General features: G+C 65.0%; 53 protein-coding genes (2 of these 53 cut by a window edge). 13 read left to right on the top strand and 40 right to left on the bottom strand.

The features are described from left to right. The 7 genes from AWC19_RS20825 to AWC19_RS20795 all read right to left on the bottom strand — a co-directional run. A protein-coding gene (locus AWC19_RS20825) for an LLM class flavin-dependent oxidoreductase (RefSeq protein ID WP_085079880.1) crosses the window boundary here: on the bottom strand, nt 1-308 show its 5' end (the start). Its footprint begins 730 nt before the window's first position; the window shows 308 of its 1,038 coding nt (coding positions 1-308); its start codon is at nt 306-308; its stop codon lies beyond the left edge, outside the window. Nucleotides 309-338: 30 nt separating this feature from the next. After that, complete coding sequence (locus AWC19_RS20820) at nt 339-1,535, bottom strand: alpha/beta hydrolase (RefSeq protein WP_085079879.1); 1,197 nt, start codon at nt 1,533-1,535, stop codon at nt 339-341. 102 nt (nt 1,536-1,637) lie between these two features. Further along, on the bottom strand, nt 1,638-3,998 hold the full coding sequence (locus AWC19_RS20815) for an acyl-CoA dehydrogenase family protein (protein WP_085079877.1): 2,361 nt from the start codon (nt 3,996-3,998) through the stop codon (nt 1,638-1,640). Nucleotides 3,999-4,013: 15 nt separating this feature from the next. After that, complete coding sequence (locus tag AWC19_RS20810; RefSeq protein WP_085079876.1) at nt 4,014-5,207, bottom strand: cytochrome P450; 1,194 nt, start codon at nt 5,205-5,207, stop codon at nt 4,014-4,016. A gap of 117 nt (nt 5,208-5,324) precedes the next feature. Continuing rightward, complete coding sequence (locus AWC19_RS20805) at nt 5,325-6,434, bottom strand: NDMA-dependent alcohol dehydrogenase (RefSeq protein WP_085079874.1); 1,110 nt, start codon at nt 6,432-6,434, stop codon at nt 5,325-5,327. Between the two features lie 50 nt (nt 6,435-6,484). Then, nucleotides 6,485-7,699, bottom strand: coding sequence for a cytochrome P450 (locus tag AWC19_RS20800; protein ID WP_085079873.1), 1,215 nt, complete (start codon nt 7,697-7,699; stop codon nt 6,485-6,487). Nucleotides 7,700-7,924: 225 nt separating this feature from the next. After that, a complete protein-coding gene (locus AWC19_RS20795) occupies nt 7,925-9,025 on the bottom strand; it encodes a TIGR03857 family LLM class F420-dependent oxidoreductase (RefSeq protein ID WP_085079872.1) in 1,101 nt (366 codons plus the stop codon). Between the two features lie 121 nt (nt 9,026-9,146). Between AWC19_RS20795 and AWC19_RS20790 the strand changes: the two genes are divergently transcribed. After that, nucleotides 9,147-9,806: a TetR/AcrR family transcriptional regulator gene (locus AWC19_RS20790; protein ID WP_085079870.1), complete on the top strand. Its 660-nt coding sequence runs from the start codon at nt 9,147-9,149 to the stop codon at nt 9,804-9,806. A 34-nt stretch (nt 9,807-9,840) separates the two neighbouring features. Here the strand turns inward: AWC19_RS20790 and AWC19_RS20785 are convergent, their stop codons facing one another. Together AWC19_RS20785 and AWC19_RS20780 are read right to left on the bottom strand one after the other, a co-directional pair. After that, nucleotides 9,841-11,538 (bottom strand): class I adenylate-forming enzyme family protein, encoded by a 1,698-nt coding sequence (locus AWC19_RS20785; RefSeq protein WP_085079869.1) that lies wholly within the window; start codon nt 11,536-11,538, stop codon nt 9,841-9,843. A gap of 18 nt (nt 11,539-11,556) precedes the next feature. Further along, on the bottom strand, nt 11,557-12,420 hold the full coding sequence (locus AWC19_RS20780) for an SDR family oxidoreductase (RefSeq protein ID WP_085079867.1): 864 nt from the start codon (nt 12,418-12,420) through the stop codon (nt 11,557-11,559). A gap of 163 nt (nt 12,421-12,583) precedes the next feature. Between AWC19_RS20780 and AWC19_RS20775 the strand changes: the two genes are divergently transcribed. Continuing rightward, on the top strand, nt 12,584-13,150 hold the full coding sequence (locus AWC19_RS20775) for a TetR/AcrR family transcriptional regulator (RefSeq protein WP_085079866.1): 567 nt from the start codon (nt 12,584-12,586) through the stop codon (nt 13,148-13,150). 9 nt (nt 13,151-13,159) lie between these two features. Here AWC19_RS20775 and AWC19_RS20770 read toward each other — a convergent pair whose 3' ends face one another. The 8 genes from AWC19_RS20770 to AWC19_RS20735 form a co-directional block, all read right to left on the bottom strand. Continuing rightward, a complete protein-coding gene (locus tag AWC19_RS20770) occupies nt 13,160-15,085 on the bottom strand; it encodes an oxidoreductase (protein ID WP_085079864.1) in 1,926 nt (641 codons plus the stop codon). Beyond that, nucleotides 15,082-16,230, bottom strand: a complete 1,149-nt coding sequence (locus AWC19_RS20765) for a cytochrome P450 (RefSeq protein WP_085079863.1) — start codon at nt 16,228-16,230, stop codon at nt 15,082-15,084. Before AWC19_RS20765 ends, AWC19_RS20770 begins: the two co-directional genes overlap by 4 nt. A gap of 77 nt (nt 16,231-16,307) precedes the next feature. Beyond that, the gene (locus tag AWC19_RS20760) at nt 16,308-16,751 is read right to left on the bottom strand and encodes a limonene-1,2-epoxide hydrolase family protein (RefSeq protein ID WP_245849193.1); all 444 of its coding nucleotides are present in this window, start codon (nt 16,749-16,751) and stop codon (nt 16,308-16,310) included. An 11-nt stretch (nt 16,752-16,762) separates the two neighbouring features. Continuing rightward, complete coding sequence (locus tag AWC19_RS20755; protein WP_085079860.1) at nt 16,763-17,158, bottom strand: limonene-1,2-epoxide hydrolase family protein; 396 nt, start codon at nt 17,156-17,158, stop codon at nt 16,763-16,765. A 52-nt stretch (nt 17,159-17,210) separates the two neighbouring features. Then, nucleotides 17,211-17,618, bottom strand: coding sequence for a nuclear transport factor 2 family protein (locus AWC19_RS20750; protein ID WP_014711257.1), 408 nt, complete (start codon nt 17,616-17,618; stop codon nt 17,211-17,213). Between the two features lie 7 nt (nt 17,619-17,625). Then, complete coding sequence (locus AWC19_RS20745) at nt 17,626-19,227, bottom strand: class I adenylate-forming enzyme family protein (RefSeq protein WP_085079859.1); 1,602 nt, start codon at nt 19,225-19,227, stop codon at nt 17,626-17,628. Between the two features lie 68 nt (nt 19,228-19,295). Continuing rightward, nucleotides 19,296-19,820: a pyridoxamine 5'-phosphate oxidase family protein gene (locus AWC19_RS20740; protein ID WP_085079857.1), complete on the bottom strand. Its 525-nt coding sequence runs from the start codon at nt 19,818-19,820 to the stop codon at nt 19,296-19,298. Nucleotides 19,821-19,877: 57 nt separating this feature from the next. Next, nucleotides 19,878-21,278 carry an aldehyde dehydrogenase family protein gene (locus AWC19_RS20735; RefSeq protein ID WP_085079856.1) on the bottom strand — a complete coding sequence of 467 codons (1,401 nt, stop codon included), beginning with the start codon at nt 21,276-21,278 and terminating at the stop codon, nt 19,878-19,880. Between the two features lie 234 nt (nt 21,279-21,512). On the opposite strand from AWC19_RS20735, the gene AWC19_RS20730 reads away from it, so the two are divergent. Beyond that, nucleotides 21,513-23,150 carry a phytoene desaturase family protein gene (locus AWC19_RS20730; protein ID WP_085079855.1) on the top strand — a complete coding sequence of 546 codons (1,638 nt, stop codon included), beginning with the start codon at nt 21,513-21,515 and terminating at the stop codon, nt 23,148-23,150. Nucleotides 23,151-23,191: 41 nt separating this feature from the next. Here AWC19_RS20730 and AWC19_RS20725 read toward each other — a convergent pair whose 3' ends face one another. Further along, entirely contained in the window at nt 23,192-24,727 is a 1,536-nt protein-coding gene (locus tag AWC19_RS20725; protein ID WP_085079853.1) for an AMP-binding protein, read from the bottom strand. A gap of 176 nt (nt 24,728-24,903) precedes the next feature. On the opposite strand from AWC19_RS20725, the gene AWC19_RS20720 reads away from it, so the two are divergent. Beyond that, entirely contained in the window at nt 24,904-26,166 is a 1,263-nt protein-coding gene (locus tag AWC19_RS20720; RefSeq protein WP_085079852.1) for a cytochrome P450, read from the top strand. 133 nt (nt 26,167-26,299) lie between these two features. Here the strand turns inward: AWC19_RS20720 and AWC19_RS20715 are convergent, their stop codons facing one another. Continuing rightward, nucleotides 26,300-26,959, bottom strand: a complete 660-nt coding sequence (locus AWC19_RS20715; RefSeq protein ID WP_281255296.1) for a TetR/AcrR family transcriptional regulator — start codon at nt 26,957-26,959, stop codon at nt 26,300-26,302. 87 nt (nt 26,960-27,046) lie between these two features. Here AWC19_RS20715 and AWC19_RS20710 point away from each other — a divergent pair, with 87 nt between their 5' ends. From AWC19_RS20710 to AWC19_RS20690, 5 genes are read left to right on the top strand one after another with little or no spacing between them, the layout of a single operon-like run. Beyond that, nucleotides 27,047-28,219, top strand: a complete 1,173-nt coding sequence (locus tag AWC19_RS20710; RefSeq protein WP_014711249.1) for a TIGR03857 family LLM class F420-dependent oxidoreductase — start codon at nt 27,047-27,049, stop codon at nt 28,217-28,219. Continuing rightward, on the top strand, nt 28,216-29,646 hold the full coding sequence (locus AWC19_RS20705) for a hypothetical protein (protein ID WP_014711248.1): 1,431 nt from the start codon (nt 28,216-28,218) through the stop codon (nt 29,644-29,646). Before AWC19_RS20710 ends, AWC19_RS20705 begins: the two co-directional genes overlap by 4 nt. Next, nucleotides 29,643-31,136, top strand: coding sequence for an acyl-CoA reductase (locus AWC19_RS20700; protein ID WP_245849191.1), 1,494 nt, complete (start codon nt 29,643-29,645; stop codon nt 31,134-31,136). The genes AWC19_RS20705 and AWC19_RS20700 overlap by 4 nt, the downstream gene beginning before the upstream one ends. Beyond that, on the top strand, nt 31,133-32,212 hold the full coding sequence (locus tag AWC19_RS20695; protein WP_014711246.1) for a phosphotransferase: 1,080 nt from the start codon (nt 31,133-31,135) through the stop codon (nt 32,210-32,212). Before AWC19_RS20700 ends, AWC19_RS20695 begins: the two co-directional genes overlap by 4 nt. A gap of 8 nt (nt 32,213-32,220) precedes the next feature. Then, on the top strand, nt 32,221-33,027 hold the full coding sequence (locus tag AWC19_RS20690; RefSeq protein ID WP_014711245.1) for an SDR family NAD(P)-dependent oxidoreductase: 807 nt from the start codon (nt 32,221-32,223) through the stop codon (nt 33,025-33,027). An 18-nt stretch (nt 33,028-33,045) separates the two neighbouring features. Here the strand turns inward: AWC19_RS20690 and AWC19_RS20685 are convergent, their stop codons facing one another. From AWC19_RS20685 to AWC19_RS20675, 3 genes are read right to left on the bottom strand one after another with little or no spacing between them, the layout of a single operon-like run. Next, entirely contained in the window at nt 33,046-33,843 is a 798-nt protein-coding gene (locus AWC19_RS20685) for an enoyl-CoA hydratase-related protein (protein ID WP_014711244.1), read from the bottom strand. Beyond that, nucleotides 33,834-34,868, bottom strand: a complete 1,035-nt coding sequence (locus AWC19_RS20680; RefSeq protein WP_085079910.1) for an NAD(P)H-dependent flavin oxidoreductase — start codon at nt 34,866-34,868, stop codon at nt 33,834-33,836. Before AWC19_RS20680 ends, AWC19_RS20685 begins: the two co-directional genes overlap by 10 nt. A gap of 19 nt (nt 34,869-34,887) precedes the next feature. After that, nucleotides 34,888-36,000: a Rossmann-fold NAD(P)-binding domain-containing protein gene (locus AWC19_RS20675; protein WP_014711242.1), complete on the bottom strand. Its 1,113-nt coding sequence runs from the start codon at nt 35,998-36,000 to the stop codon at nt 34,888-34,890. Nucleotides 36,001-36,213: 213 nt separating this feature from the next. On the opposite strand from AWC19_RS20675, the gene AWC19_RS20670 reads away from it, so the two are divergent. Then, a complete protein-coding gene (locus tag AWC19_RS20670; RefSeq protein WP_085079849.1) occupies nt 36,214-36,678 on the top strand; it encodes an SRPBCC family protein in 465 nt (154 codons plus the stop codon). Beyond that, nucleotides 36,675-37,460 (top strand): SDR family NAD(P)-dependent oxidoreductase, encoded by a 786-nt coding sequence (locus AWC19_RS20665; protein ID WP_014711240.1) that lies wholly within the window; start codon nt 36,675-36,677, stop codon nt 37,458-37,460. Before AWC19_RS20670 ends, AWC19_RS20665 begins: the two co-directional genes overlap by 4 nt. A gap of 25 nt (nt 37,461-37,485) precedes the next feature. Here AWC19_RS20665 and AWC19_RS20660 read toward each other — a convergent pair whose 3' ends face one another. Then, entirely contained in the window at nt 37,486-38,814 is a 1,329-nt protein-coding gene (locus AWC19_RS20660; protein ID WP_014711239.1) for an NAD(P)-binding protein, read from the bottom strand. 32 nt (nt 38,815-38,846) lie between these two features. Here AWC19_RS20660 and AWC19_RS20655 point away from each other — a divergent pair, with 32 nt between their 5' ends. Continuing rightward, entirely contained in the window at nt 38,847-39,473 is a 627-nt protein-coding gene (locus AWC19_RS20655) for a TetR/AcrR family transcriptional regulator (RefSeq protein WP_193375017.1), read from the top strand. Here the strand turns inward: AWC19_RS20655 and AWC19_RS20650 are convergent. From AWC19_RS20650 to AWC19_RS20635, 4 genes are all read right to left on the bottom strand, one after another. Beyond that, on the bottom strand, nt 39,466-40,299 hold the full coding sequence (locus AWC19_RS20650) for a mycofactocin-coupled SDR family oxidoreductase (RefSeq protein ID WP_014711237.1): 834 nt from the start codon (nt 40,297-40,299) through the stop codon (nt 39,466-39,468). The genes AWC19_RS20655 and AWC19_RS20650 overlap by 8 nt on opposite strands. 53 nt (nt 40,300-40,352) lie before the next feature. After that, complete coding sequence (locus tag AWC19_RS20645) at nt 40,353-41,546, bottom strand: cytochrome P450 (RefSeq protein ID WP_014711236.1); 1,194 nt, start codon at nt 41,544-41,546, stop codon at nt 40,353-40,355. 143 nt (nt 41,547-41,689) lie between these two features. Beyond that, the gene (locus tag AWC19_RS20640) at nt 41,690-42,802 is read right to left on the bottom strand and encodes a homogentisate 1,2-dioxygenase (protein WP_014711235.1); all 1,113 of its coding nucleotides are present in this window, start codon (nt 42,800-42,802) and stop codon (nt 41,690-41,692) included. A gap of 35 nt (nt 42,803-42,837) precedes the next feature. Continuing rightward, nucleotides 42,838-43,395 (bottom strand): MarR family winged helix-turn-helix transcriptional regulator, encoded by a 558-nt coding sequence (locus AWC19_RS20635; protein ID WP_041297807.1) that lies wholly within the window; start codon nt 43,393-43,395, stop codon nt 42,838-42,840. A gap of 111 nt (nt 43,396-43,506) precedes the next feature. Between AWC19_RS20635 and AWC19_RS20630 the strand changes: the two genes are divergently transcribed. Beyond that, the gene (locus tag AWC19_RS20630; protein ID WP_085079848.1) at nt 43,507-44,622 is read left to right on the top strand and encodes a CaiB/BaiF CoA transferase family protein; all 1,116 of its coding nucleotides are present in this window, start codon (nt 43,507-43,509) and stop codon (nt 44,620-44,622) included. A 10-nt stretch (nt 44,623-44,632) separates the two neighbouring features. Here the strand turns inward: AWC19_RS20630 and AWC19_RS20625 are convergent, their stop codons facing one another. The 13 genes from AWC19_RS20625 to AWC19_RS20565 form a co-directional block, all read right to left on the bottom strand. Beyond that, nucleotides 44,633-44,821 (bottom strand): ferredoxin, encoded by a 189-nt coding sequence (locus AWC19_RS20625; RefSeq protein WP_255348942.1) that lies wholly within the window; start codon nt 44,819-44,821, stop codon nt 44,633-44,635. Nucleotides 44,822-44,843: 22 nt separating this feature from the next. Beyond that, nucleotides 44,844-46,403 carry an aldehyde dehydrogenase family protein gene (locus AWC19_RS20620; protein WP_085079846.1) on the bottom strand — a complete coding sequence of 520 codons (1,560 nt, stop codon included), beginning with the start codon at nt 46,401-46,403 and terminating at the stop codon, nt 44,844-44,846. 148 nt (nt 46,404-46,551) lie between these two features. Then, a complete protein-coding gene (locus AWC19_RS20615; protein WP_245849185.1) occupies nt 46,552-47,439 on the bottom strand; it encodes an HTD2 family dehydratase in 888 nt (295 codons plus the stop codon). A gap of 43 nt (nt 47,440-47,482) precedes the next feature. Beyond that, nucleotides 47,483-49,099, bottom strand: a complete 1,617-nt coding sequence (locus AWC19_RS20610; RefSeq protein ID WP_085079844.1) for an FAD-dependent oxidoreductase — start codon at nt 49,097-49,099, stop codon at nt 47,483-47,485. Between the two features lie 12 nt (nt 49,100-49,111). Continuing rightward, entirely contained in the window at nt 49,112-49,303 is a 192-nt protein-coding gene (locus AWC19_RS20605; protein ID WP_085079843.1) for a ferredoxin, read from the bottom strand. After that, nucleotides 49,303-50,688, bottom strand: coding sequence for an aldehyde dehydrogenase family protein (locus tag AWC19_RS20600; RefSeq protein ID WP_085079842.1), 1,386 nt, complete (start codon nt 50,686-50,688; stop codon nt 49,303-49,305). Before AWC19_RS20600 ends, AWC19_RS20605 begins: the two co-directional genes overlap by 1 nt. A 38-nt stretch (nt 50,689-50,726) precedes the next feature. Then, a complete protein-coding gene (locus AWC19_RS20595; RefSeq protein WP_085079841.1) occupies nt 50,727-51,518 on the bottom strand; it encodes a coniferyl-alcohol dehydrogenase in 792 nt (263 codons plus the stop codon). 7 nt (nt 51,519-51,525) lie between these two features. After that, complete coding sequence (locus tag AWC19_RS20590) at nt 51,526-52,791, bottom strand: cytochrome P450 (RefSeq protein WP_085079840.1); 1,266 nt, start codon at nt 52,789-52,791, stop codon at nt 51,526-51,528. After that, nucleotides 52,788-54,326: an acyl-CoA synthetase gene (locus tag AWC19_RS20585; protein ID WP_081490081.1), complete on the bottom strand. Its 1,539-nt coding sequence runs from the start codon at nt 54,324-54,326 to the stop codon at nt 52,788-52,790. The genes AWC19_RS20590 and AWC19_RS20585 overlap by 4 nt, the downstream gene beginning before the upstream one ends. Nucleotides 54,327-54,330: 4 nt before the next feature. After that, complete coding sequence (locus tag AWC19_RS20580; RefSeq protein WP_014711224.1) at nt 54,331-54,735, bottom strand: SCP2 sterol-binding domain-containing protein; 405 nt, start codon at nt 54,733-54,735, stop codon at nt 54,331-54,333. A gap of 186 nt (nt 54,736-54,921) precedes the next feature. Continuing rightward, complete coding sequence (locus tag AWC19_RS20575; protein WP_014711223.1) at nt 54,922-55,992, bottom strand: ABC transporter ATP-binding protein; 1,071 nt, start codon at nt 55,990-55,992, stop codon at nt 54,922-54,924. A gap of 175 nt (nt 55,993-56,167) precedes the next feature. Further along, complete coding sequence (locus AWC19_RS20570; RefSeq protein WP_085079838.1) at nt 56,168-57,286, bottom strand: phosphotransferase family protein; 1,119 nt, start codon at nt 57,284-57,286, stop codon at nt 56,168-56,170. Nucleotides 57,287-57,295: 9 nt separating this feature from the next. Further along, nucleotides 57,296-57,494: the end of a phytoene desaturase family protein gene (locus AWC19_RS20565; RefSeq protein ID WP_085079837.1), read on the bottom strand. 1,448 nt of this gene lie beyond the right edge of the window; 199 of the gene's 1,647 nt are visible here — the last part of the coding sequence; its start codon lies beyond the right edge, outside the window; it ends in the stop codon at nt 57,296-57,298.

Below are 57,494 nucleotides of genomic sequence, written 5' to 3'. Positions count from 1 at the left end.
CCTGACAACGCGTCCACGGTCGCATAGTCCTCGGCCACCCGTATCGGGTCGAGGTTCGCGGCCAACGTGACCGCGGTCGATAGTCGCAGGTCCTTGGTGCGCTCTCCGATCGCCGACAGGATCACCGGCGGTGCCGACGTCGTGTACTCCAGTCCGTGGTGCTCACCGATATGAACGCCGTGGAAACCGACGCCGTCAGCTGCCACGGCAGCTTCGACGATGCCGCGATGCCGTTCGGCCGCGGTCTCGGTTGCACCGGTGACAGGATCGGTGACCACATCCCCCAGCGACATCAAGCTCAAATTCATGTTGGCCTCCTATAGGAGTAGAAAGGGCGGTCAGGAAGTGGCGAAGCCGTGCCGCTGCATCCAGTCGTGGACGTGATCGGCGGCTTTTGACAAGTGGGAGCGCTGGTCGTTGCCGGTGAAGTAGTGGTTTGCGTCGACCAGATCGATGCGTTCCTTGTCCTGGTGGCCGATGGCGTCGAACACCTGCTCTTGATGGCTGGTGGGCACGGCGTCGTCGGTGCCGTTGCACATCATGAGGATCGGGACCGACACCCTTGGTGCGGCGTCGCCTGCGTCGACCTGTGCGGTGTCCAGGCCCCACTGGGACAGCCAACTGCGCGCGGTGGTGAAGCGCATCAGCGCGCCCGGGCTGGTATTGGCGATCTCCGGGTCGCCGAGGTAGCTCCAGCGGGGCCGGCGTCCGTTGGGTTCGATGGCCGGGTCCAGCCAGCGAGGATCGGCCATGGTGCCGTGTACGACGAACGCGTGCTCGGCGTGTGGGCGGCCGTTCCGACGAAATTCGTCCAACTTCTCCTGAGCGAACGCGGTGATCCGACGGTTGCGCTCACGTTGCCGGTCCCGGTATGCGGCCAGAAAATCCGCTGAGTATGGCGGTTGATTCGGGTTGGCCGGATCGTAGAGATCGAACTCGGCGTCGCGATTTCGCTCGGGCACCAATTCGTCGGTAACCGAGGCATCGAGGAATTCGGTGAGCAGTCGGTGGCGACTGCGGGGGGCGGCCAGCAACATCACGCCGTCGGCGGCCATCAGCGTGGTTTCGGCCAGCGGCGTCGGCTCCCCCGCCGCGGTCTGGGTGATACTAGGTTTTTCCGCTTCGGCCTGGTAGCCCATCATCGGTGAGCCGCCGCCGCTCCACCCGGCCAGCACAACCTTGCGGTATCCCAGCCGTTCTTTGGCGTCGCGCACGCAGGCGCCGACATCGAGGAGATGGTTTTCCATCTGCAGCGCCGAGTCACCCAACGTGTAGCGATTCGCGCAGCCGATGACATGCAGGCCGGTCCGCGCCAACTCGGGAAAGAGCGGCAGGTAGGCCGGCGAGCCGATCGGGTGCGACGCCACGATCACGGTGTCGGAGTCACGGTCCCCACGCAGTAGCTGGGCCTGACGCACGACGTTATCGCCGATAGTCCCATACACGTCCTTGCGCGCCGCCCGTTCGGTCGACACCACCAGATAGGGCGTCCGCCGGTACTTGGACCGCTCAACCGAGACCGGTTCGGCGGTCATAAGTAGCGCACTTTCCGCATGTTGCGCATCGCGTCCCTCATTTCCTGGTCATGGCGACCACAGCATCGTAACCATACATCGTTTGGTTTGTGAAGTCGCGGGTCAGGAACGTCGCGTCGCACGCCACGGGATGCCAGTGTCGACCCGGGGCTCACCAGGCAGGCCGAGAACGCGCTCTCCGAGGATGTTGCGCAGGATCTCCGAGGTTCCACCCTCGATGGAGTTGGCCAACGAGCGCAGATAAGCCTTGCGGACATCGTCGCCGCCGTACGCCGACGATGCGGTCGGCGCGGTCTCTGCGTAACCGTCGATCAGCAGTCCGGCCGTGCCCGAAATGTCAACGCCGAACTCAAAAATCGCCTTATTAAGCTCGGCCATCTGCAGTTTCGCGATCGAGCCCTCGGGCCCGGCTTCCCGGCCGGCCTGCGCGGCCCTGACATTCGTCAGGCGAGCGGCTTCTGCCTGCGTCCACAGCAGCATGAGCCGCTCGGTGGCGACTGCCGTCACCCGTCCGGCCGTGGCCGCCGCACGGTAAGTCGCGACGGCTCGGGCGATCGTCCCGTGTCCGCGGGGCGTGGTGCGCGCGCCGATGGCGATCCGCTCACTGGCCAAAGTGGTAATTGCGACTCGCCAGCCCCCGCCGACCTCACCGAGCACATTGGCTGCCGGGATGCGGACGTCCGTCAGGAACACCTCGTTGAATTCGGCCTCACCGGTGAGCTGACGCAGTGCCCTCACCTCAACCCCCGGCGTGTGCATGTCGAGGATGAAGTACGTGAGCCCTTTGTGTTTGGGAACGTCAGGGTCGGTACGCGCGAGCAACAGCCCGAACCGAGCGACGTGGCCCAGCGACGTCCAGATCTTCTGGCCGTTGACGACGAACTCGTCGCCGGCGGACACCGCACGGGTTGCCAACCCGGCCAGATCCGAGCCGGCGCCCGGCTCGGAGAACAGCTGGCACCAGATCTCCTCGCCGGAGAAACAGGGGCGTAAATAGCGGCGCTTCTGCTCTTCGGTGCCGTGTGCGTGAATGGTCGGCAAAGCCATCCCCAGCCCGATTACATTGCGCGCCTGGTGATCCGGACAGCCCGCAGCAGCGAACCTGCGATCGACGACCGACTGCAGCGAGCTGTCGAGGCCGCGCCCACCATACCCGGGGGCAAAGCTCACGACCGCGAGTCCGTCATCGAAGCGAGCTTCACGGAGCGCGCGATCCGATTCGCCGTCAGCCGGATCGCTGACCGGGTGTCGCCGCAGAAAATCAGCAACAGCTTCTTCGACCGCGTCGACTTCAGGCGACGGGTCACCGGGCTCCGTCTCGTTGAAGATGCCTTCAGCGGCCGGCAGTTCGGACTCGCCAGCCATGTCGAGCAATTCGGCAAGCCGGGCGCGGTGGCTGGACGGGGATCCGAATAACAGCTGAGAGCTCTTGGCGCGCTTGAGATATAGATGCGCCGGGTGCTCCCAGGTGAACCCGATACCGCCGTGGATCTGGATATTGTGCGCCGCCACTCGCGTATACGCGTCCGAACACACGCTGCGGGCCAGGCTGGCTGCGACGGACAGGTTGGCCACATCGTGCACGGCCGTCCACAAGCCGTGGTGAACCACCGACCTCGCCGATTCGACATCGACAAGCATGTCAGCGCAGCGGTGCTTGATGGCCTGGAACGAGCCGATCGCCCGGCCGAACTGCACCCGGGTGGCGGCGTGCCGCACCGCGAGGTCGAGGGCCCGTGTCGCACCCCCGAGTTGTTCGGCGGCCAGATAGAGGGCCGCCAGGTCCGCGCTGCGCTGCAGAGCGTCTGCGGCGCCACCATCGACGCCCAGCAAGTCAGCCCGCGCGTGGTCGAAGGTGACTTCAGCCAGCTTGCGGGTGGTGTCCATGGTGCTCAGCGTCTTGCGCCGGACCCCGTCGGCATCACCACCGACGGCCAGCAGGCACGGGCCCGCTGCACTGCGGGCGGCGACGAACAACACATCGGCCGCGAGCCCGTCGACCACTATCGCGGCGGTACCGGATACCTCCCACTGACCGGCGTGCTTTGCCGCGGCCAACGCACTGTCCGCAGGGCCTGGGCCCGACCACGCCAGGGTCGCGATGGTCGTGCCGCCGGCGATTCCCGGCAACCATCGAGCCGCGGCAGCGTCGTCATCCAGCGCGAGCAGGGCGCTCGCGGCCATGCCCACGCTGGACAGGAACGGCCCACCGAACAACGCGGCGCCCATTTCTTCGAACACCACGCCGAGCTCGACCGCTGTCGCACCGCTGCCATCGAATCGCTCGGGAATTGCCAGGCCCTGTAGCCCCAGCTGGTCGGCCGCGCGACGCCAGACCGCCGGGTCGAAGCCGATCTCGGTCTCCATGCACCGGCGCACCGACGTTTCATCCGAATGCTTGTCGAGGAAGTCGCGCACCACCGCGCGCAGCTCCTCGGCATCCTCCCCCGGAAGGAAGTTCACACGTCTACCTCCGCGTCACTGGACCACGTCGAAAACCAAGGGCAAACTCTCCGGGCCGTTCGCGATTCCCGCCGCCCAATGGACCTCGGCCTCGGGGCTGGCGAGGCGCAAGTTCGTGATCCGTTTGAAGAGCTCGTCGAAGGCGATCGCGATCTGGATTCTGGCGAAATGGGCTCCCAGGCAACGGTGCAACCCGAGCCCGAACCCCACATGGCCGCCGCGACGCAGATCGAACCTCAGGTGCGAGGCATCCTCGAAGTGCGTCTCGTCGCGGTTCGCCGAGTCGAACCGCACCAGGATCTGCTCGCCCGCTTTGATCTGCAATCCGCCGACTTCGACGTCCTTGGTGGCCGTTCGCCCGAGACAGCCGACGGGCGAGGTCAGCCGGATGAGCTCATCCATGTCCTGGCGGATCCAGGCAGGGTCGCGGAGCCGCGTTTCCAACTCGGGATGAATTGCCAACTGATGGGCGATACCGCCAAGCGCACCCCGCGTGGTATCCAGGCCTCCGAGGAACAGCACGGCCACGACGCCGAGTCGCTCCATCTCGGTGAGGTGTCTACCGCCTTCGACGGTGCCGGTGGAGATGGCGTTCATCACTTCGTTGGCTGGATTGGGGTTTTCTGTCTGTTCGGCGAGGTACTGCACGGACAGCGCGACGAGTTCGCCATAGGCCTCGTCGGTTCCTTCGACCGCGACGCGGACCACCACGTCTTGGGCGTGCGCCATTCGCACGGGGTCGTCTTCGTTGAAAACAGCGCGCGACAAGGCATTTCCGACGAACGGCCCGGCGAATTCCCGGACGAAATCGAACCGGCCGTTACCAATGAATCCATCGATCAACTCGGCTGCGTTCTTGCGCAGTTCAGGCTCGAACTTCGTCAGGAAGGTGCGGGTGAAAAGGGGGTTGAGAATCTTGCGCAGATCAGGCTGATACGGCGGATCGGCGTCCAGTGGGTTCAGTCCCACCGGAGACGGCCGAGGCGCCACACCCTTCGACGAGAAGGTGTATGGATCTTCCAGAATTCGTCGCACATCCTCGTACCGGAAGACCATGTACTGGCCACCGCCGTCGGCATCAGTGTGCGCGACAGGACATTTTTCGCGGGCATACGCGAGTACATCCCACTTGATCTTCTCGTGCGCGGGATCCCACATGTCAAAGTGCGGAAGCAATTCTTTGTAATCGATCCCCGGTTTGGACACCATCCACCACCACGCCCTTCATCGCCAACGTAGTCATCCGCGCAGTTCGCGCGGGAGCGTAAATCAGATTAAACCATCACCGTTTGGTTAGGGCCACCATGGCGAAATAGCTTCCGTCGGTCAGAACGTGATCATGCCGCGCATGATGGTTCCGCTGAGCAAATCGTCGTAGCCGTCGTTGACCTGCTCGAGGCGGTAGGTCTTGGTGATGAGCTCCTTGAGCTTGAGTTCGCCCCGTTTGTACAACGAGAGCAGACGGGGCAGGTCGGCGTGCGGGTTGCACCCTCCGAACACGTTGCCGACGATCTCTTTTTGGCTGAGGATCACGTCGACCAGCACGACGTCGACGTTGGTCACGCTAGGAGGCGCGACGGATGTCAGGCAGGCGCGACCGCCCTTGCGGGTCAGCAGCATGAGGGGCATCAGCATGTCGCCGCTCATCAGGCTTGCCGTCATGATGGTTTTGTCGGCCATGACACCTCGGGTCAGCTCGGTGACTAGAGGCATCGCCTCCTCCATCGACGCGACCGAGTGGGTGGCACCGAGCAACTCGGCCTGCTGCCGGCGGAACGGCACCGGATCGACCGCAACGATGACCTCGGCGCCGGCGATCCGCGACCCCTGAATGGCACTCGACCCGACGCCGCCGCACCCAACCACGACGACGGTGTCCCCCGGACCGACCTGTGCACGATTGACCGCCGCCCCGAATCCCGTTGCCACGCCGCATCCCACGAGCGAAGCCAGCTCCAGCGGGATGTCGTCGTCGATCTTCACGCACGAGTCTTGGTGAACGACGGCGTACGGGCTGAAAGTGCCCAACAACGACATCCGGGCCAAACCTTGTCCGCGAGCATGGGTGCGCGGTTTGCCGTCCACGATCGGCATTCCGGCCATGATGACGGCACCGTAGTCGCACAACACCGAATCACCGCTCGCGCACCACCGGCAGTGCCCGCATGCCGGCATGAAGGCCATCACAACGTGGTCACCCGGCTTGAGCCGCGTCACCCCGGCGCCGACCTCTTCCACGACACCGGCGCCTTCGTGTCCACCCACGATCGGAAGACCAATTGGCATGTCTCCCTTGACACCATGGTCGTCGGAGTGACAGAGGCCGCTGGCGGCGAGCCTGACCCGCACTTCGCCGGGCAGCGGGTCGTCGAGTTCGACGTCCTCAACACTCCACTTCTGCCCGACTTCCCACAAGACCGCCGCCGTTGTCTTCACTGGTTCTCCTTCGTGACTGAAAAGTAAGGGAGCGCGCAGAAGTCGCGGAGCTACCGGATGTCGAATTCGATCGGCAAGGCGTACAGGACGCGGCTCATCCCCGGCCGTCGCGCGATCTCGGCCCCCGGAGCAAGCCGCAGGTTGGTGATCCGTTCCAGGAGCGTGTCGATGGCGATGCGAATCTGCTGGCGCGCCAGGTGCATGCCGATGCAGCGGTGCACACCCATTCCGAATGCGACATGCGGGTTACGTTCTCGGTTGAAATTGAGTTCGTCAGCGCCATCGAAGATTTCGTCGTCGCGGTTGGCACTGGCGAAGTGCACCAGTACCCGATCACCCGCGTGGAGCTGGGCGCCATTGAGATCCACATCGCGTGTCACGATGCGCCCCATGGCGCCCACCGGCGAACTGTGGCGGAGAAACTCGTCTAAAATCGTGCGTTCCCAGCCCGGCTTGCGCAGCAACTCCTCGAAGGAGCGGTCGGTAGCCAGCTGTAGCATCATGTCGCCGATGGCGACCTTCGTGGTGTCGAGGCCGCCGATGAACAGAACTTGAACCACGCCCACGCGTTCCGCATCGGTCAAGGGACGGCCAGCGACCGTGCCAGTAGTGACTGCCTCGACGATGGCTCCCGGGTCGGAACTGGCAGTGCGTTTCTCGACGAACTGCACCATGAGCTGGTAAAAGTCCACAACCCCTTGGGGGTCACCGGTGATGAAGCGCTCGTTGCATTCGGCAGCCTCACGGAAGAGTTCCCCGTCGTCGTCCTCGAAGATTACCGATGCCAGCACGTTAGTGACGAACGGGCCGGCGAAGTCCCGCATGACTTCGCAGCGGCCTGACCCGATCCAGGTTTCCATTGCTGAGCGAGCGATCTCGCGGACCCGCTCATCGCTGGCGGCAAGCCGCTTCGGATGGAAGAACGGGTTCAGGAGTTGCCGGAAGCCGTGCTGCAGCGGCGGATCGGTGTCCAACGGAGGCAACGGCACCCCGGCGTTGCCGGCGATGTTGGTGTACTCCGTGGAAGAGAAAGTCTCTGGGTCGGTCAGCACGCGCCGGACGTCGTCGTACCGGGTCACGATGTGATAGCCACGTGTGGCCGAAGTGTGCGGCACGGGACAGTGCCGACGTGCGTAGCCCAGTACCTCCTCCGCTCGCTCTGCGTGTTCCTTCAGGAAAAAGTCGAAGTTCGGTAGTAGGGCCGCGATCTCAGTTTCGGTCAGCATTGAGGCGAGTTCGGCATCGCTATTCGCCGTGTCGGTCATGGAAACGGGCCCCTCTCGCCGGGCTGCTAGTGCAGCGTTGCGCGGCCAACCGATGAGCATGCCGACCGCCTGGAGCGATCCGGCTCTCCAAGTTTCGGAGTTGTCCAGATCACAGCCGCCATTAATCTAACGATGATTGGCTACTGCGAGCAAGTCTCGGCCGTCGGCGCGCCTTGCTTCAACCGTCACGACACGGGAACCGCCGTCCGCGCTCGGCAGCAGTCGTCAGACCCCGACCGAGGCCGGTCGGGCCGCGCGTTCACGCCAACACCGGATGAGCTCGGCATTCTCGTCCGGCGTGCTGCCGTAGATCGCGATCTCGTCGACCCCCGCCGCCCGGTACTCGGCGAGCCGGTCGGCACAGTGCTCGACGGAACCGATCGCACACGACTCGGCCATCCACTCGTCGGGCACGAGCCGTGCCGGCTCCATCAACTCGGCACGGTGGAAATCCTGATCGGCGTTCTTACCCATCAGCTGTTTGTGCGTCCGCAACTTGCCCAGCACCGACTGGTCCCAGCCGTTGGAGTTGGTCAGCGCCTCGCCGTGCCCGGGCCACTCGAGGTAGGTGACCGCACGTGCGTGCGCGTAGGCACGCGTGCTGAACTCGTCCAGCTCGGCGGCCACCACGATCGGGTGGCAGATACGCAGCGAGGCCGGGTCGCGATTGCGGTCGGCGCAGGCGTTGCGCAGCCGCTCCACCACCGTGTGCACCGCATCGACGGTGAGGAAGGGATAGAGCATCACGGCGTCGAACGCGTCGTGGGCGACGGCCTTGGCGAACTTCGGTCGGCCGTACCCGCACGCCCAGACCTCGGGCTTGGGAACATCGCCCAGCGCATCGATGGTCCGCAGTTGGGTGCCGTTGTAGTCGACCACGCCGCCTTGCCAGAGTGCTTTGACGGTCTCGGCGTAATGAACGAAGTGGTCGTAGGACAGTTCCGGCATGTCCGGTAGCGGCACGCCGCGCCCAAGCCCGAGCACGAACCGCGGCCCATAAAGGGCGTTCATGGTCGCGCCGAAGCTCGCGGCCACCATGGGGTGGCGCGAGGACGCCGACCACACCCCAGTGCCGACGCCGAAACGTGTTGTGCGCGCGGCGATGCCGCCGAGAATGGCGCCGGAGTCCTTGAGGTCGAAGCGTTCACTGAGCCAGCCACGGCGAAAGCCGAGGCGCTCGGCGGCCTGCGCATCAGTCAGCGCGGTGCTGATGTGGGTGAAGCCGCGCTCCTGCTTGGTGGTCACCCGCCCGCAGATGAGGTAAATGCTGAGGTCGTCGACGACCGGCGCGAGTTGGCCGCTCGGGTCGTGATCCACGGTTTCCATTGCTGTGCTCCTCGGTGACGTCGCCGCGTGCAGCCGTGATCAATCCCATTGACCACCGGCATCTTTCAATCAATAACAGTAAGAGTACTTGTACGCAACGCGGCGGTGCGACAATTTGCAGATGCCGGCATCGCTGAAAGGTGGAGGCCAACTCACCCGTCGAACCGTGATCGCGACCGCCATCGCGCTCATCGAATCCGACGGCGTGGACACGTTGACCATGCGCAAGCTTGCCCGTGCCTGCGGAGCGGCGCCGATGTCGCTGTACCGGCACGTCGCCACGAAAGAGGAGCTGTTGCACGCAGTCGTGGATGCCTATCTCGCCGACGTCGAACTGCCGTCTACGGACGACCTGCCCTGGGATGAAGCGATCGAACGGGTCGTGCTGACCGTCGCGGCAGCATTCGACGCGCACCCACAGCTAGCGGAAATTCTCGCAGTTCAACCGATCGACGCCGCCGCGGTGTTGGACGCGATGGAACGCATCGCCCGAGCCTTGAGGTCTGCGGGATTCGACGACGGCGCGGTCAGAAGTGGACTGGCGACGCTGAGTGCCTTCGCCACCGGCTACGCGCACCGGCGTGCCGCGCATCGCCGGGCCCCGGATGTCCGCGCACGCCGTTTCGGTCGCCTCGCCGAGGAGCCGGAACGCTTTTCGGCTCTATTGTCGGTCTCCGCGGGGGAGGGTCTCGACACTCCAGAAAACTTTCGCGTCGGACTCGGATGCATCATCGACGCCCTGCGGCGTCAGGCGCCGGGCCCACGGCGTCGGGTCGGGTAGCCGACACGACCGGGCAATCCAAATCGTCACTGCCTCAACGATTGATCGCGGAACTGAGCTGTTCGATCAGCTTGTGTTTGCGGACTTTTCCGGTCGGTGTGAGCGGCAGGTCCTCGGCGCGGTAGAACACCACCCGCTTGGGCACCTTGAACCGCGCCAGATTGTCCCGGCAGAGGTCGAGGACGTCGTTTTCGGTAATTGTCGCGTCCGGCGCCGGAACGACGACCACCCAACCGGCCTCACCCCAGCGGTCGTCGACCATGCCAACAGCGAAAGCCTGGCTGATCTCGTCGTGGGATGCCAGCAGATCCTCGATCTCCTTGGGCATCACCAGTTCGCCGCCGCTCTTGTACAACTCGCGGCTCCGACCGGTCACCTGCAGGTAGCCGTCGGCCCGCACCCGTCCAAGGTCTCCGGAGAACAACCGCCCCTGCCGCAGCGTCGCGGCGGTCTCCTGTGGACGGTTCCAATACCCGAGCATCACCGTCGGCCCGGACGACACCAACTCGCCTTCCTCGCCGGGCGGCAGATCCTTATGCGTCTCGGGATGCACTGTCGCGTAATGCACCAGAGCGTCGGTGCCTGGAATAGACGCGGCACCGGCCATTTTCGCCTTCCCGGCGGTTTCGGCGGTGAATTCCAACGGGTCTTCGGGTCGTGTCAACGTCATCGCCCCGCCGCACTCGGTCATCCCGTAGCCGGTGACGATCTCGCTGACACCGAGACGGTCTTCGACGTTGCGCCACAACCAGATCGGCGCAGGGGCCGACCCGCAGAGCATCGCCCGCAGGGAGGTGAGGTCGTAATCGCGGCGTGCGGCACTCTCGACCAACGCGACCGCCATGGTCGGCACGCACAGGATGTCACTGGCGCGGTGCCGGTCGACACCGGCGAAGTACCCTTCGGGACTGAACGTGGGCTGCAGAACGACCGCACCGCCGGCGAACATCGCCGAGAGCAAGCCTTCGATGTAACCGAACATGTGATAGCAAGGCAACGAGAACAGGATGCGCCGCCCGTCCTCATAGGCTCGTGTCAATGCCGACGCATAGGCGGTACGCAACACCGCGTCGTGGGTGACCAGTACGCCTTTGGGTGAGCCCGTCGTACCCGAGGTGTACAGCATGTCGCCGGGGTCGGCGGGGTGGGCCGCCAAATCGTCGGCAGCGCCGCGGTTATCGTCGCCGAGCTTACCGAGTCCGGGCAGCGTCAGGCAGCCGCGGCGTGCCCGGCCGTCGTTGTCGAGCAGCACTACATCGAGCGCGAAACCGGACCGCGGTGAATCCCAGCCGGGCATGATGTCGTCCAGCATCGACTGATAGTCGAGGCCACGGAAGCCGGTCATGGTGACTAACACGCGGCACCCGGCGTCATTGAGGACAAAGCGCAATTCGTCCTGCCGGTAGAAGAAGTTGACCGGAACGGCGATGGCTCCGACCCGGGCGATAGCGAACTTGACCGTCACAAACTCTGGGTAATTGGCCATCACCATGCCGACCCGATCGCCCGCGCGGACACCGAGTGCCGCGAGGCCGTCGGCCAGCCGGCGTGACTCTGCCGCGACCGCAACGTAACTGAGTTCTGCATCGTCGGTGAGCACCAAGGGCCGCTCGCCGTACTGCGCAGCGCACCAATCAAGCCACTCGGATAGGGTGTGAGATCGCCACACGGGGAATCGCGCGCGAAGCAGCTCCCGTCGCGCAGCGATGCTCGCGGTCAACGACTTAGCCACGCCATGTCGGCCGCTTCCCTACCCCACCGGGTTGGTGCCGAGTTTTGCATGAGACATGTCGCTGATTTCGGCCCAGCGCTTGGTTATTTCGTCCAGAGTCGGCGGTGTGCCGAATGTGACGCCGTCGTTTTGGAACTGCGCGACGCGCTGCACCAGGCCGCCGCCGACAACGAAAACCGAACCGGATTCCTGGTTCTCTTCTGAAACCAGGTAACCAACGGCCGGCGCGACGTGGTCGGGGTTCAGCTTGTCGAGCACCTCCTGGGGTGCGATATCGGCGGTCATCCGAGTGGCAGCCATCGGCGCGACCCCGTTCGCGGTGATTCCGTACTTGGCGCCTTCGATCGCCAGGGTGTTGAGCAAGCCGACCAGTCCGAGCTTGGCGGCGCCATAGTTGGCCTGACCGAAATTGCCGTAGAGCCCGCTTGTCGACGTCGCCATGACGACGCGACCGAACTTCTGCTCGCGCATGTGCGGCCACGCCGCACGGGTGACGTAATAGCCGCCGTAGAGGTGCACTTGAATGACCGCGTCCCAGTTCTCATCGGTCATCTTGTGAAACGCGCCGTCGCGCAGGATTCCCGCGTTGCTCACCACTCCGTGCACAGCCCCGAAGTTATCGATCGCGGTCGCAACGATCGCCTCGGCCCCTTCCCGGGTGGCCACACTGGAATAGTCGGCGACCGCACGGCCACCGGCACCGACAATCTCGTCTACGACCTTGTCCGCCATGCTGGTTCCCCATCCGGAGCCGTCCCTTGCCCCGCCGAGGTCATTGACGACGACGAGCGCTCCGTTGCCGGCCAGGAAGTGCGCATAGGACCGACCGAGGCCCCCGCCGGCGCCGGTGACGATGACAACCTTGTCCTGCAATCCGGGCACTTATGATCCTCCAGTCGGTTTCAGACGCGGACAGCTTGGTTTAATTTAGATTCAAATTTTCACTCGAGTCAACCGGCGTTGGGCAGAGTCGCGAAGATCTGGCGGTTTCGAATGCCTTGCGCACGCCCACGCACCCGCGACGCTGCGGCCGACTAAAGTGCCAATGATGGCGAACGGCGTCTCCCGAGGGGCCTACTTCGACACGGGTCTCGACGTCCTCTCCGACCTCGGTTACGGCGGGCTGAAGTTGGCCGAGGTGTGTCAGCGGCTCGGGATCAGCACCGGTTCCTTCTATCACTACTTCGAAAACTGGCCCGCCTACACCCGCGAACTGGTTGAGCACTGGCACCAGGTAAACACTGTTCGGTTGGTGGAGTGGATTCGGACCGAACCCGATCCGCGCCGACGCATCGACCGCATCATCGACATCGGCCTGAATTTGCCCCACGGCGCTGAGGCGGCTATCCGCGCGTGGAGCAGCGTGGATGCCCACGTGTATGCGGTACAAGCCGCCGTCGACAAAGAGCGCCACCAGATTCTTCGAGAGTGCGCATTCGAGATTCTGCGTAACGATCGGCAGGCGCAATTGTTCGCCGATTGGGCGGTCTACCTGCTGGTGGGCTACGAGCAGGCCACCTTGCCTCCCGACCCCGCCGCGCTCGAGTGGATTGTCAGCCAGTTGCTCGACGCCTTGGACGCCGACCGATTTTCTTCGGTGCCGCGCAGCTGAGCGACGCGCTCATATCGCCAGCGCGGCCTGATGGGCTTCCTTGAAGCTGTCGAAGGCGGTTCGCGGTGCTACGGCGTCTCCGACCACCGAGTGGGGAATGCTGAGCGCCTGTACGACTGGAAGCAGACTGAGCGCCGGCCGCATCGGCACTGCGGCGACCACCGATCCGACGGCCAGCTCATCGATCGTCTCGCCGTCCGGCCGGACGATGGTGGCCACGCCGTCCTCCAGGTCGCCGAATATGCCCTGGGTGATGATGCGTTTCAGCCGCCGGTGCCAGGTACGGGGGGCTTCGAAGCGGTGCAGAATTCCGCCGAAGGGCATCACCGTCTCATAGCAGGTGACAAAGGTGACGGACCTGCCGTCGGCGGCCAGCGCCTCGGCGACCAGCGCCGCTTCGTTGGTACCGAGCGCGTCGTAGACGAGGACGTCGTCGTGCACGCTGCCGGAGAGCGCCGCGGCGGTGCTGATCATGTGTTCGGCGCCGACCAGGTCCGGCGCGAACGTCGCCCCCGTCGCCAGAACGACGTGATCCGGCGCGAGGTCGGCGAGCATGGCTGCGGTGACCTCGACGTCGAGCTCGACTTTCACCTGTGCTTCGGCGAGTTCGTTTACCAGATGGTCCAGTGAGCTGGCCAGGTCGGCTGCCGCGGTGAGTTCGACGGCGCGCAGCCGACCGCCGGTGCGCGTTCCGGCGTCGAGGATGCGAACTTGATGCCCGCGCTGCGCGGCGATCTCGGCGGATTTGAGACCCGCCGGCCCGGCGCCGATGACCAAGACCTGCTTGCGGTGGGTAGCGGGCCGGATGCGGAGCTCCTCCTCGCGCAGCACCGCCGGATTGTGAAAGCAGCTTGCGGTCGGCGAACCGGCGAGCTTGCGGTCGACGCAGACGTTCGCCGCGACACAGGGACGGATCCGATGCGCCTGCCCGGACTCGAGCTTGCGTATCAGCGCGGGCTCGGCGATGTGTGCGCGGGTCATGGCTACCAACTCGCACTGGCCCTGAGTCAGCAGCGCCTCGGCGGTACCGGCAGAAGCGATCCGCCCGGTCCCGATCATCGGGACGGTTGTGTTCAGAGATTCGCGCAGCCGCCGCAGATAGCGGATGTTGGCGCCCTCGGGCTGCCGGTAGTTCGGGATCGCACGGTCGTAGCTCGGCCCGCCATAGCCGACAGTGGTGTTGAGCACATCGATCTCGCCGGTGTCGAGTAGGCGTTGCAGACCTTCTGCGATAGCTCGAGGGCCTTGTCCCCCGTCGTCGGCTGCCCGTAGGTCGTCGGTCGGGGTCCGATAGCCGAGTATGCGGTTTGCACCGATTTCGGCGCGGACCTGATCGATGAGGCAGCGGGCGAAACGTGTCCGATCGCCGCTGCCGGACGGCCCCCATTCGTCCTCGCGCGAGTTGTTCCACGGTGTCAGGGACTGCTGAATCAAATACCCGTGCCCGCCGTGGAGTTCCACCCCGTCGCACCCCGCCTGTGCGACAAGCCGCGCAGCGCGTCGATAGGCGTCGAGGACCTGCTCGATCTCTGCGCCGGTCATCTTGTGCACCGGCTCGCCCTCGGGCGTCTGGGTGTGGTCGAACCCCCACAACGCCGGCCGGGCGACATCGTTGTCGGTGCGGAACGTGGCGCCGAAGTGCACCAGCTGCACGATCAGCGGCGTGCCCTCCCGGTGCACCGCCTCGGCCAGGCGCGCGTGCCGGTCCAGGATCTCGGCCGGGTATTCGCCGAATGGGTTGACGTAAAACGGGTGCGCAATCAGCAGCCCTAGGCCGCCCGCAGCTCGTTGCCGGGCGAACTCGATGTACGAGTCGGCAGGCAGCAACGGGTTCCGCCAGGGTTCGCTGATGCTCGTGGCAGTCATGACGACGCGGTTGCGCAACTCCACCGTCCCGACCTGAAGCGGGGACAGCAGCGTAGGAAAACCAGTCACGGACCGGTCTTCTCCGGTGTGAACACGATCGGCAGTGACTCGACGCCCCGGGTGTTGCCGCCTCCCGTCCAGCGAATCTCGGCGCCCGGAGCGATCCGGGCATCGGGCAACCTGCTCAACATCTCGTTGACCACCGCGGAAAGTTCGGCCACCGCGAGGTGTTCGCCCAGACAGCGATGCCGGCCGGTGCCGAACGTCACGTCCGACGGCGAGCGCGGCCGATCCAAGCTGAACGTGTCGGGCTCCGGAAACACCTCGTCGTCACGGTTGGCTGCGCCGAAACAGAGCATCACCTTGTCGCCGCTGTGCAGGTGTTGCCCGCGCTTCTCATGGTCGGCCACCACCGTCCTGGCCATGTGCATCACGGGCGCATCGAGTCGCAGGGCCTCGGCGATAGCCACGTGACGGAGAGACGGGTCAGCCAGCAGCCGGTCCCGCAAACCCGGCTCGGCCAGGATCCGGTAACAGAGGCTGCTGATACCGTGCACCGTCGTCTCGTGGCCGGCAGAGATGATCAGGCGAACCATTCCCAGGATCGCGGCGGGCTCGAGCGGGTCGCCGTTCTCGCCGGACAACGCCACACCGATGATCTTGCTCAGAGTGTCGTCGCCGGGCTCGTCGATTCTCTCGTCGATCTCGCGCTGGACGAAGGCCTCGAACCGTTTGGCGCTGGCCATCTTTTCGTCGAGACTCACCTTGGCCGACGAGAGGTACTCCATCATCAGCCGGCGCATCTCGTCGGCTCGATCGCGGTCCAAGCCGAGATAGTGCGCCAGTACCGCGGGCGGTACCGGGTCGGAGACAGCTGACACCAGGTCCGCGTGGCCGTCCGCGACGAACTTGTCGAAGCACTCCCGCACCAGCTCCCGGATAGCATCGTGGTTCAGCGCGACGGCCTTGTTCGTGAAGAACGGCATGACCATCTTGCGGTACGCGGAATGCTCGGGCGGATCGAACTCGGCCGGCACCAGGCGCATCGATGCCCCGGTCGGCGGAATCATGATCCCCTGCGTTGTCGTGAATACCGAGTGATCGCGTGCGGCATCGACAACGTCGTCGTAACGGGTCAGCGTCCAGAACCCGCCATAGTTGTCGCTCCAGCCGACCGGGCAGCGACTCCGGAGATCCGCGAGAGTCTGGTGCATCCGCGGTGGCAATTCCGGATCGCCGTGGTCGAATCCGGTGGACGCCGGCCTAGTGCCCGGTGATGTCCCCGACTCCCTCATTCGGAAACCCCGTGCCTCATTTCGGCCGCAGTGGGTGCTGACACGACGGGTTGGCCGAGCTCGAGCTTTGAAATCCAGTCATCGCAGTAATCGCGCCAAGTGGTGACCTTGTTTGCGTCGAATTCGAGAACTCCCGTAACCGGGATTTCCGCGATCACGGTGCCGTCGGCGCGGTACAGGTTGTCCGACCTTTCCACGACCACTCGGCGCGAGGTTGCGAGCAAGGTCCGGATCGGGCACTCGACCGTCGCGATCTGCAAGGCGTCGAACATCTCGTCGAGACCCTTCAGGCACTCTTCGAGACCTGTCAGGGCACCACGGCCGCTGTTCCACCAGACCAAGTCGTCCGTGCCGTACCGGCGGAACGATTCCTTGACTCCTTCGACACCCGGTCCCCACATCTCGAGGATGTGTTGCACGATCCGTTCCTCGTTGGTCATCATCGGCCGCCTCAATCGAGCTGGCCGACGGCCAGCAGCGGGCCCGGATCGAAGTAGTCGCGCCACTGGGTGATCTTGCCATCGGCCCATTCGAGGACACCGACCACGGGAGCGGCGAAGATCTCCTCTCCGTCGGCGTCGAACACCCGGTCTATCCGCTCGACCATCACCAGGCCCGGCGTGGCCAATAGGGAGCGAACGTCCACCCTGGTGCTGCTGAACTTCCATGCCTGGGCTTGCGCAGTCAGCAGTTCGATGCACGCTTCAAGGCCTTCGACGCTGGGAATGCCGGTATTGATCCACTTCACGTCGGGGGCGCAATAGCGTTTGAACGCGTCGATGATGCCGTCCACCCCTGATTCCCACAGCGCGATCATGTCCCGCGTGTGGCGTTCTTCGTCAAGCATGTGTCCGCCTCCTTCGTTCTCGTAAGCCGATCGGTGGAATAACGCGGCCGCACTAGACGAGCGCGGGAACCTCCGAGACGCCGATCTGGCGCAGCACATCGGCCAGATTCCAGTAGTCGCGGTTCTGCGCGATCAACTCACCGCGGATGACACCGGTCGAAATCCCACGGATGGTGAACTGCTGGCCCTGTCCGGTGAAAATGCCGAAGCTGCCGTCGATCACACCGGACACGGTCCACTCGAAGCTGTAGCTGTCCTCGTCGACCACGAGGCTCTCCTGCACCGCATTGAAGGAGTCGCCCGCCGCCTCGAAGTAGAGGTCCCAGAAAGCCTGCACCGAATCTTTTCCCCGGTGGATCTGCTGGACAGCGAGGTCCTCGTAGCTGATGTCGTCGGTGAAGCAGGCCAGCGCCGCTGGAACATCCTTGGCGGCGAACGCATTCCAATAGCGGGTCAGCATGTCTCGATTAGCGGCGACTGACATCGTGACTCTCCTTCTGGTGAGTGACCAGGGATTCGTGGTCGGTTGGCGCGGGCGTTGCCGTAGCCGAGTGGTAGTGCTCACGCAGCGCCGCCTTGGCCACCTTTCCGGTGGCATTGCGGGGCAGCGCCGCGACGACGTCAAGGTGTTTGGGGTACTTGTAGCGGGCGATGCGGCCCGCGCACGCAGATTGCAGAGCGTCGAGGGTCACGTCGGCGCCCGGGCTCGCCACCACGACCGCCAGGCCTACCTCGCCCCACTTCGCGTCGGGGACGCCGATGATCGCCACCTCGGCGACTTCGGGCAGGTCGATGAGAACGTTTTCGACTTCGGCCGCATAGACGTTCTCGCCACCGGACTTGTACATGTCCTTGTAGCGACCGGCGAAATAAAAATAGCCGTCGGCATCGCGGCGGGCCGCATCGCCGGTGCGGAACCAGCCGTCCACGAAATACTGTTCGTTGGGCAGGTTCCAGTAGCCAGGGGTGACCGCCGGCCCCTTCAGCCACACCTCGCCGACCACGTCGTCGGCGACATCGGTCAACGTGTCGGGATCGACCAACCGCACCGCGGTATGCAGCACCGGCTTGCCGCACGTCCCCGACAGCGCCCGCTCCAGTCCCTCCTCGAGCACCAGCGCGGCCGGGCCAGTCTCGGTGCCGCCGTACTGCGGGTGCAGCGCGACACCCTTGGCAGCGAAGGCCCGCAGCAGCTGCGGAGTGGTGGTACCGCCGCCCAGGACGATCTTGCGCATCGTGCCGAAGTCGGTGGTGCCGAACGTCGGATCGTCGATGAGGGTCTGAAGCAGCGACGGCGCGGTGGTCAGATGGGTCACCCCGTTGGTCTGCTCGCCGATGTAAGCCAGGATTGCCGCCGGGTTCCAGCGCGCCATCGTGGTGACCTGCCCGCCATGCATCAGTATCGGGTTGGCCAGCACGTTCAACCCGCCGGCATGGAACAACGGCATTGGGTTGAGCATGTTCACAGCCGGGGCCGCGACCTGAGCCGCGGTGAGGATGTTGAAGGCGTTCCACATCATCGATGCGTGCGAGACCAACGCTCCCTTCGGCGTACCGGTGGTGCCGGACGTGTAGAGGATGTGCGTGATGGCGTCAGGGTCGTGGGGTTGCGGCGGCAGCGGAACGAGTCCATTGCCGGGCTCGGCGCTGGTCAATGTCTCCAGCTCGAGAATGGTCTGCACGCCCGCGCCGTCGGCCACGTCGCGCGCGGGTTCGACCCAGGTTGCGTCGTGGGTCAGTGCGGACACGGCGGCGTCGATGCACTGGTGCCGCATCTCCGCGGTGACCAGCCGCCAGTTCAGCGGCACCATGACCACACCCGCCCGCATCGCGGCGAACTGCAGCACGAACGCCCGTGGCGCGTTGTCGGCGACGACGGCGATCCGGTCTCCCGGCCGCAGTCCATGTGCCAGCAGCGCGGCAGCGGCCAAGCCCACTCGCTGCTCCAGCTGGGCCCAACTCACCTGCTCGCCAGTGTCGGCGCTGGCCAGCGCGATGGCGTGCGGCCGAACCGAAGCGTGGTGCGCGACCCAATCCGATACCGGAAATTGGAAAGTCCTCGACGGCATTGTCACCAGGGGGCACGACCGTCTGAAGCCGGCGTCGTGGCAACGATGTACGAACAATGCATGTTTCGTCAGCCCGCCCTTCTCCTACGTGCCCGATGGCCATCGAAGGCATTCGTCCGCACGGTGGGCACGAACTTGATCACGACGCGCCCCGGGTGATCGGCTGCGCGAGCATGGGCCTGCTGCGCCTGCTCGTCGTGCGGGTCGTAGCGGCGGGCGATCTCGGCCAGGAACCACAGAATGCGTTGGCGTTCCCGGACGACCTCGCTAATTCCCTTGAAGGAAACCGACTTTGAATGACCCATCGAGGTGCCCATCGAAGAGATGACCACGCACGAGCGGGGATCGCGCATGATCGCTTTGACGCGAACCCGGGATTCCTCGGCGCACAACCAGATTGCGCCTTCAGCGTGAATGAAAGCCTCAGTCAGCGCGACCGGGTCGCCAGCGCGGTTCGTCCAGCAGAAGGTGCACTCGAATTGCTCTGCCAGCAGTTGCGCGACCTCCTCGTCGCTGAGTGTGAACGCGCGGGCATCAGCGAGCGAGTCAACCTGAACGTCGCCACGTGAGGGCGGCGAGGAACTTCGGGTCATCGAGCATGTCCTTCCATGCGGTTGCTCAACAGGTTTCGTGACACGTCCGACGTGACGTCAGGCTCGTGCGGTATGCACCACTTGAGGCTCGGTGAACGCCAGCAGCCCGTCGACCCCGTTCTCCACACCGATGCCGCTCCATTTGGCGCCACCGAACGGCACCGTCGGCAGCAGCGCCGCGTGGGTGTTGACGAAGGCTGTACCGCACTCGAGGCGTTCGGCCACCTCACGGGCAGCCACTTCATCGGAGCCCCACACCGAACCGCACAGGCCGTACATCGTCGCGTTGGCCCGCTCGACCGCTTCGTCCACCCGCGAATAGCGCAGGATCGGCAGCACCGGACCGAACTGCTCCTCATCGACGACCGCGACACCCTCGGCGACATCGGCGAGGATGGTGGGCTTGAAGTAGTAGCCCGGCCCGTCGATCGCGTCACCACCGGCGACGACCCGGGCACCGTTGGCCACGGCGTCCTGCACCAGGCCTTTGACGCGTTCGAACTGCGGTCGGGTGGACAGCGGACCCATTTGCGTGGCCGGATCGGTCGGGTCACCGACCGCGATCGCCGATGCTGCGGCTCCGAAGGCCTCGATCGCCTCGGCGTACACCCCGTCCGGCACGTAGATCCGCTTGGGCAGGGCGCACGCCTGGCCGGTATTGAAGAAAGCCACGCCGAGCAGCGCCGGGATCACCGAAGCCAGATCGGCGCCAGGCAACAGGATTGCAGCGTCGTTGCCGCCGAGTTCCAATGTCAGCCGCTTGAGGTCGGCGCCGGCCGCCACGGCGACATTCTTGCCGCCGGCGATCGAACCGGTGAAGGTGATTTTGCGGGGAATCGGATGCGCTACCAGCGCCCGTCCCAAATCGTCTCCACCCGAGATCACGTTCAGCACGCCGGGCGGCAATACCTCGCCCATGATCTCGCCCAGCAGCAGGGTTGCCATCGGGGTGAAGGGCGAGGGCTTGACGACGACGGTGTTGCCGGCCAACAGCGCCGGCGCGATCTTCCACATCGCTAGCCCCAGCGGGAAATTCCACGGCGTGATCGCGCCGACAACACCGATGGGCCGCTGCGCGACTTCGATGAGCGCGCTGCTGTCGTCCTGCAGGATCCGCCGCGGGATTTCCATCTGGGCGAAAACCTGCAACCACGCGACGCAGATCTGCACCTCACTGGCGGACAGCGGGGCGGGCTTGCCCGTCTCCGCTGTCAGCGTGGTCGCGAGTTCGCTGTGGGCAGCGGCGATCGCGTCCGCCAGCCGCAGTAGCGCTTTGCGTCGCTCGGCTTCTTCCAGCCGCCACGACCGCCCGGCGGCTTGCGCACTTTCCAGCGTGTCATTGAGTTGCTCGACGGAGCACTCCGGCGCTTGACCCACCACGTCGCCCGTCGCGGGATTGATCACGTCAAAGGTTGCCTGCGCGTGGACTTTGTTCCCGTTGATCGTCATCGCGACCATAGTTCTCGCCTTCTCTTTCTCGAGTGAGGTAGCAGGCAGTCGATGCGGCCCGGCTGGTAGCGCCAGGTGACCGCACTCACAGCGTGTAAAGCTAACACTGATTGGTTTACTCCGAAAGTATCGGCCGGCGTCCGTAACACTTCCTCCACCAAACGGCATTGAGCAGCCTAACGTTGTTTGATAACCTCAGCTCCCAACACGCTGCTCGAACACATCGTGGTGAGGAGACAGTCAGTGAGCGGACCCTTGTCCACAGAGCGCGTCGCGGATGTCCTCGTTGTCGGCGGCGGCCACAATGGGCTGGTAGCCGCGTGCTATCTCGCTCGAGCCGGGCTGGACGTCCTGGTGCTGGAAAGCCGCGATGTGCTCGGGGGCTGTACGACCACGGAGATCCTGATCCCCGAAGCGCCCGAGCACTGGTTCAGCCCCTGCGCAGACGACGTCATATCGCTTCGAGCCTCGACGGTTCCCAGGGATCTCGAGCTCGCCCGGTACGGCTACCACGAGATCGACGTCGATCCCCCGTACGTAGCGCTCGCCCCCGACGGCGGGTCGCTCGCGTTCTGGCGCGACGTCGACCGCACCGTGGCAGAGGTAGCACATTTCTCCCGGCGCGACGCCCGGACTTTCGAACAGCTCATCGAGCAGCTGATGCCGATATCGGATGCCGCGATCGAACTGATGGCGACCAATCCGACGCGACCCGATCTGGGCAGCGTGCTGCGCGCCGCGAGCAAGCTGCGCCGCCCACGCGGTATCCCCACCCTCGCCTCGTTGGCCACCGTTTCGGCCGCCCAGGCGATTCAGGAGCGGTTCGAACATCCGCTAGTGCAAAGCGGCCTGGCTCAGCTCGCTAACTTCGGTTCGCCGATCACCATGGAGCACACCGGGATCAACTTGCTGATCGTCCCGCTGATCATGCGTGTCGGCATGGCACGTCCGCGGGGCGGGATGGGCATGCTGCCACGAGCGCTGGAACGCTCACTGGTCGCGGCCGGCGGCCGGGTCCAGACGTCTGCCCGCGTCCAAGAACTGCTGCTCGACGGCGGTCACATCGCCGGCGTGCGGCTGACCACGGGTGCGGAGCTGCGCGCCCGCACCGTGCTGACGGCGACCGAGCCGACGCAGGTGTTGAACAAATGGCTACCGGACGGTGCATTGTCAGAACGCATGGCCGCGCGCGCTTCACACATACCGACGCGTAGCGGCAACTGCGCACACTTCAAGATTCAGGTCGCTTTTCGCGGCAAGCTGCAGTTGAAGCGGCACAACGCCGCGCGCACCGACGGACTCGATCTACGGACGCCCACCCACGTCGTGGGAAGCATCGACGATATCTGCCGGGCGATCACCGACGCGGGTAGCGGCCGACTGCCCGACCCACTGCCTTACGCGAGCATGATCAACACCGCGATGGACTCAACCCTGGCGCCCGCCGGCCAAGACTGTCTGAGCCTGTGGTCGGGATGGGTGCCGTTGGAACCCGCCGAAGGGTGGGACGACATGAAGGCCGCCACGGAGAAGGCTCTGGTCGAACACGCAATGAGTTACCTGGACGGCTTCGAGTCTTTGGAGGTCGCTCGCTGGGTCGAGTCACCACCGGAGATGATGGCGCGAACCAGCGTGCCCACCGGCAACGTCTACCACGTCGACATGACGATGATGCACCTCGGCCCATTCCGGCCGGCGTGGGGTTTCGGGGGCTACCGGACACCGGTGCCGGGCCTATATCTCAGCGGCGGCGGCACCCACCCGGGGCCCTCGGTATCCGGCCTGCCCGGTCAGCAAGCTGCCCGCACCCTGCTGCGCGACCTGCGCAAAGGGAGAACACGCACGTCGGACAACGCACGACTGGCACAGCACGCGACCTGATGTCGGCCGTCGGCACGACCGCCGGAGCGGCCGGGCGACTCTTAATTGCTGCCGTAGTCCAACTTGAGCTGCGCCCTGGACACCTTGCCGGTCACGTTGCGTGGCAACTGATCCACCACCGACAGTCGCTTGGGCAGCTTGTAGCGCGCCAACCGCTGCGCGGCAAAGGCGTTGAGCTCGTCGAGGGTCACTGCCGTGCCCGGGGCCGGTACCACGACCGCCAGCCCGACTTCGCCCCACGTCGCGTCGGTGACGCCGACAACGGCGACGTCACCGACGTGCGGATGCAGAGCGAGCACCTGCTCGACCTCGGCCGGGTAGACGTTCTCGCCGCCTGATTTGAACATCTCCTTGGTGCGTCCCGACGGGTAGTAGAAGCCGTCGACGTCGCGGTAGGCGGCGTCGCCCGTCTTGAACCAGCCGTCCTCGGTGAAGTATGCGGCCTTGTCCTGCCCCCAGTAGCCGACGGTGATGCTCGGACCGCGCAACCAGATTTCACCCGTCACCCCGGTTTCGACGTCACGGCCGGCGGAATCGACCAACCTGATCTGGGTGTGTGGTGCCGCGCGGCCCGTCGACCCCTTCTTGGCGACGCCGATGTTCGCCCTTTCGTTGTCCAAAACCGTTGCCATCGGCCCCATCTCGGTGCCGCCGTACTGAGGCTGAAGCGGAAAACCGTGGTCGGCCCACCGCTGTAGCAACTCCGGTCCGGCGACCGCCCCGGCGATCACCCCGTGCCGAAGGTGCGACAGGTTCGCACTCGAGAAGCCGGGCAGGTCGGCGATGCGCTGGTACATCAGTGGAATCGCGGCGAAATGCGTGATCGGCGGCTGCCGGCTCAGCATCTGCTGCAGCACCTGCTCGGGGTCGAAGCGCGCCATCGTCGTCACTGCCCCGCCGAAGTAAAGAATCGAATTGGCCATCACGTTCAGTCCCCCGGCGTGGAACAACGGCATCGGGTTGAGATGGTGGCAGCCGGGTTGTGAGAAGCCGGTGGTGTGCGCGGCGCTGAGGGCCTGCCACACCAAAGTCGAGTTGGTCGAGATGGCACCCTTCGGCTTTCCCGTGGTGCCCGACGTATAGAGGATGTGGGTCGGGTCATCCATCGTGATCTCACCCGTCGCCCGCAACGGCCTGGCTGTCCAGATCGCATCTTCATAGTCGATCGGGCCTTGCGGGCAATCCCAGGAGAGCTGACGCGGGATCCCTGCCTTGGTGGCGACCTCGAGAGCGACCTCTGCCCAGACACCGTCGTAAACAATGATGCGTGGCTGAGCGTCCAGACATATCTCTTGGATCTCAGCGGTATGCAGGCGCCAGTTGAGTGGGACGAACAGCGCCCCGAGGCGCATGCACGCGAATTGCACCTCGAACACCCGGGGATGATTCTCGGCGATCAGCGCAACCCGGTCACCGTGACCGGCGCCGAGTCCGCGCAGCGTGGCGGCAAGACCTGCCACCCGTTGCTCGAGTTCAGCCCACGTCGTTCGGATTCCGTCTTCGGCGCAGCCGAGCGCGAGCGCATCCGGGCGGTGCTGCGCATGGTAATCCACCCAGTCGGTGGCGAAGAAGGCCAATTTCGCTCCAATCGCGACGGAGTTACCAAACGACGTATGAATGGTAGTAAAAGGCGCCCATGCTCACTCCGAAGCCGCTCGGCAGGCAGGGCAATGTTGTTTTACCAAACGCTGATCGGTATCGTCCATCCCAATGGCGCCGGACGAAGAGGCCCTGTCGATAACCGGAGATCACCATGACGCAGTTCGACCACCATTCCGAGGATTTTGCGCAGAACTGGCGAGAGATTTACGCCAGCATGCGCAACGAATGCCCGGTGGCGCACAGCGACCAGCACGGGGGCTTTTATGTCCTCACCCGCTACGACGATGCCAAGCGGGTGTTGCGGGAGTCCGACACTTTCGTCTGCGGGCGCGACCTGACATTTGGTGACACCGTCGTCAAGGGCGGGGTGACCGTGCCGACCAACCCGGTGCGGATGGGCATGATGGAGATGGATCCTCCGCAGTCACAGGCCTATCGGCAAGTGCTGGCACCGTGGCTGTCACGCAAGGCCGTGGAGCACTACCGGCCCCGCATGCAGGAGATCGTGTCCTGGATCGTCGACCGCGTGGTCGAGGCCGGTGAGCTCGATTTCGTCGACGACATCGCCAACCCGCTGCCCGCGATGGTCTCGCTCGACTACTTCGGCTTGTCGCTGGAGAAATGGAGTGACTACGCGACGATCCTGCACAAGGCCGTCTACCGTGAGCCGGGCTCTGCGCGCGACCTCGCCGGGCTGCTGGACGACCTGCGCGCCACCGTCAAGGCGCGACGCGCGACGGCGCACACCCCGCCGACCAATCTCACCGAGGCGCTGCTCAATGCCGAGGTCGAGGGCGTGCCCATCGACGACGAAACGGTCACCGAGATGGTGTTCATGTTGCTCAACGGGGGCGTTGACACCTCCACTGCGCTGATCGCCAGCATGTTCCTCTACTTGGACGAGCACCCCGACCAGCGGGCTAGGTTACAAGCGGACCCCGGGCTGATTCCCGCCGCGATCGACGAGATGCTGCGCTATTTCACGCCCGGCCCCGGAGTCGCCCGCACGGTCGCCCGCCCGGTCGACATCAACGACCAGCACCTCGAACCGGGCGACCGGGTATGGCTCGCACTTGGTTCGGCGAATGCCGATCCCGCCACCTTCACCGATCCCGAGCGGATCAATTTCGACCGCGACCGTGGCAGCACACACCTGGCATTCGGGTTCGGCATGCACCGCTGCCTCGGTGCGTTTTTGGCTCCTGTGGAGATCGCCATCCTCCTCGAGGAGGTGTTGCGCCGGTTGCCGGACTACCGCATCGATCGGGACCGGGTCCGGCACTATCCGACGATTCCGCTGGTCAACGGCTACCTCGCGATGCCGGCAACATTCACGCCGGGACCACGGGTGCTGAGCGGCTACGCCGAGGCGCTGCCGATTCGGCTGGAACCCGAGGTCGTGGGCCGAGGCTGATCGTCGATGCCCCGACGGCGCGCGCGATTCCGGATCTAGCGTCGGGTCGGCGATGGCACTCCGGTCGAACTCGCTCCGCGCGCCGCGCGGACGGCAGTGGCCGCGCCTCAGCGCCGTCGACCGCCGCTCAGCGTCATCCGTCCTTGGCGAGTTCCGCCTGCAAACCGGCCATCAGCAGTTCAAGACCGAAGGTGAAGGCCTCGTCGTCCAGGTGGATGGCGTAGTCCGTTGCCAGGCCGGACAGGCTGGGAAACTCGGTCTCGGGCAGCTCTCGGATGCGTTCCGGCAAGTCGATCGGCGCCGCCGCCGCCTGCGCTCCCGCGAAGCCGAGCGCGTAGTTACACAGCACGCCAAGGGCGTGCAGCGCGGTCACCTCGGTAAAGCCGGCGTCCAGCAGGGCGGTCAGCATCCGCTCACGCAGACGAAACAAGCCGGGGGTCGCCGAGTGCTGACCCAGCACGAGGATCACCAGGTTCGGGTGGCGGCGGCCGACACCGTGCAGATGGCGCGCCTCGGCCCGCAGGCACTCATCCCAGATCGGCGCCGTCCCCGCGGTGGGAAGGGGGTCTGACATGAGCTGCGCGACAAGGCCTTCCAGAATTTCTTCTTTGCTGCGTACGTATCCGTACAAGGTCATGACCCCGACGCCGAGATCATCGGCGACCCGACGCATCGTGAAGGCGCTAGGCGGGACCGAGTCGATGACCCGCAGCGCCGCCGACAGGACCTCGTCGCGGGTGAGCCGGGGACGTGGCCCTCGCTTCGCGGGCAGGGTCGTCGACTCTCTTGACACTCCCACACCGTACACAGTACGGTCCGAGACAGAAACTCCGTACGAGGTACGGAAATACGTTCAATACTCAGCGAGGAGTCCGGACCGATGACCGTTACCGCAGATAAGGGACAGCTCGGCAGCGTCGAACTCCCGCCTGTGACAGACGATTTCAGCGCCTTCATCATCGCCGGCGCGGTGAGTTCGGATGGAAGCAAGTTCGAGCGCGAGACCGAAGGCCGGACCCCGGCTCAGGGCATCCAGGATGGGGTCGACGCCGAGCAGATCGGCTTTCGACGCGTCTTCATCTCCGAACGATGGGATCTGAAGGAAGCCGACGTCATCCTCGCGGGCATCGGTGCGCTGACGACCCGCCTCGAGCTGGTCACCGGGATCATCGTGCCGACCACGCGACATCCCTGGATGCCGGCCGCACTCGGCGCCACGATGCACTCGTGTTTCGGTCCGCGTTTCGTGCTCGGGCTCGGCCGCGGTGAGGCCGGTGCGTTCCGCGGCATGGGTATCCCGGTGACCACGACCAAGGCAATGGTGGAAAGCGCGAAGATCACCCGCCGGCTGTGGGCCGGCGAGTCGGTGTCCTACACCGGTCAACTCGGTTCGTTCACCGCGTTGGCTTTCGCCGAGACCTATCAGGGACCGCAACCGCCGATCTGGATCGCGGGCTTCTGCCACGAACGCGGTGCGGCGGCGGCGGCCGAGGCGTTCGACGGGGTGATCCTGCCGCCCATGCTGACCCCCGACGCCGTCGCCGACGCGGTCCAGCGCATCCGGACGGCTTGCGAGCGGATTGGTCGCGACCCCGCAGAAATCCGCATCGTGGCCCCGGTCGTGACCGCCCCAGACATGGACGAGATCGAGACCAAGTCCATATCGGCCGGGCGACTGGTGACCTATCTCCAATACCCGCTGTACGGCGACGTCCTGGCCACCGCGAACCACTGGGATCTGGAGACCGTCAACCGCATGCGCAACCACGAGCAGTTCCACAACCTCAACCGCGCCGCGGACCTGACGTTCCACCGGCACGAGATGCTGGGGCCGGCATCGGTGCTGCCGTGGAGCTGGATCACCGACTGCAGCGCGGTCGGCACCGTCTCCGAGTGCGTAACGTCGCTGCAGCGTTTCATCGACGCCGGCGCCGACGAGGTCACCACATACGGGTCCACTCCCCGGCAGAACGCGGCGCTGCTCGCGGCATGGCGGGAGCGACCACAAGCGACGACATCGGTCGCGGCAAGCTCTCGGGCTGACGCGTCGTGACCGTCGCGGCGGACGCCCGGCAGTTCGCCAACGCCCCGGCCGAGTTCTTCGGCCATTCATGGCACGCGATGCAGCATGTGCCGGTCGACGAGCTCGCTGCTCTGCAGCTGGAGGCACTGCAGCTGCGCTTCGGCCAGCTCCGTCACACCGTTGCGACGCTCACCCGGCTCGCCGACGAAGCCGAGGTCGACGCGGTCGGTCAGCTCAATGACGTTGTCCCGCTGCTGTTCCAGCATACGGTGTACAAGTCCTACCCGGCCGCGCTGCTGGTGCGGAGTCGGTTCACCGAACTCACCCGCTGGCTTGATCGGCTGACCACGATCGACCTCGCCAGCGTCGACGTCTCCGAGTGCGAGACGATTGATGCCTGGCTCGACACACTGGAGGCGGCCACGCCCCTGCGGGCCGTGCACTCCTCGGGCACCACGGGGACGATGTCGTTTCTGCCGCGCTCGACACACGAGTGGGATCAGATGGGCCGGGCGTCGCGGTGCGGACTGTTCCAATACAGTGACCCGCTCGGCGTGGGGGGCCGCCACGACGGCGAATGGTTCGAGCTGATCTGGCCGCTGTGGCGCTCGGGCCGCAGCGCGATCACCCGCTTTCCCGGCATGGCCCTTCCCCACCTGCTCGGTTCGGAGGACCGACTGCATGCGCTGCGCCCGGGGCGGATGAGCTCGGACGCGGCCTATCTCGCCGGACGGGTACGCGCCGCCGCGGCCCGCGGCGAGCTCGCCAAGCTCGAGATCAGCCCCGCGTTGCGGGCGCGGCGGGAGGAGTTCGAACGCGAGCAGCGCGAGATGGCGGAATCGCTGCCGAAATTCATCAACGAGATCAGCCGGGATATGCGCGGACGCCGGATCTGGATGCTGGCCACCTGGAACGTGCTGTACAACATCTCCAAGGCCGGACTCGACGCCGGCCTGGAGAACGTGTTCGCCTCCGATTCGCTCATCACCACGGGCGGTGGCGCCAAGGGCCAGGTCGTCCCAGATGACTGGGAGGAGACGGTCCGGCGGTTCTCCGGCGTGGAACACATCCAGCACAGCTACGTGATGTCGGAGATCACCGCGCTCAACAAGATGTGCGAACGCGGCCGCTACCACTTCGAACCGTGGATCATCCCGTTTGTCCTCGATCCTGTCGACGGAGCGCCGTTCCCGCGGACCGGCGAGCACACCGGGCGGATGGCGGTATTCGATCTGCTCGCCGCCACCTACTGGGGCGGTTTCGTCAGTGGCGACGAGTTCACCCTCAGCTTCGAGCCATGCGGATGTGGGCGGACCACCGCCCACGCCGCGCCGACCATCGAGCGCTACAGCGACAAACACAACGGAGACGACAAAATCACCTGCGTGGCCGCTGAGGACGCGCACCGCGCGGCGCTGGAATTTCTCACCGGCGAACTCGTGACCGTCCACCCATGAACAACACCATGAACAACACCATGACCGGATTCGCCGCACCCGCGATCATCCGCGGGCAGTTGATCGACGACGACCTCGTAACGTTCGGCGGCCGCAGCGGCACCGCCACCTTTCGCGCACCGGACCCGCATCGCCTGCTGGGTTCTTTGGAGCTGTCGGACCCCAGCCGACTGCGCGAGGTTCAGGACCTGCCGTTCAGCGAGATCGTCGCCTACCTGGCGGCCCTCGGTGACGCGCTGACGCTGCCCCGTAATGCCCACATGCAAGAGGCGCTGGAGCTCTCCGCGCAGTTCTCCGACATGACCCCTCCGCTGGTCCGCTCATCGTTCGAACAGCTGCCGGCTCTGTTCAGCGCCGCCGCGGTGAGCGAACTTGCCGAGACCACAGTCGGGATCCCCTACCTCGAGGGCTGGGTCCCTCGGGTGATGGCCGACGGCCGGACGGCGTCGGTGCGGGCGTTCGGCGCCCGCACCGTACACATCATCGCCGGCAACAGCCCACTGATCGCGGCGCTGAGCATCATCCGCAACGCGGTCGGGCGCTCGGACGCGATCATCAAAACCCCGTCCAACGATCCGCTGACCGCGCTTGCGATCGCCCGCACGATGCGCGAGCTCGACCCGGCGCACCCGATCACCCGTCATTTGTCCGTCGCGTACTGGAAGGGTGGGGATACCGGGTTCGAGGAGCGGCTCTTCCAGCCCGCCGGCGTTGAGAAGATCATCGCCTGGGGCGGGCTCGCCTCGATCACCCATGTGCTCCGCTATGTCCAGCCGGGGCTCGAGCTGATCTCGCTCGATCCGAAACGCAGCGCGACGATCATCGGGCCGCAGGCTTTCGCGTCCGAGGAGGCGTTCGTCGATGTCGCGTTGCGTACGGCCACCGACATCGGTGCCCTCAACCAGCTCGGGTGCGTCAACGCGCGCGTTGTCTACGTGGCCAGTGGCACCGATCCCGACGGGCTCGAGCTTGCCAACCGGCTCGGTGAGGCGATCTATGCACAACTGCAGCGGTTGCCGGAGCACCTCAGCACGCCTGCGAAATGGTCGGATCCAGAACTCGTCGCCGAGATCGACGCGCTGCGGTCCAGCCCCGACTGGTACCGGGTCATCGGCGGCCGGGGCGGCAAGGGGGCCGTCATCGTGTCGCAGCTCGACGAGCCGGTCGATTTTTCGGGACGGCTGTCGGGCCGGGTCGCCAACATCGTGCCCATCGACGATCCGGCAGACGCGATCCGCGGGATCAACGCGTACACCCAGACCGTTGGCATCTATCCCGAGTCGCTCAAAGCTCAGCTGCGGGAGCAACTTCCGTTGCACGGAGCTCAGCGCCTGGTGTCGCTGGGGTACGCGGCCGACCCGAGCGTGTCGCTGCCACAAGACGGAATCGAGCCGATGCGTCGAATGGTGAAGTGGATCGTCGACGAGCGGTGCGAACCCGACGTCGTTCGACCCCTGTGGGCCGGCGCCGACAGTAAGGAAGTCCGATGACACATATCGTCGACACGACCGACGAGCTGACGCCGCAATGGTTCACACAGGTGTTGCGCACCAGCGGCGCCCTCGGAGCGCAGGACGCGGTGGGCTCGGTCGATGCCCGGGTGATCGGTACGGGGCAGGCTGGGTTCGTTGCTCGCGCACAGTTGGGGTACGCCGGTGGCGCCGCCGGTCCGGCCTCGCTGATCGTGAAACTGCCCTCGGCAGATGCCAGTTCGCGGCAGATGGGTGCGGCGATGGGCATCTACGAATCCGAGGTTCGCTTCTATCAGCAGGTTGCGCCCAGACTCAGTGCCGCGATACCTGCCATCTACTGGGGCGACGTCGAGCCGGACAGCGGGCGGTTCACGCTGGTGCTCGAAGATCTGCAGGCGACCTCGGACGTCGGCGACATGGTCGGCGGCGGAACCCTGACACAGGCCGAACTGGCAATCGGAGCGCTGCCCGGGCTGCAGGCACCGATCTGGAATGACCCGGGCCTGGCCGAGCTGCCGTGGGCCGGCCTCGCGCGCACCGAATTGTTGTTCGCCGCCGTCGAACCCTTGATCGAGGCGTTCGTCGCTCGATTCCACAACCGGGTCGACCCCACTCATCTGGAGTTGGCCAAGCGGCTGGCTCCCGCCGCGGCCGGCAGTGCACGGCGGCTGTGGGGTCCGCCGTTCGTGATAGCCCACGGCGACTACCGGCTGGACAACATGATGTTCGCCCGACTCGGCGGAGCGCCACCGGTCTTAGTGATCGATTGGCAGGGCGCCCGGCTCGGGCCACCTCTGCTTGACGTGGCGATCTACCTGGGGTCGTGCCTGGGCGTCGACGAGCGCCGCGCGCACCAGGACCGCCTGCTGCACCTGTATCACGACGGACTGCGGGCGGCCGGTGTCGACGACTTTTCCTTCGCCCAGTGCCAAGACAGCTACCGGGTGAGCTCGCTGTATCCGTTCCTACTGACGATCGCGGTGTCGATGACGCTGCAGCAGACCGAGCGGGGTGATCAGATGTGGGCGCAGATGTTCACCAATTCGGCATCGATCGTCGCGGACACCGGCGCGGACGCGCTGCTACTGAGCTGAGCGAGACGATGGCGATCCCATCTCCCCGAAGCGGCGCGGCGGCGCTGATCACCGGCGCGTCCTCAGGCATCGGCGCGGAACTGGCGCGCGGCCTGATTGCGCGCGGCCATGACGCCATCTTGGTGGCGCGGCGGCGTGATCGGCTGACGGCGTATGCCCGCGAGCTGTCCGCCGGCGGCCGGCGGCGCATCGAGGTGATCGCCGCCGATGTCAGCGATCCCGACGGCCGCGCCGGACTGCTCGCGGACCTGGCGCAGTCCGGTTTGGAGATCGACGTGCTGCTGGCATGCGCCGGGTTCGGGATGGGCGGACCGTTCATCGACGCCGACCCCGGGCGGATCCAGGAGCTGATCCGCACCAACGTCGAGGGAACCTTCCTGCTCACCCGGGCGCTCGCTCCCGCGATGGTGGCGCGGGGTGAAGGGGCGATTCTGCTGGTCTCATCGATGGCGGGCAACCAGCCGATGCCGAACTTCGGGGCGTACGCCGCGACAAAGGCGGCGGTGACCTCGCTGGCCGAAGCGCTGCACTGGGAGCTCGGGCGCCACGGGGTGACGGTCACCGGGTTGTGTCCCGGCGGCGTGCGAACCGAGTTCTCCGAGGTGGCGGGGATGCTCGGCACCGAGAGCCGCACCCCGAGCGCGTTGATGGCCGAGCCTGCCGAGATCGCCGAGGCCGGGTTACGGGCGCTCGCACAGAGCAAACGCGTCGTCATCCCGCGCCGAAGCGTTCGCGCCTTCGCCTGGGTGGGTAGCCACGCCCCGCGGCGAATGTGGTTGCCGTTGGTCGGCCGCATGATGGGCGACGGGAACTGACTCCGACCGCCAGCGCGATCACGAGGACGACGCGGAGGTGTCGCTCATATAGCTGTCGCGGGTGCCGTCCAGAAAGGTCTGGCGGGCTTTGCTGCTGTCACCGAGCATATTCAGCTCGAAGGTGTAGCTCAGTTCTTGCCGATACAGCCGGCGCAAGTCACGGCCCGCGGTGTTGTTGAGCGTCAACTTGAGGGCCCTGATCACCCGGGGCGCTTTGGCCGCGATCGTCGCCGCGACCTCGTAGGTTCTGGCCAGCGCGGCCTCGACCGTCGCTTCCACGTGGTACACGCTGCCATAACTGTGCAACTCGGCGATGTCGAACGGCTCGCAGGTGAACATCGCCGAACGCAGCCGGCGTTCCGGCAGCAGGCCCAGCGCCTGCACCGCGCCGGTCGTAGCGCCGTTGTCCGCCTCGGCGAGCACGAATCGTGTTCCCCGGGAACCGATCAGCACATCGCAGGTGCCGGCCAGCAGCACCCCCAGGCCGACGCAGTAGCCGTGTATGCAGCCGATGACCGGAACCGCGCACTCGGCAATGGCCACGCTGGTGTCCTGGGACCCTCGAGCCTGACCGAGGATGCCGTCGAATCCCGGTAGGCTCTGCACCTCTTTGACGTCACCGCCGCCGCAAAACCCCTTGCCCTGCGCTCGCAACACCACGGCCCGGACTTCTTCGCGACGCTCGTAGCTGCGCAACAGTTCGGTCAGCTGGGCCAGGTCGCCGATCGAATAGGCGTTGACGGGCGGGCTTTCAACGACCAGTTCCGCGACACCCGCCAGTCGACCGCTGTCGTGGACGGTCTCGGTTACCGGCATGCAGGTTCTCCCAGCGCCACCCCTGCCTCGCCCAACAGTCCGCGCGCCTGGGTCACGATCCGCCCGACCAGGTCGGCGACCGTCGGGATGTCGTGTATGGCCGCGGACACCTGACCGGCCACCATCAGGCCGTCGACCACGTCGCCCTCGCGCTGGGCCTTGCGGATCTGCTCTTCCTCCCACACCTGAAAGTCCTCGGGAGACATGGTCTTTCGCACGTCCTCCATGAGCTCCAAACCCTTGTTGCGCAGGCCACGGATCGGGGCGTAGATGCCGCCGTAAACGACATCCTCCCACTCCTTCGCGTCGACGATGCGCTGTTTGTACGCCGCGTGCCACTGGTGCTCCTGGGTGGCGATGAACCGGGTGCCCATTGCGGCGGCGGCGCCACCCATCGCCAGCACGGCGGCCAGCCCGCGGCCGTCGCAGATCCCGCCGGATACCACGACGGGGATGTCAAGCGCGTCGATCACCTGCGGGGCCAGCACCATGGTGTGCACCCCTTTGGCGTGCGTGTGCCCGCCCATTTCGTAGCCCGAAGCGATGATGACGTTGGCACCACTCTCGGCGGCCTTGAGCGCGTGCCGGACCGACCCGACCTTGGCCATGTGCACCAGGCCGGATTCCCGGATGGCTGCGCCGAACTCACCGGCGAAGCCGGCCGAGGTGACGATGGCCCTCAGCTGGTCGCCGGTCCGTCCGCCGTCGCGTTTGACCGCGATGGCCTCGTCGATGCAGATGCGGCTGACCAGCAGGAGCTCGCCGCTGGCCGTCCGGCCGACCGGGACGTTGACGGCAAACGGACGGTCCGTGCTGGACGCCACGTGCTCGATCGCCGCGCGGAATCCCTCGCGGAGGAACTGCTCTGAGCTGTTCACGATGGAAGGACAGCTGACGGTGCCCAGCCCGCCGGCCGCTGACACCGCGGCGGCCAGCAAAGTGGTCGGCGACGGGCCCATGCCGTCCTGCATGATCGGGTACTCGATCCCGACCATGTCCTGAAAACGACGCCACATGGTCGTCATGGGTTCCTCCTGCAAGAAATCAGCGGCCGTCCTGGTCACGGCCAACGGCAACGGTCTTCGGATGGGGCATCGGGTGACGCACGTCCGGCGCCTCGTCCGGGGCCTGGTCTCGCACCCAACTGACGGCCTGCATGTAGGCCTCGATCAGTCGGTCCTCGGCCGGGTAATCGAACCTCGCCGGATACAGCGGGTAGTCCTCGCTGGTGACCGGGTGCGCCTCGAGCCACTCTACGGCCTCCACCATCGCGTCGCGAGCGGATATGACCTCGCGGTAGCCCAGCTCGCGCTTCGCCTTATTGGTGTCCAGCAGGATGTGCGGCCGCCCGGTCGGCGGCAACAGCTCGATCAGCGCCGAACCCGCGAGTTCGCCGGGAATGCCGACGAATTCAAGCTCACCGGCCATGATCTGAGCGATCGCCTCGGCCCACTGACGCACGGTGTATTGGTCGTCGTCGCCGGCGTTGTAGGCCTGGCCGTTGGCGACGTCGGGGTTGTCGACGGCGCCGAGCACGACCTCGGCGGCGTTACGCCCAGCGGCCCGGGAGATGATCCATAAACCGTTGTCGGGCAGGATCATTCGGGTCCTGCCGTCACGGATACGGCGCATCACCGACCATTCCCAGGGCACCAGGTTGCGTGGGCCGTAGATCGCGGGGTACCGGATCACCGTGCCGCGGAACGCGCCGGACGCCGCCCGATCCAGGACGGCGCGCTCGGCCGACCGGATCAGCTTGGCGAAACGCGGCACCGGTTCGGTGCCGTCGGCCAGCGGGCCATCCTCACGCGCGTTGAGCGCCATGCCGTAGGGCGTGACGGTTTCGGGCTGCAGACAACCGCGGTAGGCCGGCACCCCGCCGATGCTGATCAGCTGCCCGCACCGTCCGGCGAACACCTCCGCGATCGCAGCGACTCGCCCGTACATCGCCAGCACGATGTCGAAGGACTGGTCGCCCACCGCCTCGGTGATCGATTCGGCGAAGTGTGGGTCGGCGTGGATGTGCGGAACGTCCGGCAGGTCGGCCGGCTCGTGCACGCCGCGGTGCAGCATGGTCACGTCGTGACCCCGTTGCAGAAGTCCCTGCAGCACCGGGACGCCGGTTGCGCCGCTCCCGCCGATGACGAGCGCTTTCATACTCCATCCGCCTATCTACCGAACCAAACGGCAATTGGTTCTCTATACAACCACATGCCCGGCCGCCTTGGCCACCGCCTGCCCTGATGAGGGTGCGGTCGGGCCATCTGGCGGCTCGGCGCTGCTATAGCGTCGGCATTAGGCGTAGCCCGGTCGACCGCAGCTATGATTGAATTTTAAATCAACCAATGTTTGGTTTGAGCGGAGGGTTGCATGAGCCTTGCCTACGTCAGCACCATCATCGAAAGCGACGTCGACACCGTGTGGTCGGTGATCGGCGACTTCCACGGGTTGCCCGCCTGGGTCACGATGGTTCGGTCCAGCACGCCCGAGAACGGTGCCGGACCGGGCGCGGTGGGTTCGGTGCGCAACCTCACGCTGGAGCCCGGCGGCGGCACCGCCCGCGAACGGCTGGTGCGCTATGACGCACCCGCCCGCAGCTATTCCTACGACTTCGCCGAAGAGATACCTTTTCCGGTGTCTACCTACCGCGGCACCATCCGCGTGCTGCCAGTGACCGACTCGAACACCACATTTCTCGAGTGGTACGGCGAGTTCGACTGCGAGCCAGCTGCTCTCGAGACGATGACCGCGACCTTCCGGGCGATCTACTCGCAATTCATCGAAGATCTGCGCCAACACCTCAAAGGCCGCGATTTGAGCGTCCACCAAGCATGAGCGGCGAGCTCGACGGCCGGGTCGCGCTTGTCACCGGCGCCGCGTCCGGGATCGGCGCGGCCAGCGCGCAGGCGCTGGCCGAGGCGGGAGCGGCAATCGCGGTCACCGACATCAACATCGACTCCGCCGAAGCCGTTGCCGCAGCGATCGAGCGAACGGGTGGGCGGGCCCTCGCGCTGCGGCTCGATGTGGCCGACGAAGAACACTGGGCCGCCGCGATGCCGGTCGTGCGCGCCCGGTTGGGGCCCGTCACGGTCTTGCACAGCAACGCCGCCGATGTCTCGATCTTCGACCGCGACAACGACTTACTCACGTTGGAGGTCGCGACGTGGGACCGCGCATTCGCCGTTGCGGCCCGCGGATCGATGCTCAGTGCCAAACACACCCTGCCGGACATGATCGAAGCCGGCCGGGGCAGCATCATCTACACCTCGTCGGTCAAAGGGCGCTCGGGCTCCACCCGCCAGGTCGCGTACTCGTCGGCGAAGGGCGCCATTGAGTCACTGACGCGCATCATCGCGACGACATACGGTCCGTCAGGTGTGCGTTGCAATGCGATCGCGCCGGGCGTGGTCGATACGCCGGCTGCGCGCGCGAACGTCTCTGACGAACTGCGCCGGCTGATCATCGAGGGCCAGGTAGTGGGTCGGCTCGCCGAACCGGCGGATATCGCCCGCGTCGCGGTCTTCCTTGCCTCCGACGCCTCCGCGATGATCACGGGTCAGGTTCTTGTTGTCGACGGCGGGATGACCGGACACATTCCGGCGCTGTCGTCACGGTGACACGACCGGCCACTGGGTGCCGGAGTCAGGCGCGGGTGACGCTTTGCGCCGAGGGCGACATCGCGGCCCGGATTCGCTCGGTCACCAAGCGTGCGGATTGCACGCAGCCGCTCTGGCCTGCCGTGGCCCACTCACGCACGCCGTCCCCGACGTTGAAAAGGTTTGCAATCGGGGTCGTTTGCGGCAGATCGCGGCCGGCGATGGCTCGCTGTGCGGGCCAGTCCTCCCCTGCGCAAATCTCGACCGACAAGATGCGGGCGGAGCCGAAGCCCGGGAAGTGTTCGTGCAGATCCGCTTTCAGCAACGCGACCTCGTGGTCGACGTCGAAATCGCCGGTCGCGGGGTGCGGCGTGGAGGCCGCCGCGTACAGGTTCCATCCTGCGGGCGCCATCTCCGGACATGTCGCGGTGAGATTGGCGGCGTAGGCCAGCCGGCGGGTAGGGCCGAAGAACACCAGGCCGGTGACCGAGCCCAACGGCTGCTCGCTGGCGAAATTCACGGTGATCAGGGTGCTCGGATTCGACTGTGCCCGAACATGTTCGCCGTAACCACCGGGCAGGTTGGCGTCGCCGCACATGCGTACCGTCGCAACCGGTCCGGCGTTGCTGACCACCACGCGGGCGCTGACGTGGACCGTCCCGTCGGGCCGGCGGATCGTGGCACCGTCGACCCGACCCGAATCGTCGAATGTCAACGCGACGGCCTGGCTGTTAAGCCAGAGCGTGCCGCCGCTGTGCTCGAAGTGATCTGCCAGCTGCCGCCACGGTCCGATGCTGCCCTCCGGATGCATGGCATAAGTGTCGAGCGCCTTGGGCTTGGTGAGGTAGTCGAAGAATACGGCTGCCTCGACATCGCTGGGTTCGGCGGCGAACATCGCGCTGGTGAGGTTGCGAACCAACCCATGGACGAACGCCCCGGCCCGCATGCGGGACAGCCACTGCGCGGTGCTGATACCGCGTTGCGGACGCATCCGTGGCGCGCGGCGAGCGACGGCGCCGACCAGCGCGAGCAGCGCGCGAAAAATCAGGCCCGTCAGCCCGCTCATCATCGGCACATTCCAGCGGCCCAGCCGCAGCACCAGGGGCCGTTTGGGCGTCCGCGCGTTGATGGTGAGGCCGAGATCCTTGAACAGCTTGGCGTTTTCACCACCGAGCTCGATGATCAAGGCACCGGTGTTGACCCGGAATCCGTCGACATCAATGGTGGAAGCCCGCCCGCCGACACGGTCGTATCTTTCCACCAGCAGGGTCGTGAAGCCGCTGGCGTTCAGCCGGGCCGCGGCGGCCATTCCGCCGGCCCCGGCGCCGATCACTATCGCGTCGTAGGTCGCCAGGCTCTCTGCGTGATTGGTCATCACTGCCTCCCGCACGTCGTAAAGTTGCTGGGATGACTCAACCTGGCGCTCGCCGCGGACCCGGCCGTCCGTTGGGCGCCGACGGAGCCGAAACCCGGCTCAAGATTCTGCACAGTGCCCGAGATGTGTTCAGCACCATAGGATTCGACCGTGCCAGCCTTCGACAGATCGCCGAGGAAGCCGGCTTCACCCGCAACGCAATCGCCAACTATTACCCGAGCAAGATCGAGTTGTACCGGGCCGCTTTGGCATCCGTGCATGAGGTGGTGATCTCGGAGATCCTCGGCCCGGCGCTCTGCCAGACCGGTTCGATCGACCGCCGGATCGTGGCGGTCTTCGACCGTGCGGTGGCGACCATCCGGATTGACCAGACCTTCGTGCGCTTCTTCGTCACGTCGACGGCCGACGCGATCCATCACCCGGACCTGCGGGACCAGGCCATGCAGCCTCTGGTCGCGGTACGCGAGCACTTTGCTGCGGCACTGGCAGCGGCGCAACGCGACGGCGAAGTCGACGCCGACATCGACACCGAAGCCACCACGCAGGTCCTGGTCGACCTGCTGTGGGGACTTGCCGTCGACGCCGGTTTTTACTCTGACCAACACCGGACCCGTCGAACACTGGAGGCGCTCGAGCGGATCGTCGTGGCACTCACTTGATGGAGGCACCGGCGTCGATCGGCAGCGACACCCCCGTGATGTAGCGAGCTTCATCGCTGGCCAAGAACAGCACCGCATTGGTGACGTCGATACTTTCGATCCACGGAATGGCCAGTGCGTTCATCTCGGTAGCCGGTACCGCGAACTTCTCCCGGGTGGGATTCGGGTCATCGGGGAGGAACACGCGGTATGTCGGCTCATTCTGGATCATGTCAGTGTCGACATTGGTCGGGTGGACGCTGTTGACCCGAATGTTGAACGGCGCCAACTCAAGTGCCAGTGTCTTCATCAGCCCAACGACGCCGTGCTTGGCCGAGACATAGTGCGCTAGTCCGGGTTGGGCGATCAGGCCGGCGATGCTACTGGTCAGCACGATGGATCCACCGTTTCCGGCAGCGATCATGTGTGGAATGGCCGCCTTGGTGGTCCGCCACGATCCGCTGAGATTGATGTCGATCATCTCTGTCCAGGTCTGCTCCGTCAGTTCAAATGATGGACCGATAGAGAGGATGCCGGCGTTGGCGGACACGATGTCCAGACGGCCGAGTTCGCTCACCCCCTCGCTGACTGCCGCTGTCAATGCCTCGCCGTCGCGAACGTCGACCTGGCGAGCGACCACGCGTCGGCCTCGAGCTTTGATTTCGCGCGCGGTCTCGTCCAGATCGGCAGGAGTGGCCAACGGGTAGGGCGCAGACTCAACCTGGGCGGCGATGTCGAGCGCGATGATGTCGGCGCCCTCGTCGGCCAACCGCAGGGCGTGGCTGCGCCCCTGCCCGCGAGCGGCGCCGGTGATCAGTGCGACCTTGCCCTCGACGCGTCCGGTCATAGGGTTCTCCTCGTTGAAAGATGTTGTGGGAAAAAGGGATCGACAGCGAGTGTCTAGACCTTGTCGAAAATCAGCGGAACACGGTCCGGGTAGTTGGCGATTCCGGGCACCCACTTCAGGTCGGCCGAGTCTGCGTCCAGCCGGAAGTTGGTGACGCGGGCGAGCAATTCCTCGAACGCGATGGCGATTTCCACCCGGGCCAGGTGCATGCCGATGCAACGGTGGATTCCGAGGCCGAAACCGGCGTTGCCACCGCGGGGCGGATCGAACTGCAACTGGTCGGCATTGGGGAACTTGGCGTCGTCACGGTTGGCCGAATCGAACCGGATGAGCAGGCGCTCGCCCTTTTTGACCGGGCACCCGGCGATCTCGGTGTCCTTCATGACGGTGCGGCCGAACGTCCCCACCGGCGACGTCAGGCGGATGAACTCGTCCATGTCGTTGCGCACCCAACGGGGGTCTCGGACCCGTTGCTCGAGTTCGGGATTGAGCGCCATGTACATCGCGATGGCGCCGATCGCAGACCGGGTGGTGTCCAGCCCACCGAGGAACAACACCGAGATCGCACCGAGTGCCTGCTCGTTGGTCAACCGCTCGCCATTGATAGTCCCGGTCGCCAGCGCCCGCAGGATGCCGTCTTCTTCCGGCGGATTCTCGATCGCCGCAAACAAGTACTCCGCCGAAAGCATCCCGAGGTTCATGAACGACTCCTCGGTGCCGTCCTCGGTGACCCGGTACACGATCTCTTTTGCGCGTTCCATCTTGGACATGTCGTTCTCGTTGAACACCATCCGCGCCAAGATGCGGGAGACGAACGGGCTCGCAAACTCGCTGAGCAACTCGACCTTGCCGTTTTCGATGAATCCGTCAATCAGCTCATTGGCGGTTTTGCGCATCTCGTCGGCGTATGTCAGCGCGAACTTGCGGGTCAGGTATGGGCTGAGCAGCGCGCGGAAGCCGGTGTGCTCGGGCGGGTCGGAATCCAGCGGACCCAACCGCACCGGCGCGGGTGCCGGCGATCCGCCCACCGAGGAGAACGTCTCTGGATCCTCGAGCACTCGCCGGACATCTTCGTAGCGCGTGATCATCCACATCGGCCCGGTGAGCTCGGTCTCGGTTCGCACCACCGGACAGTGCTGCCGCGCGTAGGCGAACGCGTCGTACTTCCACTCGACGTGGTCGCGATCGAACGGATCGTAAGACTCCAGCAGCGCGGCGAGGTCGCGGTCAGTACGTGCAGAGGTCATCGCATAGCTCCCCAAAGGTCGACAGCTTCGTCACTACCGTCACCGTGGTCAAACACTGTTCGGTATTAATTGGCCACGATGCCATATGTCTTGCGTCACGTCTAGGCCAGGGGTGTGACGTGGCTCGTCAAGACGGCGAGAGGTCAGCCCTGCAGCACGGGGTCGAGCTTCAGTGGGCGCGAGGCCTCGACCATGATGATTTCCCACTCGATGCGCGGGTGCTGCTCCCACTCCCGCCGGGACTTGATCCGGGCCCGATCAGGGAAGCCGTGGTGGATGCCCTGCGGATCGTGACTGACCAGGCCGGCCTTCAACGGTCGACCGAGAGACTTGCCGCCGTGAATAAGCGCGATCTCGTCATAATCGGCGTTGCGGTGGAACCACGGGATGCGTTCGACACCCTGGACCGACTCGAACGGTCGTGGCAGCAGATTGATGATGTTGATGCCCTCTGCCACAAGGAAGCAATGCATCGACGGCGGGAGGTGCAGGCTGTCGGACATGATCACGTTCCAGTCGCGAATGTTGAATGCGAATGGGAAGTAGTCGCCCTTCCACCCCTCTACATCGCACGGGTGAGAGGCGGCGTAGATCGATGAATATTCGCCGTCGTACTTGACCCCGATCTCGTACTCATGCTGGTCGGATGTCACCGGCACCGGTTCGGGTACGCGCACGACATCTGGGTCGAATGGAGCGTGCCGGCCCAGGCCGACGTACGTCGGCGCCCGCAACTCGCCGACTGTTTCGATGCCGAACAGCGTGGTCTCACCGGGATCGACCACCCAACGATGGGTGACGGCCTTCGGGAGCACGACGTAGTCGCCCTGCTCGTAGCTGATCGGCCCGAATTCGGTCTCGACTGTCCCCGCGCCGCGGTGCACGAACCAGCATTCGTCGCCGTCGACGTTGCGCCGGTAGAAAGGCATCGGTTCGGACCGCCGGGATAGCCAGATCGTCGCGTCGGCGTTGTAGTACAGCCGCTGCGCTGCGCCCCGGGCGTCGGTGAGGTCGTCGGTCTTGATATCGGTCAATACCGCCGAGGTGGACTTGAAGCGGCCTTCGGTGCGAAAGACCGTCGGGTCGTTGGAGCGATACAGAACCGCTTCACGTCCGTCGAAGCCATGCCGGGTCAGTTCGTCGTCTTTGAGCAACGTCCCGTTTGAACTCGAGTCCGGCAGGTCGCGATGAGCCTGCCGGCTTGTCTTGCCCTTGCTGTGCTGGATCAGGGTTCGCATGTTCATGCCCTGCAGCATACGAATATGTCAAGGTTTTAACAATCGACATTTGGTTAGGGGGTCCGCCGATCCGCGACGGTGGCCAAAAGGCGGCTGAGCAAGCGCTGTTCGGACGCATCCAGGACCGAGAGCCACTGCCGCTCGCGGTCGGCCTGTTCGCGGATCGCATCGCGTAGCTCCGTCCGTCCTCGCTCGGTCAACTTCAGCCGGACCAGCCGCCGATCGTGGGTGTCTCTGGCGCGGTTCACCAGGCCGTCGCGCTCCAAAGGGTTCAGCGCACTCGAGATCGCTGCGCGCGATCCGCCCGACAGCCGGGCCACGTCGCGTTGCTCAACAGTGCCGAACACCCACAGCACGTTCATGATCCGAAAGCCCGCCCACGTCCACCCACGCCGCCGGTGCAAGACCTCGAAGTCCTGCGAGATTCGGGTGTGCAGCCGAGAGAGGTTGAACACCAACTCCGCGTGCTCGGAAGCGTCGGCACCGACCGCGCCTTCCGCACGCAATCGCTGCGTGAGCAGCGCTCGATACGCCTCGACGCTCGTCGGGTTGCTCGCGTGGGACTGCGCTCGGCTGCCCCGGGGATCGTCCGACTTCGTCCCAGGTCTCATCGGCGCGAACCTACGCGCCGTCGTCCGACCACACAACCAAACTTTGTTTGATACTTTGATGGCGTGACAGGCGATTCCCCGATTTCGACCGAAGCTCCCCCGCTGAGCGGAGTGCGGGTCCTCGACCTCAGCGCGCTCGGGCCGGGCCCGTTCTGTTCCATGCTGCTCGCGGACTTCGGCGCTGATGTCGTCACCGTCGAACGACCGGGCGTCCCGCTCCCCTTCGATCCGGCCGCGAATCTGTCCCGGGGCAAGCGCTCAGCGGCCATCGACCTGCGCGCGCCCCGCGGTGCCGAGGTGATCGCCCGACTTGCCGACCACGCCGACGTGCTGCTGGAGAGCAACCGTCCCGGCACCATGGAGCGGCGCGGGCTGGGCCCGGACGTACTGTGCGGGCGAAACCCCCGGCTGATCTATGCGAGGTTGACCGGATGGGGCCAGGATGGGCCATACAGCGACCGGGCCGGGCACGACATCAACTACACGGCGGTAGCCGGCAACCTCGGCACCATCGGCTCCGAAAAGCCTGTCACCCCCCTGGCCTACGTAGGTGACCTGGCAGGCGGGTCGCTGGTCACCGCCCTCGGAATCATGATGGCGCTCTTCGAACGGACCCGCACCGGCAAAGGGCAGGTGATCGACGGCGCCATCGTCGACGGCGCAGCCCTGCTTGCCGCGATCCACCTCGCTGAACTGAATAGCGGGCTGTGGTCCGGTCGCGGCAAGCACCTGTTGTCCGGCGGGGCGCCGTTCTACGGCGTTTACGAATGCGAAGACGGCCGATTTTTCGCCGTTGGCGCGATCGAACCCAAGTTCTACGCGCAATTCTTATCCGCGCTGGGCATCGAGGACATCGCCTTAGCCGCTCAACTGGATCCGACCGGCTGGGCGCAGCTACGGGAGCGGATCGCCGAGGCGTTCCGGTCCAAAGCCCGCTCGCACTGGTCGGCGGTGTTCGCTGACATCGATGGCTGCGGCGCGCCGGTGCTGGAACTGGACGAGTTGGCCGACGACCCCCACTTGCGGGCCCGCAACACGATCCTGGCAAGCGACGACGGGACAGTCACCGTGGCACCGGCGCCGCGGCTATCCCGCACCCCGGCACGCCTGCGACCGGCACCGGCCAGCCGGGGCGCCGACACGTCAGCGGTGCTCGGCGAGGCCGGCTTCACCGCAGACGAGATCCGCGAGCTGCAGGCGGACGGCACCATCACCACGACGGCTTGAAGACCAACACTCAGTCCGACAGCCGGATCGCATTCTCAGGGCAGCTGAAGACCGCTTCGTCGACGTCGGGCGATGACCCGGCCTCGTCGTCCAATACCTTGCCGAAGCCGTCGTCGTCCATGTCGAAATGGGTCGGGGCGATCAGCACGCAGCGACCATGACCCTGACATTTGCCGCTATCGATCGTTATTCGTGACACACCTATCTCCGCTCCTCAGAAATCATTTCGGTCCGCGCAGCCCAAGCCGACGACGCCAGTCGTGCGCTCCGGTGAGCCGGATCAGCCGCTTCTGCAGGCGACTCATCCGAGGCACGTAGGGATACCAGTGCGGCTCGGACTTGAGCCGGAACCGCTCGGAGACAATCGCCTGTTGCCGGCAGAATTTCAGCATTCCCGCGGCTCCCCCGTTGCGACCACCGACGCCAGAGGACTTCCAGCCGACCATCGGCAACGGGATCAGCATGGTGGCCGTCAGCGCGCTGTTGATGTTGACCGCGCCGGTCTCGAGTCGGCGCGCCACCCAGTCAGCGCGTTGCTCGTCGGCAGTCCAGACACTGGCCGCCAGCCCGTACGGCGAGTCATTGGCGAGGCGGATCGCCTCCTCATCGTCCTTGACCTTCATGACCGGCAGCGTCGGACCGAACGTCTCCTCGCGCATGCACAGCATCGAGTGATCGACCCCGGTCAGCACGGTCGGTTCGAAGAACAGACCCTGGTCTTTACGCCGGCCGCCGGTAACCGCGACCGCCCCGCGTTCGACGGCGTCGCCGACGTGGCGCTCGACGATCTGCACCTGGCGTTCGTTGGCCATCGCACCGATCTCGGTGGTGTAGCTGCCGTCGGGATCCATGCCTTGCCGCAGGGCTCGGACCTTGGCCACCAGCTTGTTGACGAACTCGTCGTAAACCCGCTCCTGGACGTAGATTCGCTCGACGGACACGCAGATCTGGCCCGAATTCCACAGGCCGCCCCAGACTGCGCCGCTGGTCGCGCGGTCGATGTCAGCGTCGTCCAAGACGATCATGGCGTCTTTGCCGCCCAACTCCACGCTGTGCGGGATGAGGCGTTCGCCGGCACGAGCGGCGATCTTTCGCCCGGTCGCGATCGATCCGGTGAACTGGATCATGTCGACTTCGTCGAGCACCGCGGTTCCGGCGGCTCCACCACCGGTGACACACGCGATCACAGGGGGAGCGCCGAGTTCCTCGATCCAGCCGCGAGTGACCTCTGACCAGGTCAACGGTGTCACCTCGGACGGCTTGAAGAGCACCGCGGCCCCGGCCATCAGTGCCGGGATGCCGTCGACGATCGGAGTCGCCAGCGGACCATTCCACGGAGTGATGATGCCAACGAGTGGGTGCGGCCGGATGAACACCCGAAGGTTCTTCGTCAACGACACCGGGCCGTCACGCTTCACCGCCCGATCCGCGAGGAAGTCGGCCGCGTGCTTGGTGAAGTAGTTGATCGTGTCGATGGCCACCGCGATCTCCATCGCCGCATCGCCCCACGACTTGCCGGTTTCCTCCTGCATGATGCCGACCAGCCGGTCTTCGTTGTCCAATATCCAGTCGAGGAATCGGAGCAGATGCTTCTTGCGGCCGTGCGGCCCGAGCTCCTCCCACGCCGGCTGGGCGGCGCGCAGCCGGGCGGCCACCTCGTGCACCTCGGCTGCCGACATCTCGGGAACGCTGCCGACGATTCGTCCATCCGCCGGACAGCGCACCACGATCCGGGCCGCTGCCGTGTCCGGATCCCCGACCTGTCGTGCGGTTGCCGTCATCGTGGACTGTCCTTTCCTCGCGAAACCGTCGCGCGCAGCACCATCACCGGCTCCGAAGAATACCTAACGCTGTTTGGTGGCTGATGGCCAGCATGACATATGTCGCGCGCAACGTCGAGAGCGTCGGAACGCAGAATGCCGAGCAACTTCAGCGCAATTCAATGTCAACGGTGGCGCGGTCGCGGCCGTCGTCGCCAGTCGCCGACAGGGCGACAGACGTGCTGTCCGACGCCAACCGCTTCAGCTGCGCGGATTGCCCGCAGAACAGCGGCGCGACATTCCGGTGGCGCACGCGGTGCACACCGGCGTCCGGCGTTTCCAACCGCACGATTTCGGCAAGCGCTAACGTCACGAGCGGCCCGTGCACCACCAGCCCCGGATATCCCTCGACACGGGTCGCGTACGGCCAGTCGTAGTGAATGCGATGGGCATTGGCGGTTGCGGCGCTGAATCGCATCAGCAACGACGGATCCGTTTCGAACTCCCACTCCCACTCGCCGGTGCGCCGCAGTGGCGACGGTGTCGGAGGGCTGATCGCGGCGTCAGCGGGATCGGAACCACCGGAGGTCTGCGACGCCGCCTCCCGGAAGATCAGGTTCTGACGCTCAACGACGGCCAGGTCGGAATGGTCGTTGTACAAGTGCGTCGTCACCCGCACGATGACCAGACTGCCGGACCGGCCGGTCTTCTCCTCAACGCCATCCACCCACGACTCGCGTCGTATGACGCGACCGACGGTGAGCGCAGCGTGCAATTCGATCTCACCACCGGCGAACATCCGCCGTGGCAAGTCGATCGGCGGCAGGAACCTACCGCGTCGAGGATGGCCGTCGGACGACAGCGCAGAGGATGAACACCACTGCGGTAGCGCGACCCAGTGCCAGAGCGGCGGCAAGTCGTCACCCGGTAACGGGGCCGGGTTGCTGTCGTCGAAGAGGGCCGACAGGGCCGCCACACGACCAGCGTCCACGACCACGTCCTCGCTGACGGTGTGCGGCTCCCATCGCGGGTCAATCAATAATGCACTATGGCTCATGAACTTTCGCTACTTCTGTCGAGGCGGTGATCTGCAAGCCAAATTAACAGGCCGCGTCGCTGGAGTTGGCGGCGCTGAGCAGTTCGGCAATGTCAACAAATTTCACGCGTGGCCGCGAAGTTTCGCGTCCCCGTTCGCGTTCGGCGGCGTCGATGGCACGCCAACCCTGCCAGTCGACGGGCTCGGCCCCTCGTTCCGCGAGCAGATCGGCCATGGCGTCCCGGTCTGCGACCTCACGGTCCAGCAAGCCCGAATCGTAGTCCTCCCAAAGCTTTTGGACCGTCTGCTCGGCACAGCTCCGATTGGTCCCGATCACGCCGCGCGGACCACGCTTGATCCATCCTGTGACATATACGCCGGGGACGTGCTGGCCGTCCTCGCGAAGTACTCTGCCATGTTCGTTGGATACCACGCCGTTGGCGTCGTCGAAGGGCACACCGTCGATCGGCACACCCCGCTGTCCGATCGAGCGCAGGATCAGGCGGCTCTCGATCACTTCGGTATCCCCGCCTGCATGCACCACGCGAAGACTCTCGGCATGCTCTTCGCCACCCACTTCCACGGGTGAGACCATGAAACGGAACATGATTCGCTTGTTCTGCGGCTGCGTCGGCCGTTGAGTGAACTCCCGCGCGATCTCCAGCTTCATGCGTGTCTCGACGTCGTCGTCGTCGTGCGCATCCAGTTCGTCGCTGTCAACGATGACATCGACCCCCGGCAGATGGCTCAGCGCCAGGAACTCGCCGACCGAGAAGGCGGCCTCCCTGAGCCCTCGGCGCGCCAAGATGACCACTTCTTCAATTGCGCTGTCCGACAACTTATCCAACGCATGCTGCGCAATGTCGGTCTTCGCGAGATCCTCCGGGGCCATCAGCAAGATCCGGGCCACGTCCAGTGCGACATTGCCGTTGCCGATAATCACCGCCCGCTCTGCAGACAGGTCGAACGTGGTGTCAGCGTGGTCGGGGTGCCCGTTGTACCAGCCGACGAAGTCCGCGGCGGCATAACTTCCGGGCAGCTTCTCGCCCGGGATACCGAGGTCGCGGCCCTTCGGTGCCCCCACCGCGTAGATCACGGCGTGATGGTGCGCCAGTAGATCTTCGTGCGTGATCGTCTTGCCGACCTCGACGTTGAAGTGGCACTCGAAGCGCGGGCTCGCGAACGCGGGATCGAAGAGCTTGACCACCGCCTTGGTGTGCTGATGATCCGGCGCCACTCCCGTGCGCACGAGACCGAACGGCGTCGCAAGCCGATCGAACATATTCACTTCCACGCCGGCGACGCGGGTCAGCTCCGCTGCGGCGTAACAGGCTGCCGGTCCTGCGCCGACGATCGCCACCCGTAATGAGCCCTGCTCCACGGCGGGGTGATCAGTACCGGCTCGCTGCGAATTCATCGCCAAGGGATGGTGTTCGAAGTAGCTCGAGTTGATGCCTTTGAACCGCTCCAGCTCAGGCGGCAGCTCCTCCTCGTAGTAGATCGCGTCGACGGGACACGCGTCGACGCACGCGCCGCAGTCGATGCACGTGACCGGGTCGATGTAAAGCATCTCGGTACCGGTGATTTCACCCGTCGCTCCCACCGGCCTGATGCAGTCCACCGGGCACACCGGCACGCAACTGGCGTCCTTGCAGCAACTCTGGGTGATGACGTAAGTCATTGCGGATGCTCCCTATTCATCGATAGACAGCGCGCCGGTCGGACAGTTGTTCACCGCCTCTTCGACTTCTGCCCTTTCGTCCTGCGCTGGTTCGGATTTGATGGCGTGCGCCTGGCCGTCGTCGCCGATCTCGAACACCGACGGTGCGGTGACCTCACACAACCCGATTCCTGAACACTTGGTGGTGTCAACCTTGACTTTCATCAGAACAATCTCCGCATGATGTTGAGGGCGAGTCGGCTGTAGGGCGGGTAGACCAGACGCGGATCGGGTTTCGCCGTTTTGGACAGCACCGCGCGGCGGTGGCTGAGCGTTTCGAAGCCCCATCTACCGTGGTAGGCGCCCATGCCGCTGGCGCCCACACCGCCAAACGGCAGCGACGGCACCAGACAATGCATGGCAACGTGATTGATCACCGCGCCGCCGGATGGGATGCGATCAACAAGGTCGCGGCTAGCGCGTCCGGAGCCAAAAACGTACAGCGCCAATGGTTTCGGTCGGCCGTTGACGAAATCGACTGCTTGGTCGACTGACCTGTAGGTGATGATCGGCAAAAGCGGACCGAAGATCTCGTCGGCCATGACCGGGTCGCTGGGTGACGGATCAACGATGACGGTCGGTTCGATGCGCAGCGTGCTGCTGTCCCAATGGCCGCCGGCGGCCACTTCGCCTTCGGTGCTGCCGATCAGCGAGACCAGCCGGTCGAATTGGCGCTGGTTGACTATCGGTACCCCCAGACCACCTTCGTCCGAACGAAAGTCGCGAAGGTTGCCGACGATCTTGCCGACGAATTCCTTGGCGATGCTGTGATCGGCGAGCACGTAATCCGGCGCGATGCACGTCTGGCCAGAGTTCAGCAGCTTGACCCACGCGATGCGACGGGCGGCGACATCGATATCGGCATCGGCCGTGACGATCACCGGGCTCTTGCCGCCGAGCTCCAGCGTGACCGGGGTGAGGGTTGGTGCCGCCGCGGCCATGATCTTCTTGCCGACTTCGGTTCCGCCGGTGAAAAGAGCGTGGTCGAAGCCCGCCGCCAGCAAGTCTTGGGTGACCGCGGCGTCACCTTCCACGACACGTACAGCCTCGGGGTCGACGTACTGGCTGAGCTGTCGCGCCAACAACGCCGATGTGGCAGGCGCGAGTTCGGACGGCTTGATCACGGCGCAGTTGCCGGCCGCCACCGCGGCGACCAGCGGCGCCAGACTCAGATACAGCGGATAGTTCCACGGACCGATGATCAGCACAGCGCCCAAGGGGTCGTATTGCACCCATGCCCGACCAGGCAACTGCGCCATCGGCAACGATTCCCGTCGCCGGCGCATCCACTTCTTCAGGTGCTTGCGCGCATAGGCGGCCTCGCCCTTGGTTGAGGCGATATCGCCCAGCCAGGCCTCCTCAGGACTGCGACCGAGGTCATCGGCCAAGGCCGCAGCGATCGCGGGCTCGCGCTCCTCGACGAACCGCTCGATGCCGCGTAGCTGTTCCAGTCGCCACTGCAAGCCCAGCGTTCGACCGCTGTCAAAAACTTTCCGAAGATCGGCGAGCACATTGGCGCCAGCGGTGATCTTCGGTGCCGAGATAGTCACAGATTCTCCTGAGCGGTATAGGTTCTTCTTTGGGCGGATCAGATTTCGGGCGCGGGCACTACGCCACTCGCGACCGCTCCGCTGATTCCGCCATCGACCGCGATAGCCTGACCGTTGACCCAGCGAGCGTCGTCGCCGGCCAGAAAAAGCACCACGTCGGCAACGTCGCCCGGATCGGCGTGACGCCCGAGCAGATTCTTCAATCCGTCGAGCGTGTCTTTGCCCATCGATTCTTCGAAGTCGACCAAGATCGGCGTTTCGACCGGTCCGGGCAGCACCGCATTGATCCGAAAACCCATCTCGGCCACCGCCAAACCCATCGACATGGTGTAGACGGTGGAAACTTCCTTCGAGAAATTGTAGGCGTTGCCCTGCTGCGGGTTGGCCTTGAACCAGGCCGCACCCTCCTCAAAGGTGTCGGTCGCCAACAGATCCCGGATCAGGTCGAGCCGTTCTGGCCAGCCGAACCCTGCCGTCGACGACACGATGGTGATCGCGGCGCCCGGCTTCAGTCGTTCGAAGAACGACTCCGTCAAGTGACGAACTGCAAGGCTGTTGACGGCCAGCACCAGGTCGGCCGGCGCGGTGCCCGGTATACCGGCGATGTTCATCAAGCCGTCGAATTCTCCGTCGAGTTGCTCCACCGCCGTGTCGATGCTGTGGGGGTTGGCCAAGTCGACTTCGATGTGTCGGGTCACCGGCGCAGTCGGTTGGTTGCGGTCCAGGCAGTGCACCTCCGCTCCTGCAGACAGCAAACGTTCTGCCACCGCGTGTCCGATGCCGGATGCGGCGCCGGTGACGACGTAGCGTTTCCCGGAAAAGTCGGCCATAGCTCTCCTAGTCGATCGTGTAGGGCAGGGATTTGACTGCGGTGATGAAGTTTCCGGTCAAATACTCGGGCTCGCCAACGCGCAGGCCCGGCGCCCGGAAGATCAGCTCGCGGAAGATCGACTCCAGCTGCATCTTGGCCATGAACGCGCCCATGCAGAAGTGCGGGCCGCCTCCGCCGAATGCGACATGCGGATTGGGTGAGCGGGTGATGTCGAATACGTTGGGGTTGTTGAATACTCGCTCGTCACGGTTGGCCGAGGAGTAGACCATCGTCACCCAGTCGCCCTCGCGGATGTGCTGGCCGTGCAGCTCGGTGTCCTGAGTGGCAGTGCGCCGGAACGTCATGACGGGGGTGGTCCAGCGGACGAACTCGTCCATCGCGACTTTGATCCGCCCGTCGAAATCCTGTTCCAGCAAGGCTTTCTGGTCGGGAAATTCCTGCAACGCAATTGTGGTGAAGGTGGTGGTGGTGCGCGTGGTGTCGTTGCCTGCCACCGAGAGCAGGACGAAGTAAGGCCCTAGTTCGTCGTCGGTGAGCTGCCGTCCATCGACCTCCGCTTGGACCAGGGAGGTCATCAAGTCATTCTGCGGATGCGCCCGGCGCTTCTCGGCGAGACCGATCCCGATATTGAGCAGCCCGACAAGGGAGTCGGTCAGCACTTCGCCGGGTTCACGACCGGCCGCGACGTCGGGATCGGCCCATGCCACCATGCCCTCTGCCAGGTGCGCCGCCTCGTCGCGCTCGTCCTCGGGCAGTCCGAGCATCTCGTAGATGGTCCACATCGGAAGGCGTTTGGCCACCTGTTGTACGAAGTCGCCTTCCTTCGCCTTGATCAGATCGCTGACAATCGATTCCGCCTGGTGCTCGATCTGTTGTTTGATCTTGGCGACCTGGCGGGGCGTGAAGACTGAACTCACCAGCCGTCGCAAGCTCGAATGCTTCGCCCCGTCCATACCCAGGAAGGACTGCGTTGCATCGAGCATCTCTTCGGGAACGGCCTCGAACGTAATGCCCTGCCCGGAGCAGAAGATCTCAGGGTTTTTGCTGACGTAGCTGACGTCCTCGTGGCGGGTCACGACCCAGACACCGTCGATTTCTGGCTCCATCATGGAACCTTCGATCGGCCGGTGCCAGCTCACCGGGCGTTCGTCGCGAAGGATCTTGAATGCCTTCTCGCGCTCGTCGAAGCTTTGCGCCCAGAATGCTTGTGACGAGATGTCTACCGGGTCGAAGGGCGGGCGGTCGGTTTTGGCTGGTGTCTCAGTAGTCATGCGGGTGCCTCCATATAGCGGTCTTTGAGACTTCTCTTGGCGAGCTTTCCGGTGGCTGTCCTGGGCAGCTCGTCGACGAAGTCGACGGAGCGGGGTGCTTTGAAATGCGCGATACGCTCCCGGACGTAGGCGATGATCTCGTCTGCCAATTCAGGAGATGGCGTTGCCTCAGTGCGTAATTGGACGACGGCTTTGACCTGTTCCCCCATCTCCGCATCGGGCACGCCGATGACCGCGACATCGAAGACCTTCGGGTGCAGCGTCAAGACGTTCTCGATCTCCTGCGGATAGATGTTCACTCCGCCGGAGATGATCACGAATGCCTTCCGATCGGTCAGAAACAGGTAGCCGTCGTCGTCGACGTAACCGATGTCGCCGACAGTGGTCCAGTTCTCGTGGGCCGGATGCCTCGACGAAGCGGTCTTTTCCGGATCGTTGTGATACTCGAAGGGCGCCACGTCGCGCTCGAAGTAGACGGCCCCGACCTCACCCGGGGGCAACTCACGGCCCTCCTCGTCGCAGATGTGCAGGACACCCAGCGCGGATTTGCCCACCGATCCACGCTTGTCTTTCCACTCCGCGGCGGTGATCACGGTGGTGCCGTGTTGCTCTGTCGCGCCATAGTATTCGACCAGCACAGGGCCCCACCAGTCGATCATGGCGTCTTTGACGTCTGGCGGACAGGGCGCTGCCGCGTGCACGGCCAGCCTCAGTGACGAGAGGTCGTAGCGGTTACGAACTTCCTCTGGCAACTGCAGCATGCGGACGAACATCGTCGGGACCATCTGACTGACTGTCACTCGATACTTCTCGATCGCGGCCAGTGCCTGTTCGGCGTTGAACCGCTCCATCAGAATTACGGTGCCGCCCAATGCCTGAACGCCGCCACACCACTTCAGCGGGGCGGTGTGGTAAATCGGTGCGGGCGAAAGGTATACGTCATCGCTGGTGATCTTGAAGGCCTGGGCCAGCAGCCCCACCAGCGGATCCCCGGGCTCGTCGACCTGGATCGGAAGAAGATGCGGCCTAATGCCTTTGGGCCGTCCGGTGGTTCCCGATGAATACAACATCTCCGAACCGCGCGGCTGGTCCGTGATCGTCGGGTTGGCGCTGGCCAGTAGGTCGTCGTAGGGCAGATAGCCGGCGATCGCATCGCCGAAGGAGTACCAATGTCGTACCCCTGAACCCCGATCACGCAGGTGATTGGCCAATTCCTGGACCCCGGCCGAGGCGAACACGACGCTCGCGCCGCTGTCATGCAGGATGTACGCCGCTTCCTCTGGAGCCAAGTGCCAATTGACAGCGGTGATGTACAGGCCAGAACGTAATGCGGCCCAATAGATCTCGAACGCCTCGGCCGCGTTGTCCGAGACCAGCGCAATGACGTCGCCTCTGCGTAGGCCCATTCCGTGCAACGCCGACGCGAGTCGGGCCGAATGGTCGTCGAGTACGCCGTACGTCAGTGTCCGGCCCGACTCAGCCATGATCACAGCCGGTCGGTCCGGGGCAGACTGCGCGTGTGTACCGGGGAACATCGGCCTAGACGAGCAGGTCGTCGCGACCGTCGTTCTTGAGCCGCTCGATGTAGCTCGGATACAGCTTCTTTCCGAGCGGGGCCAGCTTGAGCAGGCTCGCGACGTTGCCGTCGACTTTGATCTTCTTCTTGGCCATTGCCAGTGGCAGGTTGACCTTGCCCTGCCAGTACCCGTTGCCGGTCTCAGCCGTCATGGACATCGTGGCGTTCGGCGGCGCCCCGCCCTCGAGTCCTTCGCGCACGGATTTGTTCGCCATGTCGATGACCACAAGCGCCTCGGGATCGGTGAAGTCGAACGCCACCACGAGTCCGGTGGCAACCAGCTTCGGCCCGATTTCTTCATCCTGGAAGGCCGTCTCGAAAATCCCGCCGATGTATTTTGTGACCTCCGCCGAGTCCTTGAACCCCATTGTTTCGCGTCTCCTTAATCTCAGTTTATTTTAATTAAGATTCAAATTGTCGCCGAGTCAGGTTTCGTGCCACGAAGTATGCTCAGCACGGTCTATGACCCCCGTCACAGGGACCTTACCATAAGTCGACTTATGGTAAGGCGCTGCTCCTCGTCACCAACCCGACATCCACCCTTGCGGCCGGAATCAGGACCCTCGCAGGATCGGCATCGATGCGGTATCGACCTCGTCGTGCTGGTCGGCGTAACTGTCGTAGTTTTCAGCTGCGGCGTGCTTGCCGGCTTTCGCGAACGATTCGAGGATGGCCTCCTGGGCATCCTTGGGCAGCAGGTGCAGGTTCTCCCGAACCCGGGCCTGACGACGGGACACAGCTTTGCGCTCGGGCATGCCCGGAGTGCAGGTGATCTGTGGGGGCACGCCCTCTATCTCCTCGACACCACCGTCGTGGTGACCGGCCTCCATTTGGGCCTGCTCCTCGGCCATGGTGGCCTCGTCCTTTTCCTCGGACATGCCGATCGGCCCGATACGACGACCGTTGAGGAACTGCCGTACCACGGGCTCGTCGCTGGTCAGCAGCACTTCGCGGGGCCCGAACATGACCAGCTTGCGACGGAACAGCATGCCCATATTGTCGGGCACCGTGCGCGCGATGTTGATGTTGTGCGTCACGATCAAGATGGTCGCGTCGATCTGGGCGTTGATGTCGATCAGCAACTGCGACAGGTAAGCGGTACGGACCGGATCCAGACCCGAGTCGGGCTCGTCACACAGAATGATCTGCGGGTCCAACACCAGCGAGCGGGCCAGGCCGGCGCGCTTACGCATACCACCGGAGATCTCACCGGGGAACTTCTTCTCATCCCCGCCCAGACCGACGAGTTCCAGCTTCTCCATGACCACGTCACGGATCTCGCCTTCGTTCTTCTTGGTGTGCTCGCGCAATGGGAACGCGGTGTTGTCATACAGGTTCATCGACCCGAACAAAGCGCCGTCCTGGAACAGCACGCCGAACATAGTGCGGATGTCGTAGAGCTCCTTGGGCGAACACTCGGTGATGTCGGTGCCGTCGACCACGATCGAGCCGTGCTCCGGGCGCAGCAGACCAATCAACGACTTCAAGAACACCGACTTACCGGTACCCGACGGGCCCAGCAGCACGCTGACCTCGCCCTCCGGAATGTCCATCGTCACGTCTTCCCAAATTCGCTGAGCGCCGAACGACTTCGTCAGCCCCGTAACCGAAATACCGATACCCACGCCAACCCCTCCCGTTTCGACACTTGCTCATCGCCGGTTCGCTCGGCGCGCGAGCAAACCGCTCAAGCGTGTCCGCCGGGGCCAGCATAGCTTCGCTGCGTCGACGTGACAGCAGGATTTTTATCTTAAATAGAAAAACTTCGGGCTGGTGCATGACGCCCGCGATCGCGTCGCCTCACTGGCCACGATTGCCGATGAAGCTGATGCTGACCGCGTCTGGAGCGGTCAAACCGAGCAGCTTCGCGACCAGTTGGGTAGCCGGATTGCTCAGCGCCATCGTGGCATCCGGCGGCAGAAGTCCGGCACCGATCATCAGGTGCGCTGCCCGAACCATCAAGATCGCCAACCGGGTTCCGGCCAAGACCTCGTAATAATCCAGGTTTTGCAGCCGGTGACCTGTGATTTGCTCGTAGTACTCGACCGTTTCGGCGTGATCGGGAATGCCCTCAGGCAGCGGCAGGCCCACACCCTCGGTGTGATGGCGCTGGAGGAACAGCCACCAGCCAATTTCTTGCTCACGGCTGGCCAGGACGACCATCTCCCAGTCGAGCACCGCCGCGGCCGCCAGGCTGTCGGAGAAGATGATGTTGCCGACCCGTGCATCGCCCCAATTGAGCACCTTCTCTGTATCGGACTCAGGCCGGTTCTCGTCGAGCCATGCAAGGGCGGCTTCGATCGTCGGGTTCGGCTCGCCCTCGGCCGCCCAGTCGAATATCTTCCGCCAATAAGCCAGGCCGGCGTCGAGACCGCTGTGGTTCTCGGGTGCATCCAGGAACCCCAACCCGGCCCCGCGCCAGTCGACACCGTGAATGGCGGCCATCGTGTCGATGCCGTTATGCCACATCCGACGTCGCTGCTCAGGCGTCAGGTCGAGCACCCACCCGGCCGCCGTAAACGGTGGGTCGTCAGCCGGGATGCGTCCGTCGATGCGCTCCATCACCAGGAACGGCGAACCGAGAATGGACGGATCTTCTTCGTAGAAGTAGGCCTCGGGGACCGGTACCTTCGTGTGTTTGCCCAATGCCTTGATGACGGCCCACTCCTTGCGCAGGTCGTAATCCCGGAACACTCCGGGGCCGTTGGGCTGCACCCGGGCGACCATGCCTCTCGTTACCGCCGCACCATCCTGCTGCCAATGCACGGTGAACAGCACCGTTTCGTTCGACAACCCGCCTGCACCGGGCACGTGCAAGTCGGTGATCGTGATCTGCTGGGCCTCGGGCATTTTCGAGGATAACCAGTAAGCCAGCTTGGCGGCTGCGACATCGGTGTCGATTACGTTCTTCAGTGCCATGAGATCTCCTCAACGAGAGTTCGAGATTCGCTGCCTGGCGCGACCGACCAAGCCGTTAGACCGCTTCATCTTTTTCAGTAGCCATTTGGCCGATTGCTGACCGGGAATGGCGCTGATACCGCCCGTGGGATGCGTCCCGGCGCCGCTGAGGAACAACCCCGGAACTGGCGTGTCGTAACTGCCGAAACCCGTTGCGGGCCGTAATGGT

Origin of the sequence: Mycobacterium palustre, assembly GCF_002101785.1 — a bacterium.
Taxonomy (GTDB): Bacteria; Actinomycetota; Actinomycetes; order Mycobacteriales; family Mycobacteriaceae; genus Mycobacterium; species Mycobacterium palustre.
Note: the sequence above shows the minus strand (reverse complement) of the source record. Positions and strands in the feature narration are given on the sequence as shown.

Coding starts and splice junctions, on each gene's coding strand:
- AWC19_RS20820 (WP_085079879.1), bottom strand. CDS start 1,535: ATGACCGCCGAACCGGTCTCGGTTGAGCGGTCCAAGTACCGGCGGACG.
- AWC19_RS20810 (WP_085079876.1), bottom strand. CDS start 5,207: ATGGTGTCCAAACCGGGGATCGATTACAAAGAATTGCTTCCGCACTTT.
- AWC19_RS20800 (WP_085079873.1), bottom strand. CDS start 7,699: ATGACCGACACGGCGAATAGCGATGCCGAACTCGCCTCAATGCTGACC.
- AWC19_RS20795 (WP_085079872.1), bottom strand. CDS start 9,025: ATGGAAACCGTGGATCACGACCCGAGCGGCCAACTCGCGCCGGTCGTC.
- AWC19_RS20790 (WP_085079870.1), top strand. CDS start 9,147: ATGCCGGCATCGCTGAAAGGTGGAGGCCAACTCACCCGTCGAACCGTG.
- AWC19_RS20775 (WP_085079866.1), top strand. CDS start 12,584: ATGATGGCGAACGGCGTCTCCCGAGGGGCCTACTTCGACACGGGTCTC.
- AWC19_RS20765 (WP_085079863.1), bottom strand. CDS start 16,230: ATGCACCAGACTCTCGCGGATCTCCGGAGTCGCTGCCCGGTCGGCTGG.
- AWC19_RS20760 (WP_245849193.1), bottom strand. CDS start 16,751: ATGACCAACGAGGAACGGATCGTGCAACACATCCTCGAGATGTGGGGA.
- AWC19_RS20755 (WP_085079860.1), bottom strand. CDS start 17,158: ATGCTTGACGAAGAACGCCACACGCGGGACATGATCGCGCTGTGGGAA.
- AWC19_RS20750 (WP_014711257.1), bottom strand. CDS start 17,618: ATGCTGACCCGCTATTGGAATGCGTTCGCCGCCAAGGATGTTCCAGCG.
- AWC19_RS20745 (WP_085079859.1), bottom strand. CDS start 19,227: ATGCCGTCGAGGACTTTCCAATTTCCGGTATCGGATTGGGTCGCGCAC.
- AWC19_RS20740 (WP_085079857.1), bottom strand. CDS start 19,820: ATGACCCGAAGTTCCTCGCCGCCCTCACGTGGCGACGTTCAGGTTGAC.
- AWC19_RS20735 (WP_085079856.1), bottom strand. CDS start 21,278: ATGGTCGCGATGACGATCAACGGGAACAAAGTCCACGCGCAGGCAACC.
- AWC19_RS20720 (WP_085079852.1), top strand. CDS start 24,904: ATGACGCAGTTCGACCACCATTCCGAGGATTTTGCGCAGAACTGGCGA.
- AWC19_RS20710 (WP_014711249.1), top strand. CDS start 27,047: ATGACCGTTACCGCAGATAAGGGACAGCTCGGCAGCGTCGAACTCCCG.
- AWC19_RS20700 (WP_245849191.1), top strand. CDS start 29,643: ATGAACAACACCATGAACAACACCATGACCGGATTCGCCGCACCCGCG.
- AWC19_RS20695 (WP_014711246.1), top strand. CDS start 31,133: ATGACACATATCGTCGACACGACCGACGAGCTGACGCCGCAATGGTTC.
- AWC19_RS20690 (WP_014711245.1), top strand. CDS start 32,221: ATGGCGATCCCATCTCCCCGAAGCGGCGCGGCGGCGCTGATCACCGGC.
- AWC19_RS20685 (WP_014711244.1), bottom strand. CDS start 33,843: ATGCCGGTAACCGAGACCGTCCACGACAGCGGTCGACTGGCGGGTGTC.
- AWC19_RS20680 (WP_085079910.1), bottom strand. CDS start 34,868: ATGACGACCATGTGGCGTCGTTTTCAGGACATGGTCGGGATCGAGTAC.
- AWC19_RS20675 (WP_014711242.1), bottom strand. CDS start 36,000: ATGAAAGCGCTCGTCATCGGCGGGAGCGGCGCAACCGGCGTCCCGGTG.
- AWC19_RS20670 (WP_085079849.1), top strand. CDS start 36,214: ATGAGCCTTGCCTACGTCAGCACCATCATCGAAAGCGACGTCGACACC.
- AWC19_RS20665 (WP_014711240.1), top strand. CDS start 36,675: ATGAGCGGCGAGCTCGACGGCCGGGTCGCGCTTGTCACCGGCGCCGCG.
- AWC19_RS20660 (WP_014711239.1), bottom strand. CDS start 38,814: ATGACCAATCACGCAGAGAGCCTGGCGACCTACGACGCGATAGTGATC.
- AWC19_RS20655 (WP_193375017.1), top strand. CDS start 38,847: ATGACTCAACCTGGCGCTCGCCGCGGACCCGGCCGTCCGTTGGGCGCC.
- AWC19_RS20650 (WP_014711237.1), bottom strand. CDS start 40,299: ATGACCGGACGCGTCGAGGGCAAGGTCGCACTGATCACCGGCGCCGCT.
- AWC19_RS20645 (WP_014711236.1), bottom strand. CDS start 41,546: ATGACCTCTGCACGTACTGACCGCGACCTCGCCGCGCTGCTGGAGTCT.
- AWC19_RS20640 (WP_014711235.1), bottom strand. CDS start 42,802: ATGCTGCAGGGCATGAACATGCGAACCCTGATCCAGCACAGCAAGGGC.
- AWC19_RS20635 (WP_041297807.1), bottom strand. CDS start 43,395: ATGAGACCTGGGACGAAGTCGGACGATCCCCGGGGCAGCCGAGCGCAG.
- AWC19_RS20620 (WP_085079846.1), bottom strand. CDS start 46,403: ATGACGGCAACCGCACGACAGGTCGGGGATCCGGACACGGCAGCGGCC.
- AWC19_RS20615 (WP_245849185.1), bottom strand. CDS start 47,439: ATGAGCCATAGTGCATTATTGATTGACCCGCGATGGGAGCCGCACACC.
- AWC19_RS20610 (WP_085079844.1), bottom strand. CDS start 49,099: ATGACTTACGTCATCACCCAGAGTTGCTGCAAGGACGCCAGTTGCGTG.
- AWC19_RS20605 (WP_085079843.1), bottom strand. CDS start 49,303: ATGAAAGTCAAGGTTGACACCACCAAGTGTTCAGGAATCGGGTTGTGT.
- AWC19_RS20595 (WP_085079841.1), bottom strand. CDS start 51,518: ATGGCCGACTTTTCCGGGAAACGCTACGTCGTCACCGGCGCCGCATCC.
- AWC19_RS20590 (WP_085079840.1), bottom strand. CDS start 52,791: ATGACTACTGAGACACCAGCCAAAACCGACCGCCCGCCCTTCGACCCG.
- AWC19_RS20585 (WP_081490081.1), bottom strand. CDS start 54,326: ATGTTCCCCGGTACACACGCGCAGTCTGCCCCGGACCGACCGGCTGTG.
- AWC19_RS20580 (WP_014711224.1), bottom strand. CDS start 54,735: ATGGGGTTCAAGGACTCGGCGGAGGTCACAAAATACATCGGCGGGATT.
- AWC19_RS20570 (WP_085079838.1), bottom strand. CDS start 57,286: ATGGCACTGAAGAACGTAATCGACACCGATGTCGCAGCCGCCAAGCTG.